This is a genomic window from Streptomyces sp. NPDC056480 (genome assembly GCF_042795405.1).
Taxonomy (GTDB): domain Bacteria; phylum Actinomycetota; class Actinomycetes; order Streptomycetales; family Streptomycetaceae; genus Streptomyces.
In genome coordinates this window covers 1-55,983 of sequence record NZ_JBHTSA010000037.1, presented here as the reverse complement: position 1 = coordinate 55,983, position 55,983 = coordinate 1, and the positions used below count along the sequence as shown (strand labels likewise).

At 73.1% G+C, this 55,983-nt stretch carries 48 protein-coding genes and 2 pseudogenes; 27 read left to right on the top strand and 23 right to left on the bottom strand.

Annotated elements, in window-relative coordinates; genetic code table 11:
• Positions 1 to 188 precede the first annotated feature (188 nt).
• Together pdxH and ACFQ79_RS18595 are read left to right on the top strand one after the other, a co-directional pair.
• Positions 189 to 815, top strand: coding sequence for a pyridoxamine 5'-phosphate oxidase (gene pdxH, locus ACFQ79_RS18600; protein WP_383584696.1), 627 nt, complete (start codon positions 189 to 191; stop codon positions 813 to 815).
• 169 nt (positions 816 to 984) lie between these two features.
• Positions 985 to 2,319, top strand: a complete 1,335-nt coding sequence (locus tag ACFQ79_RS18595; protein ID WP_383584661.1) for a PAS domain-containing protein — start codon at positions 985 to 987, stop codon at positions 2,317 to 2,319.
• Between the two features lie 86 nt (positions 2,320 to 2,405).
• Here the strand turns inward: ACFQ79_RS18595 and ACFQ79_RS18590 are convergent, their stop codons facing one another.
• Complete coding sequence (locus ACFQ79_RS18590; RefSeq protein ID WP_055602727.1) at positions 2,406 to 3,173, bottom strand: SIS domain-containing protein; 768 nt, start codon at positions 3,171 to 3,173, stop codon at positions 2,406 to 2,408.
• 196 nt (positions 3,174 to 3,369) lie between these two features.
• On the opposite strand from ACFQ79_RS18590, the gene ACFQ79_RS18585 reads away from it, so the two are divergent.
• The 3 genes from ACFQ79_RS18585 to ACFQ79_RS18575 all read left to right on the top strand — a co-directional run bounded on the left by ACFQ79_RS18585 (position 3,370) and on the right by ACFQ79_RS18575 (position 6,951).
• Complete coding sequence (locus ACFQ79_RS18585; protein ID WP_030322213.1) at positions 3,370 to 4,059, top strand: metal-dependent transcriptional regulator; 690 nt, start codon at positions 3,370 to 3,372, stop codon at positions 4,057 to 4,059.
• Between the two features lie 660 nt (positions 4,060 to 4,719).
• Entirely contained in the window at positions 4,720 to 5,610 is an 891-nt protein-coding gene (locus ACFQ79_RS18580; protein WP_383584657.1) for an alpha/beta fold hydrolase, read from the top strand.
• A 126-nt stretch (positions 5,611 to 5,736) separates the two neighbouring features.
• Positions 5,737 to 6,951, top strand: coding sequence for an FG-GAP-like repeat-containing protein (locus ACFQ79_RS18575; protein WP_383584655.1), 1,215 nt, complete (start codon positions 5,737 to 5,739; stop codon positions 6,949 to 6,951).
• An 88-nt stretch (positions 6,952 to 7,039) separates the two neighbouring features.
• Here ACFQ79_RS18575 and ACFQ79_RS18570 read toward each other — a convergent pair whose 3' ends face one another.
• A complete protein-coding gene (locus tag ACFQ79_RS18570; protein WP_383584653.1) occupies positions 7,040 to 7,570 on the bottom strand; it encodes a carboxymuconolactone decarboxylase family protein in 531 nt (176 codons plus the stop codon).
• A gap of 114 nt (positions 7,571 to 7,684) precedes the next feature.
• Positions 7,685 to 8,107, bottom strand: a complete 423-nt coding sequence (locus tag ACFQ79_RS18565) for a MarR family winged helix-turn-helix transcriptional regulator (protein WP_383584650.1) — start codon at positions 8,105 to 8,107, stop codon at positions 7,685 to 7,687.
• A 168-nt stretch (positions 8,108 to 8,275) separates the two neighbouring features.
• Between ACFQ79_RS18565 and eno the strand changes: the two are divergent.
• Positions 8,276 to 9,570: pseudogene (gene eno / locus ACFQ79_RS18560) on the top strand (phosphopyruvate hydratase).
• A 66-nt stretch (positions 9,571 to 9,636) separates the two neighbouring features.
• Here eno and ACFQ79_RS18555 read toward each other — a convergent pair.
• Positions 9,637 to 10,104 carry a GNAT family N-acetyltransferase gene (locus ACFQ79_RS18555; protein ID WP_383584648.1) on the bottom strand — a complete coding sequence of 156 codons (468 nt, stop codon included), beginning with the start codon at positions 10,102 to 10,104 and terminating at the stop codon, positions 9,637 to 9,639.
• A gap of 73 nt (positions 10,105 to 10,177) precedes the next feature.
• Entirely contained in the window at positions 10,178 to 10,624 is a 447-nt protein-coding gene (locus ACFQ79_RS18550) for an Lrp/AsnC family transcriptional regulator (protein ID WP_383584646.1), read from the bottom strand.
• A gap of 93 nt (positions 10,625 to 10,717) precedes the next feature.
• Here ACFQ79_RS18550 and ACFQ79_RS18545 point away from each other — a divergent pair, with 93 nt between their 5' ends.
• Both ACFQ79_RS18545 and ACFQ79_RS18540 read left to right on the top strand, forming a co-directional pair.
• Entirely contained in the window at positions 10,718 to 11,551 is an 834-nt protein-coding gene (locus ACFQ79_RS18545) for a TIGR03619 family F420-dependent LLM class oxidoreductase (protein WP_383584644.1), read from the top strand.
• On the top strand, positions 11,548 to 11,982 hold the full coding sequence (locus ACFQ79_RS18540; RefSeq protein ID WP_383584642.1) for a nucleoside deaminase: 435 nt from the start codon (positions 11,548 to 11,550) through the stop codon (positions 11,980 to 11,982). The genes ACFQ79_RS18545 and ACFQ79_RS18540 overlap by 4 nt, the downstream gene beginning before the upstream one ends.
• 113 nt (positions 11,983 to 12,095) lie before the next feature.
• Here ACFQ79_RS18540 and ACFQ79_RS18535 read toward each other — a convergent pair whose 3' ends face one another.
• Positions 12,096 to 12,986 carry an NAD(P)-dependent oxidoreductase gene (locus ACFQ79_RS18535; protein WP_383584640.1) on the bottom strand — a complete coding sequence of 297 codons (891 nt, stop codon included), beginning with the start codon at positions 12,984 to 12,986 and terminating at the stop codon, positions 12,096 to 12,098.
• Positions 12,987 to 13,080: 94 nt separating this feature from the next.
• Here ACFQ79_RS18535 and ACFQ79_RS18530 point away from each other — a divergent pair, with 94 nt between their 5' ends.
• Entirely contained in the window at positions 13,081 to 13,677 is a 597-nt protein-coding gene (locus tag ACFQ79_RS18530; protein WP_383584638.1) for a TetR/AcrR family transcriptional regulator, read from the top strand.
• A 25-nt stretch (positions 13,678 to 13,702) separates the two neighbouring features.
• Here ACFQ79_RS18530 and ACFQ79_RS18525 read toward each other — a convergent pair whose 3' ends face one another.
• On the bottom strand, positions 13,703 to 14,620 hold the full coding sequence (locus ACFQ79_RS18525; RefSeq protein WP_383584694.1) for an NAD(P)-dependent oxidoreductase: 918 nt from the start codon (positions 14,618 to 14,620) through the stop codon (positions 13,703 to 13,705).
• A 170-nt stretch (positions 14,621 to 14,790) separates the two neighbouring features.
• Between ACFQ79_RS18525 and ACFQ79_RS18520 the strand changes: the two genes are divergently transcribed.
• Positions 14,791 to 15,132, top strand: a complete 342-nt coding sequence (locus tag ACFQ79_RS18520) for a winged helix-turn-helix transcriptional regulator (protein ID WP_383584636.1) — start codon at positions 14,791 to 14,793, stop codon at positions 15,130 to 15,132.
• Between the two features lie 171 nt (positions 15,133 to 15,303).
• Here ACFQ79_RS18520 and ACFQ79_RS18515 read toward each other — a convergent pair whose 3' ends face one another.
• The 3 genes from ACFQ79_RS18515 to ACFQ79_RS18505 form a co-directional block, all read right to left on the bottom strand.
• On the bottom strand, positions 15,304 to 16,956 hold the full coding sequence (locus tag ACFQ79_RS18515; protein WP_383584634.1) for a transporter: 1,653 nt from the start codon (positions 16,954 to 16,956) through the stop codon (positions 15,304 to 15,306).
• Complete coding sequence (locus ACFQ79_RS18510) at positions 16,953 to 17,924, bottom strand: ABC transporter ATP-binding protein (RefSeq protein ID WP_383584631.1); 972 nt, start codon at positions 17,922 to 17,924, stop codon at positions 16,953 to 16,955. The genes ACFQ79_RS18515 and ACFQ79_RS18510 overlap by 4 nt, the downstream gene beginning before the upstream one ends.
• Positions 17,925 to 17,999: 75 nt before the next feature.
• Positions 18,000 to 18,686 carry a bifunctional DNA primase/polymerase gene (locus ACFQ79_RS18505; protein ID WP_383584628.1) on the bottom strand — a complete coding sequence of 229 codons (687 nt, stop codon included), beginning with the start codon at positions 18,684 to 18,686 and terminating at the stop codon, positions 18,000 to 18,002.
• A 258-nt stretch (positions 18,687 to 18,944) separates the two neighbouring features.
• Between ACFQ79_RS18505 and ACFQ79_RS18500 the strand changes: the two genes are divergently transcribed.
• Positions 18,945 to 20,327, top strand: coding sequence for a transcriptional regulator (locus ACFQ79_RS18500; RefSeq protein WP_383584625.1), 1,383 nt, complete (start codon positions 18,945 to 18,947; stop codon positions 20,325 to 20,327).
• A gap of 123 nt (positions 20,328 to 20,450) precedes the next feature.
• Complete coding sequence (locus tag ACFQ79_RS18495; protein WP_383584623.1) at positions 20,451 to 21,950, top strand: hypothetical protein; 1,500 nt, start codon at positions 20,451 to 20,453, stop codon at positions 21,948 to 21,950.
• A gap of 60 nt (positions 21,951 to 22,010) precedes the next feature.
• Here the strand turns inward: ACFQ79_RS18495 and ACFQ79_RS18490 are convergent, their stop codons facing one another.
• Positions 22,011 to 23,336, bottom strand: a complete 1,326-nt coding sequence (locus ACFQ79_RS18490) for an ABC transporter substrate-binding protein (protein WP_383584621.1) — start codon at positions 23,334 to 23,336, stop codon at positions 22,011 to 22,013.
• A 192-nt stretch (positions 23,337 to 23,528) separates the two neighbouring features.
• Between ACFQ79_RS18490 and ACFQ79_RS18485 the strand changes: the two genes are divergently transcribed.
• Positions 23,529 to 23,975 (top strand): hypothetical protein, encoded by a 447-nt coding sequence (locus tag ACFQ79_RS18485; protein WP_329281667.1) that lies wholly within the window; start codon positions 23,529 to 23,531, stop codon positions 23,973 to 23,975.
• A gap of 46 nt (positions 23,976 to 24,021) precedes the next feature.
• Positions 24,022 to 24,873 carry a formyltetrahydrofolate deformylase gene (gene purU / locus ACFQ79_RS18480; protein WP_383584618.1) on the top strand — a complete coding sequence of 284 codons (852 nt, stop codon included), beginning with the start codon at positions 24,022 to 24,024 and terminating at the stop codon, positions 24,871 to 24,873.
• 29 nt (positions 24,874 to 24,902) lie between these two features.
• Here purU and ACFQ79_RS18475 read toward each other — a convergent pair whose 3' ends face one another.
• The gene (locus ACFQ79_RS18475; protein WP_383584616.1) at positions 24,903 to 26,162 is read right to left on the bottom strand and encodes a maleylpyruvate isomerase N-terminal domain-containing protein; all 1,260 of its coding nucleotides are present in this window, start codon (positions 26,160 to 26,162) and stop codon (positions 24,903 to 24,905) included.
• A complete protein-coding gene (locus ACFQ79_RS18470; protein WP_266968060.1) occupies positions 26,159 to 26,740 on the bottom strand; it encodes a sigma-70 family RNA polymerase sigma factor in 582 nt (193 codons plus the stop codon). Before ACFQ79_RS18470 ends, ACFQ79_RS18475 begins: the two co-directional genes overlap by 4 nt.
• Before the next feature lie 179 nt (positions 26,741 to 26,919).
• Here ACFQ79_RS18470 and ACFQ79_RS18465 point away from each other — a divergent pair, with 179 nt between their 5' ends.
• Positions 26,920 to 27,354, top strand: coding sequence for an STAS domain-containing protein (locus ACFQ79_RS18465; protein ID WP_383584614.1), 435 nt, complete (start codon positions 26,920 to 26,922; stop codon positions 27,352 to 27,354).
• On the opposite strand, the gene ACFQ79_RS18460 is transcribed toward ACFQ79_RS18465, so the two are convergent.
• A complete protein-coding gene (locus tag ACFQ79_RS18460) occupies positions 27,332 to 28,840 on the bottom strand; it encodes a class I adenylate-forming enzyme family protein (protein ID WP_383584612.1) in 1,509 nt (502 codons plus the stop codon). The two genes, ACFQ79_RS18465 and ACFQ79_RS18460, sit on opposite strands and share 23 nt — an antisense overlap.
• Positions 28,841 to 28,973: 133 nt before the next feature.
• Between ACFQ79_RS18460 and ACFQ79_RS18455 the strand changes: the two genes are divergently transcribed.
• The 4 genes from ACFQ79_RS18455 to ACFQ79_RS18440 all read left to right on the top strand — a co-directional run bounded on the left by ACFQ79_RS18455 (position 28,974) and on the right by ACFQ79_RS18440 (position 33,097).
• A complete protein-coding gene (locus ACFQ79_RS18455; protein ID WP_383584610.1) occupies positions 28,974 to 30,185 on the top strand; it encodes an amidohydrolase family protein in 1,212 nt (403 codons plus the stop codon).
• On the top strand, positions 30,185 to 31,318 hold the full coding sequence (locus ACFQ79_RS18450; protein WP_383584608.1) for an acyl-CoA dehydrogenase family protein: 1,134 nt from the start codon (positions 30,185 to 30,187) through the stop codon (positions 31,316 to 31,318). The genes ACFQ79_RS18455 and ACFQ79_RS18450 overlap by 1 nt, the downstream gene beginning before the upstream one ends.
• An 8-nt stretch (positions 31,319 to 31,326) precedes the next feature.
• Positions 31,327 to 32,238 (top strand): acyl-CoA dehydrogenase family protein, encoded by a 912-nt coding sequence (locus tag ACFQ79_RS18445; RefSeq protein WP_383584606.1) that lies wholly within the window; start codon positions 31,327 to 31,329, stop codon positions 32,236 to 32,238.
• A gap of 412 nt (positions 32,239 to 32,650) precedes the next feature.
• Positions 32,651 to 33,097, top strand: a complete 447-nt coding sequence (locus tag ACFQ79_RS18440) for an ATP-binding protein (protein WP_383584604.1) — start codon at positions 32,651 to 32,653, stop codon at positions 33,095 to 33,097.
• 70 nt (positions 33,098 to 33,167) lie between these two features.
• Here ACFQ79_RS18440 and ACFQ79_RS18435 read toward each other — a convergent pair whose 3' ends face one another.
• Positions 33,168 to 34,094, bottom strand: coding sequence for a cyclase family protein (locus ACFQ79_RS18435; protein ID WP_383584602.1), 927 nt, complete (start codon positions 34,092 to 34,094; stop codon positions 33,168 to 33,170).
• 101 nt (positions 34,095 to 34,195) lie between these two features.
• Between ACFQ79_RS18435 and ACFQ79_RS18430 the strand changes: the two genes are divergently transcribed.
• The gene (locus tag ACFQ79_RS18430; RefSeq protein ID WP_383584599.1) at positions 34,196 to 35,209 is read left to right on the top strand and encodes an SDR family oxidoreductase; all 1,014 of its coding nucleotides are present in this window, start codon (positions 34,196 to 34,198) and stop codon (positions 35,207 to 35,209) included.
• Entirely contained in the window at positions 35,206 to 36,255 is a 1,050-nt protein-coding gene (locus ACFQ79_RS18425) for a Zn-dependent alcohol dehydrogenase (RefSeq protein WP_383584597.1), read from the top strand. The genes ACFQ79_RS18430 and ACFQ79_RS18425 overlap by 4 nt, the downstream gene beginning before the upstream one ends.
• Here ACFQ79_RS18425 and ACFQ79_RS18420 read toward each other — a convergent pair.
• Entirely contained in the window at positions 36,245 to 37,207 is a 963-nt protein-coding gene (locus tag ACFQ79_RS18420) for an NAD-dependent epimerase/dehydratase family protein (protein ID WP_383584594.1), read from the bottom strand. The genes ACFQ79_RS18425 and ACFQ79_RS18420 overlap by 11 nt on opposite strands.
• 237 nt (positions 37,208 to 37,444) lie before the next feature.
• On the opposite strand from ACFQ79_RS18420, the pseudogene ACFQ79_RS18415 reads away from it, so the two are divergent.
• Positions 37,445 to 38,617 (top strand): annotated as a pseudogene (locus ACFQ79_RS18415) (MFS transporter); the annotation flags it as partial.
• 32 nt (positions 38,618 to 38,649) lie between these two features.
• On the opposite strand, the gene ACFQ79_RS18410 reads toward ACFQ79_RS18415, so the two are convergent.
• Positions 38,650 to 39,738 (bottom strand): GlxA family transcriptional regulator, encoded by a 1,089-nt coding sequence (locus tag ACFQ79_RS18410; protein ID WP_383584591.1) that lies wholly within the window; start codon positions 39,736 to 39,738, stop codon positions 38,650 to 38,652.
• 74 nt (positions 39,739 to 39,812) lie between these two features.
• Between ACFQ79_RS18410 and ACFQ79_RS18405 the strand changes: the two genes are divergently transcribed.
• From ACFQ79_RS18405 to ACFQ79_RS18395, 3 genes are all read left to right on the top strand, one after another.
• Positions 39,813 to 41,060 carry an MFS transporter gene (locus ACFQ79_RS18405; protein WP_383584588.1) on the top strand — a complete coding sequence of 416 codons (1,248 nt, stop codon included), beginning with the start codon at positions 39,813 to 39,815 and terminating at the stop codon, positions 41,058 to 41,060.
• A gap of 194 nt (positions 41,061 to 41,254) precedes the next feature.
• Positions 41,255 to 42,604, top strand: a complete 1,350-nt coding sequence (locus tag ACFQ79_RS18400) for an MFS transporter (protein WP_383584585.1) — start codon at positions 41,255 to 41,257, stop codon at positions 42,602 to 42,604.
• Between the two features lie 23 nt (positions 42,605 to 42,627).
• Positions 42,628 to 43,179, top strand: a complete 552-nt coding sequence (locus tag ACFQ79_RS18395) for a hypothetical protein (protein ID WP_383584583.1) — start codon at positions 42,628 to 42,630, stop codon at positions 43,177 to 43,179.
• Between the two features lie 120 nt (positions 43,180 to 43,299).
• Here ACFQ79_RS18395 and ACFQ79_RS18390 read toward each other — a convergent pair whose 3' ends face one another.
• From ACFQ79_RS18390 to ACFQ79_RS18370, 5 genes are all read right to left on the bottom strand, one after another.
• Positions 43,300 to 43,908: a flavin reductase family protein gene (locus ACFQ79_RS18390; RefSeq protein ID WP_383584581.1), complete on the bottom strand. Its 609-nt coding sequence runs from the start codon at positions 43,906 to 43,908 to the stop codon at positions 43,300 to 43,302.
• Positions 43,909 to 44,039: 131 nt separating this feature from the next.
• Entirely contained in the window at positions 44,040 to 47,561 is a 3,522-nt protein-coding gene (locus tag ACFQ79_RS18385; RefSeq protein ID WP_383584579.1) for a hypothetical protein, read from the bottom strand.
• Positions 47,562 to 47,843: 282 nt separating this feature from the next.
• Positions 47,844 to 48,668 carry an enoyl-CoA hydratase/isomerase family protein gene (locus tag ACFQ79_RS18380; protein WP_383584576.1) on the bottom strand — a complete coding sequence of 275 codons (825 nt, stop codon included), beginning with the start codon at positions 48,666 to 48,668 and terminating at the stop codon, positions 47,844 to 47,846.
• Between the two features lie 22 nt (positions 48,669 to 48,690).
• Positions 48,691 to 50,913, bottom strand: coding sequence for an acetate--CoA ligase family protein (locus tag ACFQ79_RS18375; protein ID WP_383584574.1), 2,223 nt, complete (start codon positions 50,911 to 50,913; stop codon positions 48,691 to 48,693).
• A 255-nt stretch (positions 50,914 to 51,168) separates the two neighbouring features.
• On the bottom strand, positions 51,169 to 52,338 hold the full coding sequence (locus tag ACFQ79_RS18370; protein ID WP_383584572.1) for a flavin-containing monooxygenase: 1,170 nt from the start codon (positions 52,336 to 52,338) through the stop codon (positions 51,169 to 51,171).
• A gap of 216 nt (positions 52,339 to 52,554) precedes the next feature.
• On the opposite strand from ACFQ79_RS18370, the gene ACFQ79_RS18365 reads away from it, so the two are divergent.
• Both ACFQ79_RS18365 and ACFQ79_RS18360 read left to right on the top strand, forming a co-directional pair.
• Complete coding sequence (locus ACFQ79_RS18365; protein WP_383584570.1) at positions 52,555 to 53,004, top strand: DoxX family membrane protein; 450 nt, start codon at positions 52,555 to 52,557, stop codon at positions 53,002 to 53,004.
• On the top strand, positions 53,004 to 53,411 hold the full coding sequence (locus tag ACFQ79_RS18360) for a Zn-ribbon domain-containing OB-fold protein (RefSeq protein WP_383584567.1): 408 nt from the start codon (positions 53,004 to 53,006) through the stop codon (positions 53,409 to 53,411). Before ACFQ79_RS18365 ends, ACFQ79_RS18360 begins: the two co-directional genes overlap by 1 nt.
• A gap of 87 nt (positions 53,412 to 53,498) precedes the next feature.
• Here the strand turns inward: ACFQ79_RS18360 and ACFQ79_RS18355 are convergent, their stop codons facing one another.
• Complete coding sequence (locus tag ACFQ79_RS18355) at positions 53,499 to 55,484, bottom strand: protein kinase (RefSeq protein ID WP_383584564.1); 1,986 nt, start codon at positions 55,482 to 55,484, stop codon at positions 53,499 to 53,501.
• Between the last annotated feature and the right edge of the window lie 499 nt (positions 55,485 to 55,983).

Below are 55,983 nucleotides of genomic sequence, written 5' to 3'. Positions count from 1 at the left end.
TGGGGATTCAACAGTCGTCCAGCCCAAGAGTCTGTACGGTTCCGATGATGCGGGGAAGCGTGACATCCGGCACACTCCGCCGATCCGGCGAGTAAGGATTGGCGGCACGCGGTGCCGGGCAAACTGAGGCGCTGCGGCAGGATGGCCCCGTGACCGATCCTGTGAACGACGCCCTGGATCCCGCGGACATGCGCGAGCAGTACCGCACCACAGAGCTGTCGGCCGCCGACCTCGCCCCCGAACCGATCGCGCAGTTCACCCGCTGGTTCAAGGAGACCGCCGAGAATCCGGCGATCCACGAGCCGAACGCGATGATCGTCTCCACGGCGACCCCCGACGGCCGCCCGTCCTCGCGCACGGTGCTCCTGAAGCACTACGACCAGGCCGGCTTCGTCTTCTTCACCAACTACGACTCCCGCAAGGGCGCGGAGCTGGCGGCCAATCCGTACGCCTCGCTGCTCTTCCCCTGGCACCCGCTGGCCCGCCAGGTCATCGTCACGGGCCGCGCCGAGCGCATCGGCCGCGACGAGACGGTCGCCTACTTCCGCACCCGTCCGCACGGCTCCCAGCTGGGCGCCTGGGCGAGCCGGCAGTCCTCGGTGATCGCCTCCCGCGCGGAACTCCTCGCCCGGTACGGGGAGCTCGCCGCCCGCTACCCCGGCGACACGCAGGTGCCGGTCCCGCCGGAGTGGGGCGGCATCCGGGTCGTGCCGGACGCGGTCGAGTTCTGGCAGGGGCACGAGAACCGGCTCCACGACCGGCTGCGGTACGTCCGCGAGGGCGAGCCGTGGCGGGTGGAGCGGCTGGCGCCCTGACCGGCGCACATGCCGCCGGCCTACCCGCTCCGGCAGTTCTCCGGCAGCCGCCCACGGACCCGCGGCGCCCCCGTATCGGAATGCGTTTCCGCGATGCAACGATTTCGGTGAAGGTGATGTGCTCTGCGTCACGTTCCAGTTGAATGGCGGCAGCATGGGGGGTGCCGGGATGAGTGCTTTCACGGGGTCCGCGAGCGCGACCGCTTCCGTTCCCGGGGCGGGGGCCGATCTGCTGGCCGCGCTGCTCGACGGGATGGACGCGGCGCTCTGCGCGTTCGACGCCGACGGGACGGTCACACACTGGAACCGCGAGGCCGAGCGGATCCTCGGCTGGTCCGCGGCCGAGGCGGTCGGGCGGCGCGGGTTCGAGGGCTGGGCGGCGCGCAGCGCCGACGCCGAGGAGACCCTGCAGCGGCTGATGGGGGCCATGAAGGGCCCCGGCCGGCAGGTCCACGAGCTGGCGCTGCTCCGCAAGGACGGCGGCCGGGTGCTCGTCCGCAGCCAGGCCGCCGGCGTACGAGGGGCGGACGGCGGTCCTGCGGGGGTGTACTGCGCGTTCAGCGAGGTCCACGTCCAGCTCGACCTGGAGCGGTCGGTGGCGCTCAGCGAGGCGCTGTTCGAGGACGCGTCCTGGGGCGTCGTCCTCGTCGACGCCGACCTGCGCCCCGCCATGGTCAACGGCCACGCCGCCCGCGCCTTCGGAACCGGGCGTACGGCCCTGCTCGGGCGCCCGCTGGGCGATGTCGTCGTGCACGGCGCGGAGGAGCTGGAGGCCGCCCTCCAGCACGTCCTGGCGGAGGGCACGCCGCCGGCGCCCGCCGAGGTGTGGGTGACGCTGCGGACGTCCACCGGGGAGCGGCGCCGGTGCTGGCGCAGCGGCTTCCTGCTGCTGTCCTCGCCGATGGCCGAGGAGCCGGTGCCGCTGGGCGTGGCGTGGCTGTTCCAGGACGTGACGGAGGAGCGGCTCGCGGCCCGGGAGGCGGACCGGCTGCGGTTCCGGTGGAGCCAGCTGCACCGGGCCGGCGCGGCGGCGGCGGAGTGCGAGGACCCGGCGGAGGCGGCGGCGGTGCTGCTCGACTTCGCGCTCGCCGGGTTCGCGGACCACGCCCTGGTCGACCGGGTCGCGGGTGAGCGGCGGCTGACCCGGGCCCTGGCGACCCCGGCGGGCGCGCCCGGCCCGGCGTCGCCGGTGGTGGGCGGCGGCATCCCGCTGCGGTACGGCCCGAGGCACCCGGCGCTGCAGGCCTGGGACCGGGTGGGCACGGTCCGCGCGAGCGCGGGCCGCACGGCCGAGGTGTGGGCGGAGGCCCACCAGTGGCCCGCCGACGCGGCCCACGCGGTCTGTGTGACGCTGCGCTCCCGGGGCCGGACGCTGGGCGTGGTGACGTTCCTGCGGGCCGCGTGCCGGCAGCCGTTCGAGCGGGAGGACGTGGTCTTCGCGGAGGCGGTGGCGTCGAGGGTGGCGGCGGCGCTGGACCTGGGCGAGCGGGCGGACACCCTCTAGAAGCGCCTCGTCGCCCGCCGTTCCTGCTGCCGGCCGGGAAGGCCTCGTGCCGGCAGCGGCGAGGCCTGGTGCCGGCGCGGCGAGGCCTAGTGCCGGTAGAAGATCCGGTCGCCGTACTCCGTCATCACACGGCCGTTCCACTCGTGGCCGCCGTCGACGTTCCCGGAGCGCAGCAGCGGCGGTTCGATGCCGCGGCGGACGAGGTCCTCGGCGGCGGCGGCCAGCGTGGCCTGCATGAGGGCGCTGGTGACGACGGTGGAGGCGGGCGCGAAGGGGGCCTCGATGCCCTCGTGGGTGAGCTCGGCGTCGCCGACGGCGATCCGGGAGTCGAGGACGATGTCGCAGTGGTCCTTGAGGTACGTCCCCGAGACGTGCCGGGACCTGGTCTCCGTCGCGTACGCCACCGAGGTCACGCCGATGACGGTGAGGCCGAGCGCGCGGGCGTTCATGGCCATCTCGACGGGCAGGGCGTTGCGCCCGGAGAGGGAGATGATGATCAGGACGTCCCCCGCGGTGGCGGGGGAGGAGTCCAGGACCGCCCCGGCGAGGCCGTCGACGCGTTCGAGGGCGGAGCCGAGCGTGGCCGGCATGACGTCGACGCCGACGACGCCGGGGACGACGAGCAGGTTCATGAGGGCGAGTCCGCCGGCACGGTAGACGACGTCCTGGGCGGCGAGCGAGGAGTGGCCGGCGCCGAAGGCGAAGAGCCGGTTGCCGTTGGCGACGGCCTCGGCGATCGCGGCGCCGGCCGCGGCGATCTCGGCCGAGTCGCCGTCGCGCACCTGCTGGAGCAGGCCGATCGCGGCGTCGAAGAACTGTCCGGCCAGCTTGCTCTCGCCCGCGCTGTCGCCCATTCCAGAAGCTCCTTCTCGTCGCCGTCGCGTCGTCGCGTCATGTCGTGGTCGTGCCCTGGTCCTGCCCCGGTCGCCGATCACGGTGCGGTCTGGACCATTGCTCTGTCAATACCGCCTTGGGACGGTGAGGCCCGGTTGTCGGCGCGATGCGTCAGAATTGGTGCAGGGCCAGCGCACGACTCATCGAGGGGCACGTATGTCCGGACTGATCGACACAACGGAGATGTATCTCCGCACCATCCTCGAGCTTGAGGAGGAAGGTGTGGTCCCCATGCGTGCCCGGATCGCCGAGCGGCTCGACCAGAGCGGCCCAACGGTGAGCCAGACGGTGGCCCGGATGGAGCGCGACGGACTGGTGGCCGTCGCCAGCGACCGGCACCTGGAGCTGACCGACGAGGGCCGCCGCCTCGCCACCCGCGTCATGCGCAAGCACCGCCTCGCGGAGTGCCTGCTCGTCGACGTGATCGGCCTGGAGTGGGAGCAGGTGCACGCCGAGGCCTGCCGCTGGGAGCACGTGATGAGCGAGGCCGTGGAGCGGCGCGTCCTGGAGCTGCTGCGTCACCCGACGGAGTCGCCGTACGGGAACCCGATCCCCGGTCTCGAGGAGCTCGGCGAGAAGGCGGAGGCCGAGGCCTTCCTCGACGACTCGATGGTGTCGCTCGCCGAGCTGGACGCGAGCGAGGGCAAGACGGTGGTCGTCCGCCGGATCGGTGAGCCGATCCAGACGGACGCCCAGCTGATGTACACGCTGCGGCGCGCGGGCGTGCAGCCCGGCTCCGTGGTGTCGGTGACGGAGTCCGCGGGCGGCATCCTCGTCGGCAGCAGCGGCGAGGCGGCCGAACTGGACGCGGACGTCGCGGCGCACGTGTTCGTGGCGAAGCGCTGACGCGCTGACACCGCACCCCGGCCGACACCGCATCGCGCGGGAAGGGTGCCCCACCGGTCGTCGTACGCGACGCCCGGTGGGGCACCCTTCGGCGTCTCCGCCCGGGAGTTCGCTTCCGGTTGCGCCGGAATAGGACACGTTCGAGTGTCGCTTCCGGGCCAACGGCCCTTGTGCGCCCCGGTTTACGCCGGAATGGCTACGCCCGCGCCGTCGTCGTGCCACGCTGGGGCGAAGTGGTGCGATACGAGGGGTGGAGCGGTGCGAGACCGGGGAGGGGTGGGGGCCGTGCGGCACGCGCAGGCGGTACGTCGGATGCCGCCCGCCCGGGCGGCCCGCGCGCCCCGGACGGTGGCGGGATCGCGTCCGTCCCGCACGGTGTCGGGCTCGTGTCCGGTCCGGACGGCAGAGGGCCCCGGCGCCTCGTGGCGCCGGGGCCTGTCCTCCCCTGTGCTGACCTGGAGCCCCGAGCTCTCAAGGTCAATCCCCTCGGACCGTTTTCCCCGAGCGGTCCGCCTCCCGTTCAAGATCTCCCCTCGGCAGCGGCCGTCAATCCTTGAGGCCTGTCACTCGAACGAGGGGTGTTGCGCGGCAGGAGCGCATTTTCGAATGCGAGTTCGATAGTCTGGCGTGGTTCGACGGCAAGAAGAGGGGGTGCCAGGGATGGCGCGACGACTCGACGTCACCGGGGCCGACGGCGTACGGCTGGCGGCCTGGGACTTCACGCCCGGGACCGCCCCGCAGGCCGGTCCCGGCGTCTTACTCCTCCACGGCCTGATGGGCCACGCGGCTCACTGGTCCCCGGCGATCAGCCGCCTCGCGGAGGCGGCGGCCCGCCCCGGCGCGACCCCCCACCCCCCGCACCGCCCCCGCACCGTCGCCCTCGACCAGCGGGGCCACGGGCACAGCGACAAGCCCCCCGCCGCCTCCTTCACCCGCGAGGCGTACGTGGCGGACGCGGCCGCCGCCGTCGAGCAGCTCGGCCTCGGCCCGGTCACCCTCATCGGCCACTCCATGGGTGCCCTCACCGCCTGGCAGCTGGCCGCCGAGCGCCCCGACCTCGTCCACGCCCTCGTCATCTGCGACATGCGGGCCTCGGCGCTCGGCGCGGCCTCGCAGCGCGAGTGGCGGGACTGGTTCCGCCGCTGGCCGGCCCCGTTCCCTTCGCTCGACGCCGCCCGCCGCTGGTTCGGCGAGGAGGACCCGTGGGTCGAGCGGCCCAACCCCGCCCGGGGTGCCTTCTTCGCCGAGGTGATGGCCGAGCACCCGGACGGCTGGCGTCCGGTCTTCGACCCGGAGCAGATGCTGACCTCCCGGGAGACCTGGGTGCACGACGCCCACTGGGAGTCCCTGGCCCAGGTCCGCTGCCCCACGCTGGTCGTCCGCGGCCTGGACGGCGAGCTGGGCAGGGCCGAGGCCCAGGAGATGGTCCGCGTGCTGCCGCACGGCGCGTACGCGGAGATCCCCGACGCCGGGCACCTCCTCCACTACGAGCACCCGGACGCCTGGCGAGAGGCGGTCGGCCCCTTCCTGAACGGCGTCCTGACCTCGTAGGAAAGGCTGCGACCGGCCGCCCGCGGCGGGAGGCCACCCTCCTGACGGGCGCGCCGGCACGGCGAGGTACCTTCCCTGTCGCGGCGCGTTCGAGGCCTGTTCCGCGCCGCTTCAGGGAGGAAACGTATGCGCACTTCAATGCTGCGGCGCCTGGCCACGGTGGCCACGGCGCTGGGGCTCAGCTCGGCCGGGCTCCTCGGCGCGGGCGCGGCGCCCGCTCAGGCCGCGCTCAGCGACTGCCCGTCGGGCTACTTCTGCGCCTGGAAGACCGAGAACGGCTCCGGGACGCTGTACAAGACGAACGCGAGCGTGGCGACGCTCGGGGCCTGGGACAACACGTTCCGGTCGGTGATGAACCGCACGAACAAGTTCGCCTGCCTGTACGACGACGCCGGCCACGGTCTCGACGGCAACGTCGGCGTCATGGACCCGAACCCCGCGGGCACCGAATGGGGCGGCCCCGGCAGCACCTCCGTCAGCTCGGTGAAGCTCGTCCCCACCGAGCGCGAGTGCGCCATGGACCCGTACCCGGAGTGGTACGCGGCCCAGGCCCCCGCGGCCGGCTTCGGCGACCTGAACGGCGACCGGACCCCGGACGTCCTCGCCCGCGACAAGGCCGGCCGTCTCTGGTTCATGGCCGGTGACGGTTCCGGGAAGCTGGTCGGCTCGGGCGGCTGGAACGCCATGAGCACCCTCACCCGGCACGGCGACCTCACCGGCGACGGCCGCGAGGACGTCATCGCCCGCGAGGCGTCCAGCGGCAAGCTGTGGCTGTACCCCGGCACCGGCACCGGCGCGCTCGGCGCGCGCAAGCTGATCGGCTCGGGCGGCTGGAACGCCATGAACGGCATCACCGCCTTCGGCGACCTGTCCGGCGACGGCCGCTCGGACGTCCTCGCGGTCGAGAAGTCCACGGGCAAGCTGTGGCTGTACCCGGGCACGTCCACGGGCACGATCGGTGCGCGCAAGCTGATCGGCTCGGGCGGCTGGAACACCATGAACACCCTGGCGGCGCCGGGCGACCTCAACGGCGACGGCAGGGCCGACCTGCTCGCCCGCGAGGCGTCCACGGGCAAGCTGTGGCTCTACCCGGGCAAGGCGGGCGCCGTCGGCACCCGCACGCTCGTGGGCGGCGGCTGGAACGTCATGGCCTCGCTCCTGACCGTCGGCGACCACAACGGTGACGGCCGCAACGACCTGTCCGCGATCACGAACAGCAGCTTCGTCTCCGCCGAGCACCGAGGAGACGGCGCGCTGGTCATGTACTCGGGCACGGGGACGGGCAAGTTCGCAGCCGGCTCCCTGGAGACCGACACCTGGTGGAACCTGGCCGCGTTCTGATCCGCCGCTCCTGACGGCCGAAGGCCCCCGCTCCCGGAACGTCCGGGCGGGGGCCTTCGCTGTACGCGCTTCCGGGTTCGGGGGCCGGTCAGTCCCACTGCTCGTCCGCGAGGGAGGCGACCGGCTGCGGCTTGCCGATGACGGCCAGGGCGATGAAGAAGTTGATCTGGCCGATGGCGATGGTCAGGGTGGCCAGCGCCTTCTCGTCGTAGTGCTTCGCGACCTCGGCGTACAGCTCGTCGGAGACGCGCTCCCGGCCGTGCGGGGCGGGCTGGAGGGTGGCCTCCACGAGGGCGAGGGCGGCGCGCTCGGCGTCGGTGAAGTAGGGGGCGTCCTGCCAGGAGGAGACGGCGGTGATGCGCTCCTCGGACTGGCCGGCCTTGCGGAGGAAACCGGTGTTGAGGATCGTCAGGTAGGTGTTGCCGACGATCTGACCGGCCCGCAGGTGGACGAGGCTCATCGTGGCGCGCGGCACCGAGCGGTTGCCGGTGGCCCGGAAGAGGGCGGCGCTGATGTCGTTCAACTCGGGCACGAACTCGCCGGGGTTGGGCATCCGGGAGAGGGAGCCCTTGGGGGCGTCGACGGTCGTGGTGGCCGTGGTGGAGTCCGTGTTCGTCATCGCTGTTCTCCTTCGTCGTGCCCTTGTCGGCGTCTTCACAGCAATGACGGAGCGCCCCACGACGTTGTGACAGGACTCGGGAATCCTTTCCGGCACGGAGTCCCGCAGGTCTTCCTAGCGCGCGGCGAGCCGTTCCATCAGGGCGGCGCTGCGCGCCAGCACCTCGCGCTCCTCGCCGGTGAGCTCCAGCTCGATCGCCTGGGCGAGCCAGCCCACCCTGCGCCCGCGCTCCGCGTCGAGGGCGGCCCGGCCCGCGGGGGAGAGCTCCACCAGGGACTTGCGGCCGTCCGTGGGGTGCGCGCGGCGGACGACGAGCCCCTGTTCCATGAGCAGCCCGACCGAGCGGGCCATGGACTGGGGCCGTACGCGCTGGTCCGCCGCCAGGTCGCTGGTCGTCATGGCGCCGTCGCGGTCGAGGGTGCCGAGTACGGAGACGTGGCCGAGCGGGATCCGGTCCTCGTGCTTCACGCGCCGCGTGAGCTTGCCCATCGCGGTACGCAGTTCGGTGGCGACGGTGGCGGGTTCCGGGGTGGGCATAGGCCACTTTAACCGGTGGTGCGGCTCCACAGCGGAACTGCGCAGCAGAACTGTGCAGCACAACTGAACAGCCAAACTGCACAGCATTGCTGTAAAGTCGAGGTTGTCGCGGCACGCGCCAGCGTTGTCGCAGCAGAGCCGCGGCGCGCCTCCACACGAAGGACCACCATGGCTTCCACGGCAGTCGAGACCACCGTCATCACGTCCGTCACCGCCCGCAGGATCATCGACAGCCGGGGCAACCCCACCGTCGAGGCCGACGTCCTCCTCGCCGACGGCTCCCTCGGCCGCGCCGCCGTCCCCTCCGGCGCCTCCACCGGCGCACGCGAGGCCGTCGAACTGCGCGACGGGGACGCCGGCCGCTGGCACGGCAAGGGCGTCGACCGCGCCGTCGCCCACGTCAACGGCGACATCGCGGCGGCGGTCGTCGGACGCGACGCCGACGACCAGGCCGGCCTGGACGCCGCGCTCGTCGCGCTCGACGGCACCGCCGACAAGTCCCGGCTCGGCGCCAACGCCCTCCTCGGCGTCTCCCTCGCCGTCGCGAAGGCCGCCGCTGCGGCCCACCGCCAGCCGCTCTACCGCTACCTCGGAGGCGCCGACGCCCGCCTCCTGCCGCTCCCGATGATGAACATCGTCAACGGCGGCGCGCACGCCGACAATCCGCTGGACTTCCAGGAGTTCATGATCGCCCCGATCGGCGCGGAGAGCTTCGCGGAAGCCGTACGCATGGGATCCGAGGTCTTCCACACCCTCCGCCGCGACCTGCTGTCCGCCGGGCACACCACCGGCGTCGGCGACGAGGGCGGCTTCGCGCCCGCGCTCCGTACCGCCGAGGAGGCGCTCGACTTCGTCATGGCGGCCGTCGAGCGCACCGGATACCGGCCCGGCACGGACATCGGCCTGGTCATGGACCCGGCCTCGTCGGAGTTCTTCCGGGACGGCGTGTACGTGTACGAGGGCGAGGGCGTCCGCCGTACGCCCACCGAGCACGCCGACTACCTGGCCAAGCTGATCGACGCGTACCCGATCGTCTCCATCGAGGACCCGATGGCCGAGAACGACCTGGACGGCTGGCGGGAGCTCACCGCCCGCGTCGGCGACCGCTGCCAGCTCACCGGCGACGACGTGTTCTGCACCGACGAGAACCTGCTGCGCGAGGGCATCCGCACCGGTGTCGGCAACTCGGTCCTGGTCAAGGTCAACCAGATCGGCACCCTGACCGAAGCCCTCGCCACGGTCGCCACCGCGCCGGCTGGACCGCCGTCATGTCGCACCGCTCGGGCGAGACGGAGGACACCACCATCGCGGACCTGGCGGTCGCGACCGGCTGCGGACAGATCAAGACCGGCTCGCTGTCCCGGTCCGACCGCACCGCGAAGTACAACCAGCTCATCAGGATCGAGGAGGAGCTGGGCGCCTCGGCGCGCTACGCGGGCGGGTCGGTCCTGGACCGCTCCTGACGCGGGAGGCCCGGAGGCCCGGAGCCGGGAGGCCCGGAGGCGCGGCGTCGGGCGGCCGGTCCTGAGTCAGTCCTTCACCGGCCGCCACACATAGCGCATGTCCGGCTCGCGTTCCTCGTTGCGCTGCCCGTCCGTCCGTTCCGCCTCGACGAAGCCGTGCCGCTCGTAGAACCTCCGCGCCGGTGCGTTGACCTGGAACGTCCACAGGTCCAGGCCCTCCGGCCGCTGTCGCTTCGCCAGTTCCACGAAGCGGTCGCCCAGGCCTCGGCCGCGCCACGACGGGTCGAGGTAGAGCTGCTCCAGGGCCCCCTCGTCGAGGACGAGGAGTCCCACCACGCCGTCCCCGCCGGCGACCGCGACCCAGGTCTCGTACTCCGGCACGACGACATGGGTGAACCAGCCCCGTACCGCGTCGTCGTCGTGCGCGCGCCGTACGGTCGGCAGTGCGGCACCGAAGGAGCGCAGCCACACATCGGCCGCCGCGGTCGCGTCGGCGTCGCCGGCACGCCTGATCTCAAGGTCATCAAGGGTCACAAGGCGTGAGGGTCGCAGACGACGGGGCTCCGCGCATCCGAATTGCGGCGCCGCCGTGCCCGGGGCGGCGCGTTCAGGGACGGCCGGGGCCGCGCTGGGGAAGCGTCCGGCTGTACACGACGCTGGTGGTCGTGCTCCCGAAGCCCGCCAGCTCGTCCACCAGGGACTCCAGGTGCTCCATGGATGTCGCGGCCACCTTCAGCGTGTAGCAGTCGTCGCCGGTGGTCCGCAGGCACTCCAGGATCTCCCGCCGCTCGGCGAGCAGCCGGCGCAACGGCTGGTGCTGGTTGCCCGGGTACTTCAGCCGTACGACGGCGAGGACGGGGTAACCGGCCTTGGCCAGGTCCACCACGGCGTGATAGCCGGTGACGACGCCCCGCGACTCCAGGTTCCGCACCCGCTCCGTGGTGGCCGACGGGCTGAGGTTCACGCGCCGGCCCAGCTCGCTGAGGGAGATGCGGGCCTCCTGCTGCAGCTGCTCGATGATCGCCCAGTCGAGTTCGTCGAGATTCACGGCCATACGACGATTCTACCGGCAGAAGCACGGGAGAAAGCCGGTTCAACCAGGAGAGTTCGCTTCCTTGGCCCCTGGCCGCGGGGATAGCCTCGAAGCATGCGATTAGGCGTCAACGTCCCGAACTTCGGACCCGGAACCGACCCCGGGGTGCTGCGCGAATGGGCGCGGACGGTGGAGGGCCTCGGCTACGACCTGCTCATGGTGTCGGACCACGTGGCCGTCACCCCGGACGTCGCCGAGCGCTACCCGGAGCCGTTCTACGAGCCGTTCACCACACTGTCCTGGCTGGCCGGAATCACCACACGGCTCCGGCTCGGCACCACCGTCCTCGTCCTGCCGTACCGGCATCCGCTCCTCGTGGCACGCATGGCGAGCAACCTCCACCAGCTCAGCGGCGGCCGGTTCGTCCTCGGGGTCGGCGTCGGCTGGTCGCGCCAGGAGTTCGACGCGCTCGACGTGCCGTTCGCCGCGCGCGGCAGACTGACCGACGCGTACCTGGAGACGCTGCGGGAGGCATGGCGCGCGACGCGGGAGGGGAGCGCCGAGGCTGCGGGCGCGGCCCCCGTCCCCGTATGGGTCGGCGGCAACAGCGAGGCGGGGATCCGCCGGGCCGTCAGGTTCGGCGACGCCTGGCACCCGCTGCGGCTGCCCATGGACCGGATGCGCGCCGTGCTGGCGGACCACACGCTGCCGGGCTTCGCGCCCCGCATCGCCCTGCGGCTGACCACCGCTCCCGTCGACGACCCCGAACGGCCCGCCGGAGTCGGCACCGTCGAGCAGGTCCTCGACGACCTCGACCGGCTCCGGCTGCTCGGCGCCGACACCGTCGTACTCGACCCGTACCACGGGGATCCGGAGGAGACCCGCAGGCCCCACGAGGCCTGGCGGGCGCTCACCACCGTGGCCACCCACCGGAGGACCACCTCATGATCACCACCGCCGACGAGGCGCTCCTGCGGCGCGCCATCGGCCTCGCCGCCCACGCCGTCACCCTCGGGGACGCGCCGTACGGCTCCCTGCTCGCGGGCCCGGACGGCGAGATCCTCGCCGAGGCCCACAACACGGTACGGCGCGACGACGACATCACCGCCCACCCGGAACTGAAGCTCGCCCGCTGGGCCGCCCGCGAACTCGACCCGGACACCGCGGCGCGCACCACGATGTACACCAGCTGCCAGCCGTGCGGGATGTGCGCGGGCGGCATCGTGCGCTCGGGTCTCGGCCGGGTCGTCTTCGCGCTCGCCACCGATCAACTGGTCGCGCTCAACCCGCAGTCGGGCGACTGGCCGGCGGTGGCGCAGGACGGGCCGGCCCTGTTCGACGAGGCGCGCGCTCCGATCGACGCGTACTACCGGTCGTAGCCGGTCGACGCGTCCTCCCGGGCGCAGCCGGTCGACGCGTCCTCCCGGGCGCAGCCGGTCGACGCGTCCTGATCGACGCGTGCTCCCGGTCGCGGCGGAGCCGGCCCCGGGCGTCAGGGCCGTCGGCCGAACACCTCGAACAGCCGGGTCAGGCTGTCGTCCTGGTAGCCCGCGGACGCCGCCCGCTGGAACGTCTCGAGGACGGCGGCGGGCAGCGCCGGATCCACGCCCGAGTCCCGCGTCGTGTGGACGACGTGGTCGAGGCTCGCCACGGCCATCGAGATCCGGTCGACGTCGCCGCCGTGGTCCCCCGCCTCGATCCGCGGTGTGTAGAAGTCGAGGAACTGGCCCATCCCGGTCAGCGTCCCGGTCGCGTACGGCTTGATCTCGGAGAGGCCGATGCCGTTCGCGTCCGCCACCGCCGCCATGTGCAGCCAGGCGGTCAGGGTGGTCCAGAAGAGGTCCATCTGGAGCTGGTAGTAGAGCGCGGCGAGCCCCGGGTCCTCGCCCCGGTAGTCCGTGTCCGTGAGGACCTTCAGGAGCCCCTCGTACTCCTCGAAGAGGTCGCGGGGGCCGCTGTAGTAGGTGCTGGACTCCGAGGAGCCGATGCCGGACGGGGGCGTCTGGACCCCGCCGGTGAGGTGCCGCGCCCCGTGCTTCGCCGCCCAGGCGGCCCCCTCACGGGTCTTCTCCGGGGTGTCGGAGCTGAGGTTGACCAGGACGCGGCCCTCCAGCGCGGAGGCGGCGGGCCCGAGGATCGCGTACATGGCGGCGTAGTCGGTGAGGCTCAGCACCACCGACTCGTTGGCCCGCAGTGCCTCCTCGACGGTGGCGGCGCGGACGGCGCCCCTGGCGACCAGGTCGTCGGCGCGGCTCGCCGTGCGGTTCCAGACGGTGACGCGGTAGCCGGCGTCGAGGTAGGCGCCGGCCATGGCGCGGCCCATGGGGCCGAGGCCGATGACGGTCACGGACGTGGACGGGCTGTTCGCGGCGGACGTGTGCACAGAGTTCTCCCCGAATGACTAGAACGAACGCTCTATCTAGAGAGGAACGTAGCACAGGGCTAGAACGATCGCTCTAGTTCGGTACCCTGGTGGCGTGAAGACCAAGGCCCCGCACGATCCCGAGACCGCCGGAACCCGAGAGCGGATCGTCCGCACGACCTCACGCCTGATGCAGCGCCAGGGCTACGAGGGCACCGGCATCAAGCAGATCTCCGTCGAGGCCGGGGCCACCCTCGGCTCCGTGTACCACTTCTTCCCCGGCGGCAAGCAGGAGCTCGGCACGGCCGCGGTCCGGCTCGGGGACGAGGAGTTCGCCGAACTCCTCACCGAGGCGCTGGACGCGGAACCTGAGCCCGAGAAGGCACTCGTCGCGCTCACCGCCTCCCTCGTCGAAGGCCTGCGCGCATCGGACTGGCTCGACGGCTGCCCCGTCACGTCCACGGTCGTCGGCACGGCGAACAGCGCGCCCGGCGTCCAGGCCGCGGCGGCCGAGGCGTTCGCCCGCTGGCGGGCGGTGGTCGCCCGGAAGCTGGCCGCGTCGGGCTTCACGGAGACGGACGCGGAGGAGCTGGCGCACACGGTGATCGCCACACTGGAGGGCGCGGAACTGGCCGCCCAGGTCGCCCGCAGCGCGACCCCTCTGGAGGTCGCGGGCCGGCACCTGGCCCGACTGGTCGCCTCGTACCGCTGACGCGGACGGCGCGGACGGCGAGCTCTCACGCCGAGCGCCGTGCGCCCGGGGGGTCCTCCCCCGTGAGCACCTCGGTCAGGGCGGCGATGCTGTGGCTGCCGTGGCCGGCCGCGACCGCGCGCCGCAGCAGCTCGTTCAGCGGCTCGATCCAGGTCGTGTCGACGTTCGCCTCCTCTCCCAGGGCCTTGTCGTGGGCCGCGCCCGCGAGGAACATGTCCACGGAGGAGGCCGCGTCCGTGTAGTCGCGGCTGTCGATCTCCTTGGCGTAGCCCGGCAGCAGGGACTTGATCATGTCGAGCCACTTGCCGGCGAACCGCACCATGCTGTCCGCCTCCAGCCCCCGGGTCCGGATCGCGGCGGCGCCCTGGAAGAACCCGACGAGCGCGGGCAGCAGCATCGCGCCCACCGCCATCTCGTACAACGCGGCGAGGTCGGTCTCGGATCCCAGATGGACGGTGTCACCGCCCAGCACCCTCAGGGTCGTTCCGTACTCGTCGAAGACCGTCTTGTCGCCGCCGTAGTACAGCAGCGTGTCCGGCGCTCCCACGGCCGCCGGCACGTTCTTGACCGCCCCCGCCAGAAACCTGGCGCCGTGGCCTGTGGCCCAGGCCGCTGCCGCGCGGGCGTCCGCGGGCGAGCCGCTGTTCAGCGTGACGAGGGCCCGCCCGGACAGCGCCGCCCCGGCCGGTTCCAGCGCGGAACGGGTGTCGTCGAACGTGGTCAGGCAGGTCACGACCAACGGACTCGCCTCCACCGCTGCCCGCACGGAACGGGCGTGGGCGGCGCCCTTGGCGACGAGGGGAGCGGCCTTGGCGGGCGTACGGTTCCAGACGGTCGTCGGGTGCCCCGCGCCGAGGAAGGCCTCGGCCAGCGCCCGGCCCATCGAGCCGAGCCCGATCACGGTCACGGGGGTGGGTGCGGGTGTTGCCTGGTCGGCGGACATGAGTCGCTCCAGCGGGTCGTGGGAGATGCGCACGCGCGCGTCGAGTGGAGCCGCCGGACGCCAACGGGCTTGTCCGGCACGGCACTTCACTCATCCTGGAGCGGCACGCACATTCCGACAAGTACCTACAATTCTGTTCGGTACCCACACTTCTGTAAGGGTGAATGCTGATGGCCAAGCGGACCTACACCTGCGGACTCGACGCTGCCATCGCCGTGATGGGCGGCAAGTGGAAGGGTCTTATCCTCTTCGCGCTGGGTGAGGGGCCGCTGCGCTTCGGGGAGCTGAGACGGGCGGTGGCCGGCATCAGTGAGCGGATGCTGATCCTCCAGCTCCGCGAGATGGAGGCCAGTGGCCTGGTGCACCGCGAGGTCCACCAGCAGGTCCCGCCCAAGGTGGAGTACTCCCTCACCGGGTTCGGCGACTCCCTCAACACGGCGATGGGGCCGCTCGGCGCGTGGGGCGAGGAACACCTGGAGCGCATCGAGGCGATCTCCCGGGACCCGGCCTAGAGCCGAACGTTGCTCGCCGCCCGGCCGACGGCGTGTGCCGGGGCGATGCGGTCGGGGACGACGACGGTGCGGTCCCGCAGCGCCCGGGCGGGGTGCACCGGTCATCGAAAGGCCCGCCCGGCGAACCGGGCGGGCCGTAGTCGTGTCCGCCGGGGGCGGGGCCGGAGGGGACTACCCCTTGCTGACCGCCGTCAGGATCTCCGGCAGCCGCCCCGCCGTCCGCGGCGCCGCCACCTTCAGACCCGCCCAGATCAGCAGCGCGCCGTAGAGCGTGCCGGCCGGGAGCAGCAGCCACAGCAGGGACTGCTGGTCGGAGACGTGGAGGTAGATCGTCGCGCCGATCAGCGGTGCGCACAGCAGCGGGGCCGTGAGCATGCCGCCGAGGATCGAGATCCACGCCAGGGCGCCCTGCCCCGGCGCCACGTTCTTGTAGCCGCTGTCCTGCGGGATCGAGTACGGGAAGACGGCCGAGACCACCGAGCCCGTCGCCAGCATCGCGCCGAGCAGCCCGAGCGCCAGGCCGACGGCGTCCGGGAGGCGCTCCCAGTCGCCGAGGACGGCGACCGTGAGGACCGTGACGAAGACCGCGTACGGAAGGGTGATCATGAGCAGGGCCAGGGCCCGCGCCTTGAGTTCGGCGTACGCGTCGGCCGTCGTCGAGATGGTCTGGGCGACCATCCAGAACGCCGAGCTGTCCTGGCCGAACTGGTTGTACATCAGCATGCCGAGCATGCCGGAGGCGAAGCACGCCCAGTAGATCGAGCCGGTGCCCTGGAGCGCGTTGACGAGCGGGACGATCAGGCCGAGGGCGAGCGAGGTCACGGCCCCGGCCTTCGTCTTCGGGTCGCGCCACAGGTAGCGCAGGCTGCGCTCCATGACCGCGCCCGTGTGCCCGCCCGGCAGGATCCGGGCGAGCAGCCCCGTACCGTCGGCCTTGTCACGGCCGCCCGTGTCGGAGGCCGCGCCGATGGTGGAGCCGTCGGGCTCGACCATCAGCCGTACGAGGCTCCGCTGCCACCAGTACAGGAGCCCCGCGAGCGCCCCCGCCGTGAGCAGCAGCCGGACCGCCGCCACCGCGTAGTCGCCCTGCCCGGCGGAGTCGACCGCGGCGATCGCGGCGGCCGGCGGCAGCCAGCTGACGACGGCCGCCGCCGGTTCGAGCGACTCCAGGCCGCCGGCCTCGCCCAGGCGCTGGGCGCCGAAGTTCACGACCTGCATGCCGACGGCGATGATCAGGCCGCTGAGCAGCGCCAGGTCCCTGCCCTTGCGGGAGGTGAGGAGCCGGACGTTGGCGGCGGCCACGGCCCGGGACAGTGCCACGCACGTCACGGCCGTCAGCGGTACGGCCAGGACGGCGACGACGGTGCCGACCGCGCCGTGCGCGACGGACAGCGCGGCGCCCAGGGTCAGGACGAAGGTGAGGACGGGGCCGACGCCCACGAGGGATGCCACGAGCAGCGCGCGGACCAGCGGCCGCGGCCGCAGCGGCAGCATGACGAGCCGCGACGGGTCGAGGGTCTCGTCACCGCTGGGGATGAACAGCGGCATCACCGTCCAGGAGAGCGCGAGCGCTCCCGTGAGGAGGATCGCGACGCTGCCGGCGTCGGCGTTGCCCCGCATGAGGACGAAGGCCAGCAGGAGCGCCGCGGCGAAGAACGCTCCGAAGACGATGGAGAGGATGTACGCGGCCGTCCGTCCGCCCGACTGCTTCAGCCCGTTGCGCAGCAGGCTCAGCTTGAGCCGTACGAAGACGGAGGTGAGGGAGGGGACGGGTCCGGCCGGGGTCGCGGTGCCGGTGGTGGTCGTGGTCGGGAAGGCACTCATCGCTGGGCCCCGCCCGAAGCACCGGCCCCGCCCGAAGCCGAGGTGTCACCCGAAGCACCGGTGTCACGAGTCCCACCGGTCCCACCGGTAGCCCCCGCCCCACCGGCAGCTCCGGTCCCACCGGCAGCCCCCGCCCCGCCGCCCAGCCAGTCGAGCGAGTCGCCCGCCGCCTCGCGCCCGTTCGCGCCGACGAGCTCCAGGAACGCCGCCTGCAGCGACGGCGCGTCGCCCCGTACCTCCGCGAGCGTGCCCTGGGCACGGATCCGGCCCGCCGCCATGACGGCGACCCAGTCGCAGAGCGACTCGACGAGCTCCATGACGTGGCTGGAGAAGACGACGGTGGCGCCGGAGGAGGTGTACCGCTCCAGGACCCCGCGGATGGTCTGCGCGGAGACCGGGTCGACGCCCTCGAAGGGCTCGTCGAGGAAGAGCACCTCGGGGTTGTGGAGCAGCGCCGCCGCGAGCCCGATCTTCTTCCGCATGCCGGTCGAGTAGTCGACGACCAGCTTGTTCTGCGAGCCGGTGAGGTCGAGGACGTCGAGGAGCTGCGCGGCCCGCTTGTCGACCTCGGCGCCGGGCAGCCCGCGCAGCCGGCCGCTGTACGCGAGGAGTTCGCGGCCCGAGAGCCGCTCGAAGAGCCGCAGGCCCTCGGGCAGGATGCCGATCCGGGCCTTGACCTGGGCGACCGACTCGGGGTCGGCCCATACGTCGTGCCCGGCGACCCGGATGCGTCCCTGGTCGGGCCGGAGCAGGCCGGTGATCATCGAGAGGGTGGTGGTCTTGCCGGCGCCGTTGGGTCCCACGAGCCCGATGAACTTGCCCGCGGGCAGCACCAGGTCGATGCCGTTCACCGCGATCTGCTGGCCGAATCGCTTCCACAGGCCCTCGATGCGGACGGCGGGCACCGCATCGTCCCCCGGTGCGGCGCCCGCCGTGTCGAACGCTCCGTCAAATGCCTGGTCAGGCATGGTCTGTCTGCCCCTCGTCGTCCCCGTGTGTCTTACGGGCCCCACCCTAAGGGTGAGGCCCGCGGGGACCCAGGGTCAGGACGTGCGGCTTCTGGCCTCCGCCGCCTCCCGGCCACAGGCGTACGCGAGGGCGCTGATCAGTTCCTCGGCGTCGGGGAGCCAGCGGTTCGCCGGGGTGGGGCGCCTGGCCCACTGGACCGCGCCGCTGCCGCCGATGCGGGTGGGCGGGGCCGCCACGTAGTGGCCCTCGCCGCGGGTGGTGAGGTCGATGGAGGCCGGGACCCAGCCGAGCTTGCGGACGAGGTCGGGCACCTTGGTCGCGGCGCCCGGGAGGACGAAGAAGAACATCCGGCGGTCCGGGGTGCAGGTGACCGGGCCGAGCGTCAGCTCCATCCGCTCCATCCGGGCGAGCGCCAGGAACCCGGCCGACTCGGGCACCTCGATCGCGTCGAAGGTACGGCCCGTCGGCAGCAGGATCGACGATTTCGGCTGCTTCGACCACATCCGCCGGGCCCCGACCCCACTGCCGGTCGCCTGGGTCGACCAGTCGGGCCTGACCGCGTGGGCGCCGGGCACGGCGCACGCGTCCGCCCCGCAGGAGCAGCGCTCCCGGCCTTCGACGGCCTCCAGCCAGGTCCCGGGAAACACGTCCCAGTGCCGCTCTTCCGCGTACCGCACGGCACTGTCCAGCAGCTGATCGCCGCGCTGCTTGGGGATCTGTGCGGCTTCCGTGACTCCGATGGTCTCTTCCACGTGGAACACAACTTCCCCCGTCACCTGGGGTTACGGCCAGGACGCCGAGCGGTGTGAGGCATCGATCCTGCACGCGGGGCGCATCGGTGCACGAGCGGGGGCGCGCGGGGGGCCGGGGAGCCGGGGTGGGTACGGACAGAGGGGGGCGCCGGTGGCGAAGCCGCAACCGACGTGTCCGGTTTCGCGTGTTCACATCGGCATTGACCGGATATCCACCGGGCAGTGATCCCTTCTTCGGTGATCACCGCACGGCCTCAGGGGGTACTCATGGCAGCCAGGCCACTCGTTCCGCGTCAGCTCAACGAACGGCTCCAGGCGCTCATCCAGGAGGCGGGCTGCTCCAACGCCGGCCTCGCCCGCAGGGTCAACATGGTCGGCGCGGAGCGCGGCCTCGACCTGCGGTACGACAAGACGTCGGTGGCGCGCTGGCTGCGCGGGCAGCAGCCGCGGGGGCGCGCGCCGGGGATCATCGCCGAGGCGCTCGGCCGCAAGCTGGGCCGTACGGTCACGATCGACGAGGTCGGCATGGCCAACGGCCGCAACCTCGCGGCCGGGGTGGGGCTCCAGTTCGCGCCGACCGTGCCCGGCGCGATCGAGCAGGTCTGCGAGCTGTGGCGCAGTGACGTGGGCCGCCGCGACTTCCTGTCCGGCTCCACGGTCGCGGCCTCCGCGCTCGTCGAGCCCAGCAGGGACTGGCTGATCACGGGCCCGGACACGCATGTGGCCCGGATGGCGGGGGCGCGCGTCGGGGTCGCGGACGTGGCGGCCGTACGGGAGATGACGGCGGCGCTCGTCGACCTCGACCGGCGGTTCGGCAGCGGGCACGTGCGCCCGGTGGTCGTCCACTACCTCAACAGCGTGGTGTCGGGGATGCTGTCCGGCTCGTACCGGGAGGCGGTCGGCCGGCAGCTGTTCGCGGCGGTCGCCCGACTGACCGAACTCGCCGGGTACATGGCGGTGGACACGGGCGAACCGGGCCTCGCCCAGCGGTACTACATCCAGGCGCTGCGGCTCGCGCAGGCCGCGGGCGACCGCGGCTACGGCGGCTACGTCCTCGCCGCGTCCATGAGCCACCTCGCCGCGCAGCTCGGGAACCCCCGGGAGATCGCCCAGTTGGCGAGGGCCGCGCAGGAGGGGGCGCGCGGGAAGGTGCCGCCGCGCGCGGAGGCGATGTTCCACGCGGCCGAGGCGCGCGGGCACGCCCTGCTCGGGGACCTCAGCGCCTTCGAGACGGCGGCGGGCCGTGCCGTACGGGCCCTGGAGCAGGCCGATCCGGAGTCGGGCGACGACCCGGCGTGGATCGCGCACTTCGACCGGGCCTACCTGGCGGACGAACTGGCGCACTGCTACCGGGACCTGGGGCAGGCGGAGGCCGCGGTGCGGGCGGCGGAGGAGTCGATCGCCGGACACCCGGAGACGCGCGCGCGGCGCCGCGCGATCGGCCTCGCCCTGCTCGCCTCGGCGCAGGTCCAGCAGCGCGAGGTCGAGCAGGCCTGCCGCACGGGCACGCGCGCGCTCGAACTGCTCGGCACGCTGCGGTCGTCGAGGGGCGCGGAGTACCTGGAGGACCTGCGGGAGCGTCTGGAGCCGTACGCGGGGGAGGCGGTGGTAAGGGAGTTCGGGGCGCGCATGGAGCTCTATGCCGCTTAGTCCCGGCCGGGAGCGGTGCCGTTCGAGAAGGTTGTGTAACCGGGCTCACACGTGTGTGCGGAGCCCGGGGCGCACCCGGTAGCGTGAGCCGACGATTCCGTAGGTCCATCAGTAGGAGTCCCGGTGACGCAGAACGGACAGGGTCCGGAGCCGCAGTACCCGGCGGTGCCCCCCGCGCAGAACGCCCAAGGGGGAGCACAGCCGTACGGTGGCGCCTGGGGTCCCGCCGGCGCGGCGCCGGGCGGGCAGCCGCTGCCGCCCGCGCAGCCCCTGCCCCCGGAGGCGGCGCCGGGCGCCGCCGACATGCAGTCCACCCAGTACCTGCCGCCGGTCCCGCCGCAGGGCGCGCCGCAGCCCGGCTACGGCTACCCGGGTCCGGGTGCCCCGGGCGGCGGTGACATGCAGGCGACCCAGCACATAGCCCCGGTCCCGGGCGGGATGCCGCCGGTCTCCCCGGTCCAGGGCGGCATGCCGCAGGCGCCGGGCCCGCAGCCGGGCTACGGGTACCCGCAGCAGCCGGCGCCCGGCGGGATGCCGCAGGCCGGCCAGGGTCCCGGATACGGCTATCCGCCGTCGGCCGGGGACATGCAGGCCACCCAGCACATCGCTCCCGTGCCGCCGCAGCCGGGCGGGGGCGCGCAGACACAGTTCCTGGGCACCGGGCCGCTCCAGGCGCAGGGCCCCGGGCCCGCGGGCGCCTCCGACGCGACCCAGTACATCGCCCCCGTACCGCCGCAGGAGCCCGGTGAGCGGCAGCCGCCCGCCGAGTTCGACAACCTCTTCCGCACGGAGGCCCCGCGGGCGCCGCAGGCCCCGCAGCAGCCGCACGCGCAGGCGTACCAGCAGCCCGCCCCGGCCCCGTACCAGCAGCATCAGCCGCCGCAGCACCAGCAGCACCACCAGCCGCCGGCGCCTCCGCAGCAGTACGCGTACGAGGGTGCCTACTACGACGACGGCGCCGACCCCGAGCCCCCGCGCCGCAAGTCCCCGGTCGCGCTGATCGCCGCCGTCGTCGTCGGCTGCGCGGTCGTCGGCCTCGGCGCCGGCGCACTGCTCAGCGGCGGTGACGAGGACAAGGACCCCAAGAAGGGCCCCCAGAACGTGGCGGAGAGCTCCGCCGCCCCGTCCGGCGAGCCGACGGCCGCGCCCAGTGAGAAGCCGGCCGACCCGGCGGAGCCGCAGGCGCAGGAGCTGAGCAAGCTCCTCGCGACCAGCAGCAACAGCCGTGACACGGTGATCAGCTCGGTCGAGTCCATCAAGCAGTGCAAGAACCTGGACAAGGCCGCGAGCGACCTGCGGGGCGCCGCCGAGCAGCGCCGGAGCCTGGTCACCAAGCTCCAGTCGCTGTCGGTGGACAAGATCCCGGACAACCCGGCCCTGACGGCCTCGCTCATCAAGGCCTGGCAGGCCTCGGCGTCCGCGGACGACCACTACGCGGCCTGGGGCGACCAGATGAAGGCCAAGAAGGCCTGCAAGGGCGGCAAGGCGCGCTCGACCAGCCACTTCCTCGCGGCGAACAACAAGAGCGGCGAGGCCACCGCCGCCAAGAAGCAGGCGGCCTCGCTGTGGAACCCGACGGCCTCGAAGTACGGCCTGGAGAAGCGGACGTACACGCAGCTGTAGGCCCGGGCGCGGCCCGGCCGTGACCCCCGCTGCGGCCAGGGCCACAGCGGGGGGAGGCGCTCAGGGGGCGCTCAGGACGGTCTCGCCGACGTCGACGAAGCCGGGCTGCTGCGCCACCAGCTGCCCCTTGCGGACCACCTGGAACGTCACCTCGTGGTTGACGATCCGGGGGAAGCCCGGGGCGCCGAGCAGGTCCTCGTACTTCCAGCGCAGGGTCGGGGTCAGGCCGCCGGTGTCGATCCGCGCGCCCCGGTCGAGGGCGTAGGCGATCTGGGTGGCGGTGATCTTGTCGGTGTCGAGGGACTCGACGACCTCCTTGAGGACCGTGTAGGCGATCCAGGTGGTCTGGACGCCCGCGTCGGCGGGGTCGACCCGGTTGTCGGCGAAGGCGTGCTCCTGGATGACCTTCCGCATCGGCGCCCAGCTCTTGTCGGACGCCTCCGGGTACCAGCCGGTGACGAACGCGCCCTCGAAGGGGCTGTGGGCGCCGCCGGTGCGGTCGATCACGGGCTGGCCGACGCTGCCGAGGACGGACGAGATCCGCACGCCGTCCTTCTTCTTGCCGGAGCCGTCACCGGAGCCGTCGCCCGAGCCGTCGCCCGAGCTGTCGCCGTTCCCGCCGTCGCCGTCCTGCTGCGGGAGGCGGCGGAAGGAGTCGAAGAAGGTCTGGGTGCGCTCGCCGAGCACGGCGGTGACGCAGCCGTCCTCGTCGCCGGCCTTCTCGCGGGCCCGGATGGCGGGCTCGGTGTACTCGGCGGCGTCCTCGACGGCGGGGATGTCGACGGCGCTGCGGTGGCTCGCCTTGCGCAGGCCCGAGTTGAGGAGCTCGGGGAACTTGTCGCCGGCGAGGGTGTCGGGCCGGACGAGGGAGACCTTGCGGCAGGACGCGGCGAGCTGCATGCCGTGACCGGCGATGAGCGAGGCCTGGCCGCCGTTGACGGGGTAGGAGAGCGGGCTGGTGAACTCGTCCTCGGAGATGCCGTAGCCGCCGATGTACGGGATGCCCGCGGCCTCCAGGGGGGCCATGAAGGCGCGCCCGTTCTGGCTGTACGAGCCGACGACGGCGACCGCCTTCTCCCGGACGGCGCGCCGTGCGCAGGCGGCGGCGCCGGTGGTGGTGTTGTGCTCGTTGCAGGTGAGGATGCGCAGCTCGTGGCCGTCGATGCCGCCCTGGGAGTTGACCCACCGGGCGTAGGTCTGCGCCATGGCGGGCATTCCGGGCATATTTGTGGCGCGGGTCTGGTCGGGAGCCCACGTCATGACGGTGACGGGCTCCCTGGAACCCCCCGTGGTTCCAGGGAGCACGCCACAACCGGTGAGCAACGAGGCTCCGGCCGTCGCGGTCGTGACGTACGCGAGGAGTGAGGTCAGTCGCCGTCCGGTCATGGACACGCACATTTCCGCCTCATGGGTAACGCGGGAGTGAGCATGGTTCAACGGGGGGTGACGTGAAGGTGAATTACGGGGGCTGCGAGGGGGCGGCTCCGGTTACCGGACAAGGGAACGTACGATCGAAACGTGTCCAGTCCAGTCTCCGGTTCGGTTAACTCTTCCCGTCGCGGCCGTCGCTCCTCCACCATGGGCGGCATGCCGCTCAACGACATGCCGTGGTGGCGCTGGCGCAGCAACGTGCGCTCGGCGCTGCACATGCTCTCCGACCCCGGGTTCCACGAGACCACCTGGCTGGCCGGCCTCGACGGGTACGGCGACGTCACCGACGCCGTCTACCGCCTCGTCGAGGACACCTGGCTCGACAACTGGTCCGCCGAGAAGTACGTCGGCTCGATCTTCCGCGACACCGGCGAGGCCGCCCTCGTCGACGTCGCCGTCCTCCGGGTGCTGCGCATCATGCACCAGGTGGGCCCCGACGCCCCCGTCTCCGCCTACCTCCAGCACCCCGGATGGCCCGAGGCCGTACGGGCCGCCCGCGAGGCCCACGTACACCTCGCGCAGGCGGACGGGGAGGACCCGGACACGCCGCCGCGCTCCCTCGACGTGCTGCACATCATGACGGGGTCCGCCTGACGGACGGGGGGTCACCGCGCACCTCCGGATGTGGCAGGCTGACGGGATGACCGACCAGTACGTCCTCACCCTCTCGTGCCCCGACAAGCAGGGCATCGTGCACGCCGTGTCGAGCTACCTCTTCATCACCGGGTGCAACATCGAGGACAGTCAGCAGTTCGGAGACCGCGACACCGGACTCTTCTTCATGCGGGTCCACTTCTCGGGCGAGGCCCCGGTGAACGTCGACAAGCTGCGCGCCAGCTTCGTCGCCGTCGGCGACTCCTTCGAGATGGACTGGCAGATCCACCGCGCCGACCAGCGCATGCGGGTCGTCCTCATGGTGTCGAAGTTCGGCCACTGCCTGAACGATCTGCTGTTCCGCTCGCGGATCGGCGCGCTGCCCGTCGAGATCGTGGCCGTCGTCTCCAACCACACCGACTTCGAGGAGCTCGTCGGCTCGTACGGGGTGCCCTTCCGGCACATCCCCGTCACCAAGGACACCAAGGCGGAGGCCGAGGCCGAGCTCCTGGACCTGGTCCGCGAGGAGAACGTCGAGCTGGTCGTCCTCGCCCGCTACATGCAGGTCCTCTCCGACGACCTCTGCAAGCAGCTCTCCGGGCAGATCATCAACATCCACCACTCCTTCCTCCCTAGCTTCAAGGGCGCCAAGCCCTACCACCAGGCGCACACGCGCGGCGTGAAGCTGATCGGCGCGACCGCCCACTACGTGACGGCCGACCTCGACGAGGGCCCGATCATCGAGCAGGAGGTCGAGCGCGTCGCCCACGACGTGACCCCGGACCAACTGGTCGCGATCGGCCGCGACGTGGAGTGCCAGGCGCTGGCCCGCGCGGTGAAGTGGCACGCGGAACACCGCATCCTGCTGAACGGCCGCCGCACGGTGGTCTTCGCGTAGCACGCGGCCCGGAGCCCCGGCGGAGCGCCCTACAGCCGGCTCAGCGACGCCACCGCCGACAGGACGTCCCTGATCGCCTCGCGGTCGCCGTCCTGGCCCGCCGCCGCTTCCTCCGGGGAGATGTGTCCCGCCACCAGCTGGCAGAACTCCACCCCGTCCATCGCCACCTGCGCCACCACCTGCTCCGGCGAGCCGAGCGCCGCCGGGGAGTCCAGCGCGATGTACCAGTGGCCGCCGCCCGCGCCCTCCACCTCCAGATGCAGCGAGCGGCCCGGCGTGCCCGCCGCGACCAGATGGCGGGCCGGGGACGCGAGGCCCGTGCGGCGCCGGTTCGCCAGGGCGCCCGGGAGCAGTCGCGCCGCCAGGTCGATCATGCTGTGCAGATGCGCCCCGCTCGGTGCCGCGTACGGGTACGCCACCGCGTTCGCGATGTCGTCCGCGTGCACCCAGCACTCGAAGGCCCGCTCGAGCAGCGAGTCCCGCAGCGGCAGCGCGAAGTCCTTGTACGTGACCGTCAGGTCCGCCACGCCACGCCCCGCGAACGACACCGTCCGGATCAGCGTGTGGCTCTGGTCCCGCCACGGGCCGCGGATCGAGCGGTTCGGCGGCCGGTCGAGGCCCGACCAGAACGCCTCCGTCCGCTCCGACGGCGACAGCTCCGGGGTCCCCGTGCCCAGCGGGTCCTCCAGGCCGAGCGCCGCCGACACGAGGCCGTCCACCGCGAGGAGATGGCCCATGACGCCGGCGACCGTCGCCTTCCGGCGGACGATCCGGCCCTCCTCGTACCACTTCAGCCGGACCGGCGCGTGCCACTCCGACTCGCCGATGTCCCGGAGCAGGGCGTCGAGCCGCGCGGTCTCCGCGTCGTACGGCGTGACCCACTCCGGCACCGGGATGCGCGCAGGCCGCCGGCCCAGGCAGTTCTCGAGCACCCGTGACCGCAGCAGCGGGTCGAGGTCCAGATCGCGGTCCTCGTGCAGCAGCGCCACCGCGTCCCGCAGCCGCAAGGCCTCGTCCGCGCACGGCGCGCAGGCCGTCAGATGGTCCTCGACGGCCTGCGTCTCCCCGGGCGAACACGCCGAAAGCGCCCAGGCCCCGAGAAGGGACTTGAGCACCCCGTGCGTCAGGACGGGTACGTCGGGCTCGGGTTCCACCCCGGGCTTCTCCTCTTCCGGCGCTTCGCCCGGGTCGGCCGTCAGGTCCGCGTGGTCGTCCGCCGCCCGGCGCGGCCCCGGTATCCACGGGGCGCGTGCGACGTCGTCCCCGTCGTCGTCGTTCGCCCGGGTCACCGTGCCCGTCCGTAGCCGGGCGGACCGCCGCCCTCGGCGAAGGGCCGGTTGGCCGAGGAGAGCAGCTGGAGCCCGAGGCGCAGGCGCCGCCGCGCCTCGTCCTCGGTGACGCCGAGGTCGGCGGCGGTCTGCCGGTAGTCCCGCCGCTGGAAGTACGCCAGTTCGAGCGCGGCCCGGAGCGGCGTCGGCATGGACGTCACGATGTAGTCCGCGCGGGCCGCGACCGACGCCCGCCGGACCTTCTGCTCCAGTTCCTCCGCGGAGCCCCGGCCGGTCTCCGCGTACGCCGTCGTCTCGGCCTGACGCAGCCGGTGGACGGCCTGTCGCTGCGTCAGTTTGGCCACCCAGGAGCGCAGGTTCCCCTGCTTGGGGTCGTACGCGTCCGGGTTCTCCCAGATGTAGCCGAAGACCTCGCGGGTGATCTGGTCGGCCGCGTCGTCGTCGTCGAGGACCCGGTGGGCGAGGCTGTGCACCAGGGCGGCGAACCGGTCGTACAGCTCGCCGAGCGCGGCCGCCTCGCCACGCGCCAGCCGCTGCTGCATCCTGCGGTCCCAGCGCGGTGGTGTGTCCATCGCCATCCGACCCTCGCCCCTCCCGGCTCCGGCGGCTCTCCGTCTCTACTCCAAAGTAGTGCGCCGCCCCGGGAACGCACGCATGTTTGCCGCAAGTGCGCCCTTGACGCGGACCCGGATGGTAAGGAAAGCGTCATCCTCGCGCCCGGGGGTTTCGGACCGTGCCGGTGGGGCAGGCGGCGACCGTGACGACGATCGAGGTCGACGAGAACGAGTACGGCTCCTGGACGGTGCTCCGTGTACGGGGCGAAATGGACCTGGTCACCTCGCCCCGGATACGCCGCCGCGTCCACGACGCCGTGGCGGGCGGCCGCCACGACCTGGTGATCGACCTGTCCGCGGTGCGGTTCTGCGACTCCAGCGGGGTGGGCGTGCTGATCGCGTCCCGTCGGCTGCTCCGCTCCTGCGGCGGCCGGCTGCGCCTGATCCTCCCCGAGGACCGGGACGGCCACGTCGGCCACGTCGGCGGGGTCCTCGCCGCGCTCGGCGTCCGGCGCCTCTTCGAGGTGTACGAGGACGTGCCGGGGGCGCTGACGGGGCCGGCGGGTCCGGTGGGCCCGGCGGACCTCGCCGGCGTGGACGTCCCCGGACAGCGGGTCAGCGACCGAATCGCTCCCTGAGCCGGTACTTCAGCACCTTCCGCAGCGTCTCGTTGCGGGGGAGCGCGTCCACCACCTCCAGCTGTTCCGGCAGCTTGTGGACCGACAGGCCGGCCTCCCGCAGGAAGGCCGTCACCACCGGGAGGGTCAGCGGGGAGGCTCCCGGGGGCTGTTCGACGACGGCGCAGACGCGCTCGCCGCGCTCGGCGTCCGGGAGCCCTATGACGGCGGCGTCGCCGACGTCCGGGTGCCGGTGGAGGAGGTCCTCGATCTCCTTGGCCGAGATGTTCTCTCCCTTTCGGATGATGATGTCCTTGATGCGGCCGGTCAGGACCAGGTGCCCGCTCGGGGTGAGGTGTCCGACGTCGCCGGTGATGAGGAAGCCGTCCTCGTCGAAGGCGGCGGCCGTCTGCGCCGGGTCCAGATAGCCCCGGCAGACGGCCTCCCCGCGGAGCCGCACCTCGCCGGAGCCGGTGATCCGGATCTCCATGCCGGCCGGCGGGCGGCCCTCCGTGGTGGCGAGGTTCTCGGCGGTGTCGTCGGGCGCGCCCATGGTGATCATGGGGACCTCGGTCATGCCGTACCCGTGGGTGAGCTGGCAGCCCAGCTCCTTCCGTACGGCGTGGTAGATCTCCGGCGGCTTCGGCGCCCCGCCGCCCGCGAGCAGCCGCAGCGTGGGGATGACCGGCTCGCCGGGCTGTCTGCGCTGCTCGGCGAGGAACATCGAGTAGAAGGCGGTGGAGCCGCCGGCGACCGTCACCCCGTGCCGCCGGTACTCGTCGAGGGCCTCGGGCAGCGCGAACTGTTCGAACATGACGGCGGGGAACCCGTACAGCAGCAGCATCACCGTGTAGTCGGGCCCGGCGATGTGCGCGTACGGGAAGGCCATCGAGCCGACGTCGGACGCGGTGAGCCGGAGCGCGTGGGCGAGGCAGGAGCCGCCCGCGAGGAGCGAGCGGTCGGTGTGCAGGACGCCCTTGGGGTCGGAGGTGGTGCCCGAGGTCCAGTAGATCCAGCGGACGTCGGTCCCCGAGGAGGGCGGCGGGGGCAGCACCGCCGGGTCGCCGTCGGGCAGGGAGTCGGGGTCGTACGCCTCGAAGATCCCGTGCGCGCCGAGCCGCCGGGCCATCTCCGTATGGTCGAATCCGCGCCAAGTTCCGGGGACGGCGAAGAACTCGGCCTTGGACTCGCGCAGCGCGAAGCCGACCTCCTTGTCCCGGTAGAAGGGGATCACGGGGGTCTGCACGGCTCCGATGCGGGCGAGCGCGAAGGAGAGCACCGCGGTCTCGATGCGGGTGGGCAGCTGCCAGGCGACGACCGTGCCCGGACGCACCCCCATGGCGTGGAGCCCGGCGGCGCAGCGCTCGGCGCGGTCGCGCAGCCCGCCGAAGGTGAGGACCCGGTCGCCCTGGAGGAGGACGGGCCGGTCGGGGGTGAGGGCGGCGCGGCGCTCGACGAGCTCCCAGAGCGTGCGGGCCGCGCCCAGGGCGTGTGCGGTCTGATCCATGACCGGACTCCTCTTGGCTGACGTTCCGTCAGATGGTGCGGCGAGCGTAGAGGCCGGGCGCTTGTCGGTCCAGGGGTGCGGGGCTAGCCTGATGACGTCAGATCTGACGGTCCATCAGAAACATGGAGGGGTCATGACGGAACTGCCCCGCATCATCAGCGTCGACGACCACGTGATCGAGCCCGCCCACCTCTTCGAGACCTGGCTCCCGAAGAAGTACCGCGACCGCGGGCCCCAGCCCCTCACGGCCGGCATCGGGGAGCTCGCCTACGTCGCCGGCAAGTACCAGATCACGATGGACCCGGACGGCCCGCCGACCGACTGGTGGATCTACGAGGACCTCAAGTTCCCGTACAAGCGCAACATCGCCGCCGTCGGCTTCGACCGCGACGACATGACCCTGGAGGGCATCACCCGCGCCGAGATGCGGCGCGGCTGCTGGGACCCCAAGGCACGCCTCGCCGACATGGACCTCAACCACGTCGAGGCCTCCCTCTGCTTCCCCACCTTCCCCCGCTTCTGCGGCCAGACCTTCGCCGAGGCCCACGACAAGGAGGTCGCCCTCGCCTGCGTGCGCGCCTACAACGACTGGATGGTCGAGGAGTGGTGCGGCGACAGCGGCGGCCGGCTCATCCCGCTCTGCATCATCCCGCTCTGGGACATCGACCTCGCCGTCGCCGAGATCCGGCGCAACGCCTCCCGCGGCGTCAGGGCCGTCACCTTCTCCGAGATCCCCACCCACCTCGGACTCCCCTCGATCCACTCCGGCTACTGGGACCCCTTCTTCGCCGTCTGCCAGGAGACCGGCACGGTCGTCAACATGCACATCGGCTCCAGCAGCCAGATGCCCGCCGCCTCGCCCGACGCCCCGCCCGCCGTCCAGGCCTCGCTCAGCTTCAACAACGCGATGGCCTCGATGATGGACTTCCTCTTCAGCGGGGTCCTCGTGAAGTTCCCCCGGCTCAAGCTCGCCTACAGCGAGGGCCAGATGGGGTGGATCCCGTACGCCCTGGAGCGCGCCGACGACGTCTGGGAGGAGCACCGCGCCTGGGGCGGCGTCCGCGACCTCGTCCCCGAGCCGCCGTCCACGTACTACTACCGGCAGATCTTCTGCTGCTTCTTCCGCGACAAGCACGGGATCGCCTCCCTGGACGTGGTGGGGCGCGACAACGCCACCTTCGAGACCGACTACCCGCACGTCGACTCGACCTTCCCGCACACCAAGGAGGTCGCCCTCGACCACGTCCAGGGCCTCGACGACGAGACGGTCTACAAGCTCATGCGGGGCAACGCCATCCGCATGCTCGGCCTGGACCTCGACCGGGGCATCCGGGGCGTCGGCTGATGGACCTCGCGTACAGCGCGGAGGAGGAGGAGTTCCGGGCGCGGCTGCGGGCCTGGCTCGCGGTCGTCCTGCCCACCTTGCCGCCGAGGCCCGACCCGCTCGACTGGCCGTCCCGGCGCGCGTACGACTGCGGCTGGCAGCGCAGGCTGCACGACGCCGGATACGCCGACGTCCACTGGGACGCGTCCCCCACCCAGCGGCTGATCTTCCTGGAGGAGACCGAGCTCGCCGGAGCGCCCTACGTCGGCGCCAACTTCGTCGGACTGCTCCACGCGGGCCCGACGATCGCCGCCGAGGGCACGGCCGCCCAGCGGGAACGCTGGCTGCCGCCGGTCCTGCGCGGCGACGAGGTCTGGTGCCAGGGCTTCAGCGAGCCCGAGGCGGGCTCCGATCTTGCCTCCCTGCGGACGAAGGCCGTCCGGGACGGCGACTCGTACGTCGTCAGCGGGCAGAAGATCTGGACCTCGCACGCCGAGGTCGCCGACTGGTGCGAAGTCCTCGTCCGTACGGACGCCACCGCCCCCAAACACCGGGGCATCACCTGGCTCGCGATGCCCATGGACGCCCCCGGCATCACCGTACGGCCCCTGCGGACGCTCGCCGGCTCCACGGAGTTCGCCGAGGTCTTCCTCGACGGGGTACGGGTGCCCGTCGAGAACCGGGTCGGCGAGGAGAACGACGGCTGGCGGGTCACCATGGTCACCCTCTCCTTCGAACGCGGCACCGCGTTCGTCGGCGAGGTCGTCGCCTGCCGCCGCCTCCTCGGCGAACTCGCCCGCACCGCCCGGAAGAACGGAACCTGGGACGACACCGTCCTGCGCCGCCGCCTCGGCAGGCTCTCCGCCGAGTTCCGGGCCCTGTGGCGGATCGTCCAGGCCAACGTCAGCGAGGCCCAGGCGACCGGCGGGGTGCCCGGCGCGGGCGGCTCCGTCTTCAAACTGCACTACTCGCACGCCCGCCAGGAGCTGTACGAGGCCGCCGCGGCCGTCCTCGGCCCCGACGCGCTCGACCTCGGCCGCGACTGGACCCTCGACCGGCTGTCCTCGCTCTCGTACACGATCGCGGCCGGCACCTCCCAGATCCAGCGCAACATCGTCGCCGAGCGCATCCTCGGCCTGCCGAAGGGCCGGTGACCCCCGCCATGGACTTCCGACTCACCGAGGACCAGACGGCCCTGCGGCGCGGTGTACGGGACCTCCTCGAAGGCCGCTTCGGCAGGGAGGCGCTCCGGGCGGCGGTCGACGCCGGCGGGACGCTGGACCGCGGCCTGTGGCGGGAGCTCGGCACGGCCGGGTTCTTCGCGCTGCGGCTGCCGGAGGAGGAGGGCGGCGTGGGCCTCGGCCTCCCGGAGGCGGTGCTCCTGTTCGAGGAGGCGGGGCGGGTGCTGCTGCCGGGGCCGCTGGTCGCCACGCACATGGCGGCGGGGTCCGTGCCGGGGGCGGCGGAGGGGGCCGTTGTCGTCACCGCCGTGGCCGAGGGGCTGGTCCCCTGGCTGGACGAGGCCGACGTGGTGCTGGGGGATGTGGAAGGAGCCGTCCCGATGCGGTCGGTGGATCCGCTGACGCCACTGCACCGGGTGCCCATGCCCGCGTCCGCGTCCGCTTCCGCCTCCGTGCCCGCGGCCGCCCCCGGCGTCGGGGGAGCGGAGGGACTGGAGGCCGTGCTGCTCACCGCCGCCGAGCAGGTGGGCAGCGCGGAGGCCACCACCGGGACGGCCGTCGCCTACGCGCGTGAGCGGGAGCAGTTCGGGCAGGTCATCGGGGGGTTTCAGGCCGTCAAGCACCTCTGTGCCGGGATGCTCGTCCGTACCGAGCTCGCCCGCGCCGCCGTCCGCGCCGCCTCCCTCACCGCCGACCCCGTCGAGATCGCCGGCGCCAAGCTCCTCGCCGACGAGGCCGCGACCGCCAACGCCCGCGACTGCCTCCAGGTGCACGGCGGCATCGGCTTCACCTGGGAGGCCGACGTGCATCTGCATCTCAAGCGCGCCTGGGTGCGGGCCGAGCTGCGCCTGCCCGCCGCGCGCGCGGCGGAGGCGGTGGCCGCCGGACTGTGACTCCCGGCATCGCACTCCGCACCCGCCGGGTCACGGAATGTTGATATCTGGTTGTGTCCTTCGGCGGGGCCGTCACGGCCCGGAGTCGGCCTCCGGCTCCGGTACGCTCCGTGGGATGCGAGTGCTCGTTGGCCCGGATCGTCCCGGTGTCGCCCCTGAGGTGACTCCGGGTCCGGGAATGCGCGCCGCTCGCGCCCCGAGGAGGCGCTCCGCGCGCTCCTGTTCGACTCCCCGCAGCGTGCGTCGCACAGTATGGACTACGCGTACTCCTTCGCGCTGGAATATGCCCGAAGCGCTTGTTGCGGTGACTGTACGTCAACCATGCTGTCTCGCAAGGGAATCACGTTCCGTAAGGGCGTCGATGGCTGTGAGGCGCGAGGCGATGTGTCCGCCGGTTCGGATGGTGTGAGCGGTGCAGGTGCTTCAGGTTCAGTTGGAGGTCGGGCCGGACCCGGCGGAGGTGGGGCGAGCCCGGAGGTGGGCCCGGTCGCGGCTCGCCGGCTCGGGCATAGGCGATGACGAGCCGCTGGCCGAGACGCTGGTGCTCCTCATCTCCGAGCTCGTGACCAACGCCGTGGTGCACACGGGCTGTCCGGCCGTGCTGCGGATGCTGTTCGCGGCGGAGGGCGGGGTGCGCGTCGAGGTGGCGGACGCGAGCGACCGCCCGCCGCGCCCCCGGCACGCGGAGGGCGACGACACCAACGGGCGCGGCCTGGAGCTGGTCGACGGCCTCGCGGACCGGTGGGGCTGGCAGCCCGAGGGCGCCGGCAAGAGCATCTGGTGCGAGGTGGACCCGGCTCCGGCCGCGCCTTCGCCGGGCCGGGGGGCGCCGTTCGCGCCCGGCCGGGTGCACTGCTGACGGTTCGCGGCCGGGTGGCGGGTGACGGCTGCCGAGCCGTGCGCGCCGCCACCCGTCGACGTGCCGGTGCTCAGAGGACGGCGACCGGTGCCACCGGTGTGCCCGTACCGCCCACGAAGGGCTCGGGCATCGCGGAGAGCAGGAAGGCGTAGCGCCGCTCTTGTGCACAGGCTGTGGACAGAGCTTCCAGATTCCAGTTCTGCCCCTGGAGCATTCCCATCTCGACCAGGTCGAGGGCGTGCACGGGCAGCCACAGGTCCTCGATCTCCGGCGGGAAGATCTCGAAGGTGAGGGTGTCGTTGGCGACGGCCGCGACGTCCCTGGCGTGGAACCACTCCGGCGTACGGATCGAGAGCCCGGGTGACGGGAAGGCGTATCCGTGCCGGTCGCCGGCCAGGTACGACTGCATCTGACCCGTCCGTACGAGAACGATGTCGCCGGACCGTACGGTCACCCCGCCGAAGTCGGCGGCCTCGTCCAGGTCCTCGGGCGTGACGGCGTGGTCGCCCGGCAGCCGGTCCAGGCCCTTGGCGGCGGCCACGTCGAGCAGGACCCCGCGGCTCACGAGGTGGCGGGCCGTGTGGATGCCGCTGAACTCGGAGCGGCCGTGCGGGGTGATGGTGGCGGCGGGGCGGCCGTTGTAGATGTGGCCCGAGTGGGAGACATGGGTCAGGGCGTCCCAGTGGGTGCCGGCCTGGAGGCCGAGGGTCACGGCGTCGTCGCTGGTGGCGACCGTGCCGGGGCCGAAGAGTTCCTGGTTGATCTGGACCATGACGTGGAGCGGATTGACCCGGCCGGGGATCATGCCGGTCTGGACGCCGTCCTGCTTGAGGTCGACGGCGAGGGGGACGCGGTGGCCGCTGCGGACGGTGGCGACGGCCTCCCGTACGACCTCGTCGATGACGAGGTTGAGGGTGCCGATCTCGTCGTCCTGGCCCCAACGTCCCCAGTTGTTGACGCGCTTGGCGATCTCGTGGAATGCGGCGGGCAGAGACATCGGGGGCCTCCGGGGTCTTGTTTTCCGGTATCTGACGGACCGTAGAATCCTGACGACGAATGAATCTAACGGACCGTCAGAAACTGCGGGAGGGGCCGGGCATGGGGAACTTCTTGGCTGGCAAGGTCGTCGCCGTGACGGGCGCGGGACGGGGCATCGGCCGCGCCGTGGCCCTCGCGTGCGCGGCGGAGGGCGCGAAGGTCGTCGTCAACGACTACGGCGTGTCGATCGAGGGCGGTGAACCGACCTCGGAGATCGCGCTTTCGGTGGTGAAGGAGATCGAGGCGGGAGGTGGCACGGCGGTCGCCGTCGCCGACGACATCTCGACGATGGCGGGCGGACAGCGGGTCGTCGACGTCGCCCTCGCCGAGTACGGGCGCCTGGACGGGGTCGTGTGCGTGGCGGGCATCCTGCGCGAACGGATGCTCTTCAACATGTCCGAGGAGGAGTGGGACCCGGTCGTCGCGACCCATCTGAAGGGCACGTTCACGGTCTTCCGGGCGGCCTCGGCGATCATGCGGCGCCAGGGGACCGGGACGCTGATCGGCTTCACGAGCGGCAACCACCAGGGCTCGGTGGCGCAGGCCAACTACTCGGCCGCGAAGGGCGGGATCATCTCCCTCGTACGGTCGGCGGCGCTCGGCCTCCACAAGTACGGAGTGACGGCGAACGCCGTGGCGCCGGTGGCGCGGACCCGGATGTCGGCGAACGTCCCGATGGAGCTGAAGGAGATCGGGGAGCCGGAGGACGTGGCCGCCCTCGTCGTCTACCTGCTCTCCGAGCGGGCCCGCGAGGAGAGGATCACCGGGCAGGTCTACACGATCGCCGGCCCGAAGATCGCGGTCTGGGCGCAGCCCAGGGAGCTGCGGGCGGGATACGCGGAGGGCGGCGCCTGGACCCCGGAGCGGATCGCGGACTTCCTGCCGGGGACGGTGGGGGTGGACCCGATGCCGATGCTGGCGCGCCTCGAGGAGATGGCCCGCGCCGCCGCGGCGGGCGACCGCCCCAACGCGGGCACGGGTCCCGGCGCGGGCACGGGTCCCGGCGGGGGCCCCGAGGCGGGCGCGGGCAACGGCGGCGGCGAGGCCGGCGCCGGGACGGAGAACGGCTCATGAGGGGCGTGGTCTTCGACGGGAAGCAGGTCCAGGTCGTCGACGACCTGGAGGTCCGGGACCCCGGGCCGGGCGAGGTGCTGGTGGGGATCGCGGCGGCCGGACTGTGCCACAGCGATCTGTCGGTCGTCGACGGGACCATCCCCTTCCCCCCTCCCGTCGTTCTCGGGCACGAGGGCGCCGGGGTCGTCGAGGCGGTCGGAGCGGGAGTCACGCACGTCGTCCCGGGCGACCACGTGGCCCTGTCGACCCTCGCCAACTGCGGGGCCTGCGCGGACTGCGACCGCGGGCGGCCCACCATGTGCCGGAAGGCCATCGGAATGCCGGGGCAGCCGTTCTCGCGGGGCGGGCTGCCGCTCTACCAGTTCGCCTCGAACTCGTCGTTCGCCGAGCGGACCGTCGTGAAGGCGGTCCAGGCGGTGAAGATCCCGCAGGACATCCCGCTGACCTCGGCGGCCCTGATGGGCTGCGGCGTCCTCACCGGCGTCGGCGCCGTACTGAACCGGGCCAGGGTCGGGCGGGGCGAGACGGTCGTCGTCATCGGCACGGGCGGGATCGGACTCAACGTCCTCCAGGGCGCGCGGATCGCGGGCGCGCTGACCGTCGTGGCCGTGGACACGAACCCGGCGAAGGAGGAGGTGGCCCGCCGGTTCGGGGCGAGCCACTTCCTGACCTCCACCGACGGGGTACGGGAGATCCTTCCCACCGGAGCCGACCACGTCTTCGAGTGCGTCGGGCACACCGGGCTCGTCCGGACCGCGATCGACCTCCTCGACCGGCACGGGCAGGCGATCCTCCTCGGCATGACCGCGCCGAAGGCGGAGGCGAGCTTCCTGCCCGCCGCGATGTTCCTGGACAAGTCGATCCTGGGCTGCCGGTACGGTTCCTCCCGCCCGCAGCGCGACATCCCGCTCTACGCCGAGCTGTACCGCTCGGGCCGACTCCTCCTCGACGAACTCGTCACCGCCACCTACCCGGTGGAGGAGTTCGCCAGGGCCGTGGAGGACGCGGAGGCCGGCAAGGTGGCCCGGGGCGTCCTCACCTTCTGAGGGCGCGGTACGCCGCCACGGTCCGGTCCAGGGCCTCCTCGACCGGGGTGGCGACGGCGCCGAGCCGCTCCTTGACGAGCGCGGAGTCGACGACGAACGGCTCCGCGAACTCGTAGCGCATCTCGATCAGTTCGCGCACCGTCGGATTGAACGCGCCCATCACGTACAGCGCCGCCGTCGGCATCCGGCGCACACGGGCGGACCCGGGACGGCCGGTGGCGCGGTGGGCCAGGCCGACGAGCTCCCGGGTCGTGCGGGTGTGCGGGTCGTTGGGGAGGTGCCAGACGCGGCCCGCGGCGTCGGGGTGCCGGCCGAGGAGCGCGAGCGCCTCCCCGATGTCCGGGACGTAGGTGTAGGTGTGCGGCTGGTCCGGATCGCCCAGGACGGTGGCGGTGCGCCCGGCGAGCAGGGCCGGGACGACCAGGTCGCCGAGGTTGGACTGGGCGCCGCCGCGCGGCCCGAAGTAGTCCGAGGCGCGCCCGATCGCCACCTCCACCCGCCCGGCCCGGTGCGCGGCGAGCAGGTCCTGGGCCATCCGGCCCCGGAGCCTGCCCTTGCGGGTGGTCGCGGCGTCGGGGGTCTCCTCGGTGAACGGGTGGCCCCCGGGCGGCGGGCCGTAGCTGTAGACGTTGTCCATCGAGACCATCCGGGCGCCGCTCGCCTCGGCCGCGGCGAGCACCCCGGCCTGGAGGGCGGGGAACTCCTGCTGCCAGCGGTGGTACGGCGGGTTGAGGGCCTGGTAGACGACGGCCGCGCCGGCCGCGACGGCGGTGGTGAACGCGGGATCGGCCGCGTCGCCGGCCGTCACCTCGACACCGTCGGGGACGTCCGCCCGGCCGGACCGGTTGACGACCCGTACGGACTCCCCCTGGCGGACCAGCGCCTCGGCGACGGCCGTGCCGACGGCACCGGAGCCGAAGACCACGTGGCGGGGGTGGGCGGTGTGCTTCATGTGTCGACCTCGCGTCGGGAGTCCGGTCCGGTGGTCGGGCCGGGGTTGGTGGCGGGCGGGAGTCCGTGGAACAGGACGCCGGAGAGGACGGAGAGGATGCGCGCCCCGCGGACCCGGGCGGGAAAGGCGGGGGGCGAGACGGGGAGCGAGACGGGGGGGGCGAGACGAGGGCGAGACGGGGGGTGAGAGGGGAAAACGAGGTGGGCCTCACGGATGGACGTCGCTACGGTCCTGAGCATGTCCTATCGCGAGCTCGCCACCCGCCCCGTTCTCGCCTGGTCCGCCGTCACCGTCGCCGGTCGGCTGCCCATCGCCATGGCCCCCCTCGCCCTCGTGTTCCTCGTCCGGGAGCGGCCCGGCGGGTACTCGCTCGGAGCCGTGCTCGCCGCCGCGTACGTCATCGGGGAGATCGTCGCCGCGCCCGTCCTCGGCCTGCGGCTGAACGCCGAGCACGCCCGGCCGCAGCTCGTCGCCGGACTCGCCGTCGGGGCCGCCGGGTTCACGGGCCTCGGGCTCGTGCCCGGCGCGCACCCCGTGGTGCTCGCCGCCCTCGCGCTGCTCGGCGGCGCAGGGCCCGCCGCCGTGCCCGGCGGGCTGCGCGCGCTCCTCACCAGCCTCGTCCCCGAGCGGGCCGTGACCCAGGCGATGAGCATGGAGTCGGTGCTGATCTTCGGCATCTGGGCCGCCGCTCCCGCCCTCGTCACCGGCCTGGCGCTCGGCGTCGACCCCGCCGTACCCCTGCTGCTCATGGGGGTCCTGCTGGTTCTGTCGGTCGCCGGGCTGTGGATGCTCCCGCCCGGCTGGCAGCAGGCGGCCAAGGGGGACGGCGCGTCGACGCGACGGGCGCTGCTCCGGGCCTGGCCGGTGTACGTCCTGGGGGCGGCCGGTCTGACGCTGCTCGCGCTCGCCGAGCTGATCCTGCCCGCGCTCCTCGAACAGCGCGGGATCGGCATCGGCTGGGCGGGCCTGCTGCTCGCCGGGTTCTCGATCGGCTCGGCGGTCGGCGCGTTCGCCTACGGTCTCCGGGCCGGCTGGCCGGGCACGCTGCCGGTCCAGTCCCTCGTCCTTGTCCTCGCGGTCGCCTCGGGCGTCGCCCTGGTCGCCGTCCTGCCTTCGGCGACGGGGATCGCGGTGGCCCTGGTGGCGGCCGGGCTCCTCCAGGCGCCGGCGAGCCTGGCCCGGAACCTGGCCCTCAGGGAGCTGCTGCCGCCGTCGGCGCTCGCCGCCGGCTACTCGGTCATGTACGCGGCGGTGGGCGCCGGTTACGCGGCCAGCGGCACCCTCGCGGGCGGACTGCTCAAGGTCGTGGCGCCGTCGACCGCGATCCTCTGCGGGGTCGGTCTGACCGGCCTGCTCATCCTGATCGGCGCGGTGGGGGAGCGGCGGCTCGTCCGGGAGCGGGAGGCCGCCGACCGGGCACGGCCCCAGGCCCGGGCAGCGGCTTACGAGGACGCCGCCTCCGAGGACGCCGCCTTCGACGACGTGGCCTCGAAGGACGTGGCCTCGAAGGACGCGGCCTCGAAGGACGCGGCCTCCGAGGACGTGGACGAGGCCGTCCGGAACGTCCGCCGGTAGGACGTCGGCGTCACCCCGATCGCGCTCATCAGATGCACCCGCAGCGACTGCGCCGTGCCGAAGCCCGCGTCCTGGGCGACCCGGTCGACGGGCAGGCCGGTGGACTCGAGGAGGTGCCGGGCGCGTTCGACCCGCTGCTGGGTGAGCCACTGGCCGGGGCTGATGCCCACCTCGTCACGGAAGCGACGGGTGAACGTCCGTACGCTCATCGCCTCCTTCTCGGCCAGGTCCCGCAGCTGGATCGGCTCGTGCAGATGGGCGAGGGCCCACGCCCGCGCGGTGGTCGTGGTGTGTGTCCCGGCCTCCGGCAGGGGCCGCTCGATGTACTGGGCCTGACCGCCGTCCCGGTGCGGCGGCACGACGGTCCTGCGGGCGACGTCGTTGGCGACGGCCGTGCCGTGGTCGCGGCGCACGATGTGCAGGCACAGGTCGATCCCGGCGGCCACGCCCGCCGACGTGAGGACGTCTCCGTCGTCGACGAAGAGCACGTCCGCGTCGACCCGGACGCGCGGGAAGATCCGCTGGAAGTGCTCGGCCGAGGACCAGTGGGTGGTGGCCGGGCGCCCGTCCAGGTACCCGGCGGCCGCGAGCACGTACCCGCCGGTGCAGATGGAGACGAGCCGGGTGCCGGGCCGGATGCGGGCGAGCGCGGCGGCCAGTTCGTCGGTGAGCCGGCCCTCGTCGTAGACCGGACCGAGCTCGTACGAGGCGGGTACGACGACGGTGTCGGCGGTGGCGAGCGCCTCCGGGCCGTGCTCGACGTGGATCGAGAAGTCCGCGTCCGTCGGCACCGGTCCCGCGGCCGTCGCACAGGTGACGATCTCGTACAGCGGACGGCCCCCGCTGTCCTTCGCGCGGCCGAATATGCGGTGCGGGATGCCCAGCTCGAAGGGGAGGAGGCCGGGCAGCGCGAGCACGGCGACGCGGTGCGGGGGCGGTTCGGACGACGGCGGCACGGGCGGTGCTCCCTCCGGAGATCGGTCGAAATTCAGTGGTGGTGTAGACCACGTGGTGATAGGTCTACCTCTCCGTGACGGACAACACGTACAAGTCTGAGGCCGCCGAGCGGATTCCCGCCCCGGCCGAGCCGCCCGCACTGTGGAACCGTAACTTCCGGCTCTTCTTCGTCGCCCGGGGCGTCGCCGTCTTCGGCGAGGGCATGGTCCCGGTCGCCTTCGCCGCCGGACTCCTCGGCGCCGGCCACTCCGGCGCCACCGTCGGCTACGCGCTCGGCGGCTGGACCGCCGCCTTCGCGGTCTTCGTCCTCTTCGGCGGCGTCCTCGCCGACCGCTTCACCGCCCGCCGCATGATGATCCTCGCGGACCTCCTGCGACTGCCCGGAGCGGCCGTCCTCGCCGTCGCCTTCACCCTCGGCGGCCCGCCCCTCTGGGCGGTCTACACCCTCTCCGTCCTCAGCGGCGTCGGCGCCGCCCTCTTCCAGCCGGGCGTCGCCTCGACCATCCCGCGCATCGCCCCCGACGTCCAGCGCGCCAACGCCGTCCTCCGGGTCGTCGAGGCCCTCATGATCATGGCGGGGCCGGCGGCGGCGGGCGTGCTCGTCGCCGTGTGGAACGCGGGCGCCGCCTTCGCCGTCAACGGCGCGACCTTCGCGGTCAGCGCCCTCTGCCTCACCCTGATGCGGATCGCCCCGATCCCCTCGGACTCCCTGCGGCGCGACTCCCTCGGCGCCGAACTCATCGGCGGCTGGCGGGAGTTCCGCTCGCGGAACTGGCTCTGGGGCGTCATCGCCATCTGGACCGTGTACGGGCTCACCGTGGCCGGCCCCATGGTGCCGCTCACCGCGAGCCTGGTCACCGAGGACCACGGTTCGGCCACGTACGGCGTGCTCATGGCCGTCAACGGCGCGGGCAGTGCCGTCGGCGGCCTGCTCGCCCTCCGGCTGCGCCCGCGCGCCCCGCTCGCGGCCGGTGCGGTCGCCCTCCTCGGCCTCCCCGTGAACCTCGCGCTGCTCGGTCTGGGCGCGCCCGTGGCGCTGCTCGGCGCGGGCCAGTTCATCGGCGGCGCGGCGTTCGCCTTCTGGCTGGTGATGTGGTCGACGGCCGTGCAGACGCACGTACCGCAGGAGGCGCTGAACCGGATGCACGCGTACGACGTGGCCGGCTCGCTCCTGATGATGGGCGTCGGCCGCACCCTCTCGGGACCGGTGGCGGCGGCGGTCGGCACCGAGGAGGTGTTGCTGGTGGGGGCGGGGATCGCGGTGCTCGTGGTGGGCGCGCTGCTTGCGGTACGCCCGATCAGGACGCTGCCGAGGGTGTGAGCGAGGGCCGGGGCCTCCAGGCCCGTGGCCGAACCGGTGCCGGGGCACGCGTCGGGCGCGTGTCCCGAAGCCTGCCTTCGAACCCTGTCCCGATCCGTGCCCCGATGAGTGTCCCGATCCGTGTCCCGATCCGTTCGAAAGCTGTCGTCCGGGCCAATGGTCCGGGCACGGGGCGGGCCGGGATGCTCGGTGGCATGGCCCAGACAACCGAGACACCGCCCGCCGATACGCCCGCCGATACGCCCGACGGGCGGGCGCCCCACAGCCCAGGCACCCCCCGCGCCTCCCGCACGCCCCGCATCCATCGCGCCTGGTTCGTCGCGGCGGTCACCTTCGTCACGATCATCGGCGCGGCGGCGTTCGCGTCGCTCCCCGGCCTGCTGATCGAGCCGCTGCACGAGGAGTTCGACTGGTCGCGGGGGACGATCGGCTTCGCCGTCTCGGTGAACCTCGCCCTCTACGGCCTCACGGCACCCTTCGCCGCCGCCCTCATGGACCGCTTCGGCATCCGCCGGATCGTGGCGGTGGCGCTGTCGGTCATCGCGCTGGGCTCGGTCCTCACGGTGTGGATGACGGCCGCCTGGCAGCTCGTCCTCCTCTGGGGCGTGCTCGTCGGGCTCGGCAGCGGCTCGATGGCCCTCGCGTTCGCGGCGACGGTCACCAACCGCTGGTTCGTGGCCCGCCGCGGCCTGGTGACGGGCATCCTCACGGCGGCCGGCGCCTCCGGGCAGCTGGTGTTCCTGCCGCTGCTGTCCTGGCTGGTCGAGCACCACGGCTGGCGCCCGGCGGCCGTGACCGTGGCGCTCTCCGCGCTCGCCGTGGTCCCGTTCGTGTGGTTGCTGCTCCGGGACCACCCGGCGGACGTCGGGCTCGCCCCGTACGGCGGGGAGTACGCCGACAAGCCGGCGCCCGTCACGGGTGCGGCCCGGCGTGCGGTGACGGTCCTGTTCAAGGCGGCCCGGACCGGCCCGTTCTGGCTCCTGGCGGGCACGTTCGCGATCTGCGGGGCGTCGACGAACGGCCTGGTGAAGACCCACTTCGTCCCGGCGGCCCACGACCACGGGATGCCGGTGACGGCGGCGGCCGGTCTGCTCGCGGTCATCGGCGTCTTCGACGTCGTCGGCACGATCGCCTCGGGCTGGTTCACCGACCGCTTCGAGGCCCGCCGGCTCCTCGCGGTCTACTACGCGCTCCGCGGCGTCTCCCTCCTCTTCCTGCCGATGCTGCTCGCGCCGTCCGTGCACCCGCCGATGCTGTTCTTCATCGTGTTCTACGGCCTGGACTGGGTGGCCACGGTCCCGCCGACGATCGCCCTGTGCCGCGAGCACTACGGCGAGGACTCGGCGATCGTCTTCGGCTGGGTCCTCGCCTCCCACCAGGTGGGCGCGGCGGCCGTCGCGTTCGCCGGCGGAGTGGCCCGTGACGTCTTCGGCTCGTACGACCTCGTCTGGTACGCCTCGGGCGCGCTGTGCGCGGCGGCGGCGCTGATGGCCCTGGTGATCCGCCGACCCCGGACGGAGACGGTGTCCCCGGCGGGAGCATGATGGCCGCCAGGGGGTGACCACGCATGAGCGAGCGGGGCGCGCGCGAGCGTGAGGTGAACGGGCCCGGCACGAGCGGGCGGGACGAGGGGCGCACGTACAGCAGGATGCTGTGGGCCTCGGTGCTCGCACTGGCCCTGGAGGGGGCCGTCGCCCTGATCCTGCTGGTGGTGTTCGGGGACGCCGGGCAGCCGGAGCCGGGCGAGGAGCGCCTCAGCGCGCTGACCCTCCTCGCGCTCCCGCTCCTCACGGTGGTCGGGCTGCTTCCGGCGTTCGCGGTCTCCGCCGCGCTCGTGCTGCCGGTCGTGCTCCTGGGCGAGGCCCTGACGCGGCGGCTGGGCGGCCGCCCGACCGGCTGGCACCTGCTCCTGTCGACCGCCGCGGGGGGCCTGCTGTGGCCGCTCGCGGGCGGGCCGGGCTGGCTGGTGGCCACGGCGTGCCTGGCCGCGGCGGTACTCGTCACGCGTCACGCGCGACGGGGTTACTTCGTGGCGCTGCTGGTGTGGGGGACGGTGACGGTGCTGACCGTGTTCCTGCTCGGCACGGTGGGTCTGCACACGGGCGTGATCGAGGCCTGAGGCGCCGGGGCACCTCCGCGCGCAGGGCCCTTTCGCGCTCAGGCGCCTCCGCGCGCAGGGTCCATTCGCGCTCAGGCGCCTCCGGGCTCAGGGCCCTTTCGCGCTCAGGCGCCCCCGCGTCTAGGCGCTGAAGCGCCCGAACCTCCCCCGGTGGAAGAGCAGCGGATCCCCGTCCTCCTCCGCCCCCAGCGACTCCACCCGTCCCACCACGATCAGATGGTCGCCCCCCGTGTGCACGGCGGTGATCGCGCAGTCGATCCAGGCGGGAGTGCCGGTGAGCCTGGGGGAGCCCGTGACGGGGGCCGGGGTCCAGGCGACGCCCGCGAACTTGTCCGCCCCGCTGACCGCGAACGACCGGCACAGCGGGCCCTGGTCGGCGCCGAGGATGTTGACGCAGAAGGTGCCCGCGTCCGCGATCCGGGGCCAGGTCGTCGACGTACGGGCGACCATGAAGGCGACCAGGGGCGGGTCGAGGGAGAGGGAGGCGAAGGACTGGCAGGCGAATCCGGCCGGTCCTTCCGCGTCGAGCGCGGTCACGACGGTGACCCCGCTCGCGAAGTGGCCGAGGACGCGGCGGAATTCGGCCGGGTCGACGGGCGGTCGCTCGTCCTCCCGTACCGCGCGCAGTACCGGCCGGGGCAGTGGTTCCACGGCCGTCGGCGAACCGGCCGCTCTCAGGTGTCGGACGACGGTGGCCGCCATCCCCGCGTGTCCCATCACACCGCCCATTGAACCTGACGGTTCGTCAGATGAGAAGGGTGGAGACGGTGAAGACTCGGCAGGAGGCCGGGCACGCGAAAGCCCCCGGGGTGACGGCAGGACCGCCGCCCCGGGGGCTCCTCACGCGTACGGCCGCGGGATCAGCCGGCGACGGCGCCCGTCGCCCGGGTCCAGGCGACACCCGAGGTGTGCCCGGTGCGGTGGGCGGTCACCCTGACGGTGATCCGGGTCCCGCGCTGGGTCTTGGTGAGCGTGAACGTGGCGCGGGTGGCCCCGCTGATCGCCCGCCCGTTCGCGTACCACTGGTACGCGTACGAGGTCGGAGCCGGCGTCCACGTACCCCGGTTCAGGCTGAGCGTCCGCCCGACCTTGACCGTGCCCGTGAGGGACGGGGCCTTGGTCGTCTTCGGCGCGTACCCGTACGCGACGGTGTACCCGACGGTCGTGTACGCCCCGCTCAGGTGCCCGGAGCGGTGGGCCGTCACGGTCACCGTGAGCTTCTTCCCCGCGACGGCCCCGCCGACGACGTACGTCGACCCGGTCGCGCCGGAGATCGCGACGCCGTCGGCCCGCCACTGGTAGGCGTACGAGGTCGGAGCGGGCGACCAGGTGCCCACCACGGCGGTCATCCTGTTGCCCACCCGCGTGGAGCCGGAGAGCCCCGGCAGCTTGGTGGGCTTGGGCGCGGTGCCCTTCACGACCAGGGCGCCCGTCGTCGCGGTGACCAGGGGATGCCCGGCCTTCCGCGCGGTCACGGCCAGGGACAGCTGCCTGCCCTGGAGGGCGGCGGGGATCGTGTACGTGGAGGCCGTGGCCCCCGCGATCGCGACCCCGTCGGCCCGCCACTGGTACGCGTACGACTCGGCCGCCGGCGTCCAGGTCCCGGCCTTCGCCGTCACCTTGCCGCCGACGACGGCGGTGCCGGTGACGCCGGGGGCCGCGGTGGCGCGGATCGGGGCGACGACGGTGACCTTGCCGCGCGCGTACGTGGCACCGTCGTGCGTGACCACGCTCAGGTTCAGCGCGGTGCGCGGTGCGCTCGTCAGATCCAGCGCGACGCTCATGCTCCGCCGGTCGGGAGCGACGGACACCGTCGTCGACCGGGCGCGGAAGCCGCCACCGGACACCTCGACGACGTCCTTCTCGTGCAGCGCCGCGCCGGTGACCGTCACCGTGATCCTCCCGGCACCGACGGTGCCGGGGACGACGGTGCCGACGGTCCGCTCCACGTGACCGCACGGCGACGACGGGCAGGAGAACGTCGCTCGCAGCGGCACGGCGGACTGCGTGGGCGCCGACGGCATGCCGATCACGAGGAGGGTCGGCCGGGGCTCCGTGTACCAGTCGTCCTCACGGCGCGGCACTTCGCACTCGTAGGACGTGGAGGCCCGCCGGGCGCAGCCGTTCTGCAGGGTCGACAGGTCGTACAGCCGGGGGGTCGGCGTCTGCGGAAGGCTCACGGCGGGCGTCTGGACCATCCAGAACCTGTCGTAGCTCGCGGTGGGCAGCACGGCGCAGATCGCCGGCTTCTGCTCGGACAGGGTGGCGGCGAGGGGCCCGAAGCCGTAGCTGACGTCGGGGACCCTGACGCACTCGGGCGCGGGCCCGGCGGCCGTGGCGATGCGCAGGGCGTCGACACGGTAGGCGGGCGCGCCGGCCGTGTCCGCCCGGACCTCGACCACCGCCTGGTAGCGGATGGATCCGGTGACGGCGCAGCCGGAGGGCAGATCGGCACAGGCCTTCGTGCCGTTCGCCTCGTACAGGCCGACCGGCCAGACCGAGAGGTACGACGTGTCGCGGAAGTCCAGGTGCAGGGTGTCCCGGCTGTCGAGGGCGGTCACCCGGTGGCACACGTAGGTGCCGGGCGCGGCCGGGACACCGGCGGCGGACGGGTGACCGACCGCCGTGACAGGAGTGTCGACGCAGCCACGCGCGGTCTCGGTGACGTCCCGGCGGGTGAGGACGAACTCGGCGGGTGCGTCGGCACCATGGACCACGGCCGTGTACACGAGACCGGGAGTCAGGGCGCAGTCGTCCTGGGTGACGGAGTCGTAGGAGTCCGGGTCGAGGCAGGCCCGTGCGCCGGTCTGGTCGAAGACGGTGAGCTCGCCCGCCCGTTCGCCCGAGCCGTCCCGCAGGCTGATCACCTCGCGGGCGGAGTGCGCGTCCGCCGGAATGGTCAGACAGTCCGAGAAGGCGTCCGCACCGGTCGTGACGGTCATCCGGGCCGATCCCGCGGTGAAGTCACCGGCCAGGAAGGTCCGGCAGCCGCTCGCCGCGTCCGTGCGGTGGAAGGCGAGGGCGTAGGGGCCTGTGGCCGGGTCCGACGTGTCGTTCTCGACGATCGCCCGGTACGGGGCTGTGCCGTCGAGGGCGCAGTTGCCGACGGCGGAGCTCGGCGGCAGATGGCACATCGTGGCACCGGTCGCGTCGACGAGGGTGACCCTGGGGCGGGTGCCCGCCTCGCCCGGCGCGTCGCCGGTCAGTACGGCCAGGTGAGCGCCCCGGGGGACCGGCAGGCTCAGGCAGTCGACCTCGCCGCGGACGGAGAACGCGCCCCGGTGGGCGCTCCCGAGCCGCACGTCGTCCGTGCAGCCCTCCGTAGAGCGCGGGTCGAGGATGCGCACGGCGTCGTCCGTGAGCAGGGTGTACGTGACGCCCGCGGTGAGCCGGCAGGCGATCGTGTACGCGCAGATCCGTCCGCCGGGCGCGTACGTCTTCACCGTGCTCGAACTGCCGGAGGCCGTGATGCCGCTGATGAGATGGTCGCCGGCCGTGGTCGGCGTGAAGGTCGCGCACTCGACCGGGGGCGACACCGCGGAGGGCGCGGAACCGTAGGCCGTCACGGACGCGACCGCGCAGCCCACCGGGTGGGAGATCTGCCGCACCTGCAGGGTGTACGGGACGGGATACGAGCCGGCCGAGGGGCTGAGGTGCGCGAGGACGCGGTAGCCACCGACCGCGGCGGGCAGCACGCAGTCGTAGCCGACACTGCAGAGCCGCTTGCCCGTGCCGTCCGTGATCCACGCGGTGACGTTGGCCGACGCGCCTTCCCGGGGCTGGATGCTCGAGGTGATCAGCTCACCGGGCGCGGCGTCGAAGGGGTGGCAGACGAGGCCGACTTCGTCGGCCGTGCCCGTCGTCGGAGCCGTACCGAAGCCGATGTCGACGGGGTCCGGACAGCCGGGGCCCGCCATCGACGGGACGACGGCGAGCCGCGTGTCGGAGAGTCGGTAGTCGGAGGTGGCGAGATCGAGCGTGTACGTGCCGGCTGCCAGCTCACAGGGGCTCGTGTCCAGCTGGGGACACGCGACGGGCGTTCCGCCGGAGGAGAACGTGAGGGACGGGACGCCACCGGCCACGAGCACCCGGTGCAGACCCGGCCTCTCCACGGTGACGGTGAAGCAGGCGGCGCTGTTCGGCTCCATCGTGACGCGTCGCGTCGCGTCGCCCGGGTCGCCCAGCGGCGCGAGCGGCAGGACGGGGCAGACGGCGGGGGAGTCCGGCGTCGGCGTGCCGGTCGGTCCCGTCGGGTTCGGCGACGGGTCGACGGTCGGCGTCGGCGTCGGCGCGGGCGTCGGATCGGCCGTCGCCGACGGCTCGGGCGCGGGCGCCGCCGGGTCCTGTGCCGGTGCCGGTCCCGCCGGCGGCACCTGAGTCACCGGCGGCACCTGAGTCACCGGCGGTACCTGAGTCGCCGGCGTCGCCGCCAGCGCCGTGCCCGCCGGGAGCAGCGGGCTCAGGAGCGCCGTCAGCAGCGCCGGGACCAGCAGAAGTGAGCTACGGGACTTCCCTGATCTATCGGATCTACCGGATCTACCGGATCTTCCAGATCCTTCGGATCCATCGCGCGAGCGCGCGGAGTTGAGCATTCCGTTCCCCCCGGAGCGGCAGTGTGTGGCATATGCGGCTCACACCATAGGGCCCCGGCAGGACACACTCCGCTACCGCCCCTCGTACCGCGCCTCCCGCCGCTCCACGAAGCTCGCCACACCCTCCTTCGCGTCCCGCGTCGTCATGTTGATCTCCTGCGCCGCCGCCTCCGCCGCGAACGCGGCCGCGCGGTCCACGTCCAGGGACGCGTTCACCAGCTGCTTCGTCAGCGCGAGCGCCCGCGTCGGGCCCTGGGCGAGGCGCTCGGCCCACTCACGGGCCGTCTTCGGCAGCTCCTCCGCCGGGACGACCCGGTTCACCAGCCCCAGGCCGTACGCCTCCGTCGCCGACACCGCGTCCCCGAAGAACATCAGCTCCTTCGCCCGCTGCGGTCCGATCAGCCGCGGCAGCAGATACGCCCCGCCACCGTCCGGGACGAGCCCCCGCCGTACGAACACCTCGATGAAGCGGGCCGATTCGGAGGCCAGGACCAGATCGCACGCGAACGCCAGGTGCGCCCCGATGCCCGCCGCCGTCCCGTTCACCGCCGCGATCACCGGCTTCTCGCAGTCCATGACGGCCCCGATGAACCGCTGCGCCCCGCGCCGGATCGTGCGCGCCACGTCCCCGGGGACGGTCTCCGGGACGGCCGGCGCGCCCCGCAGGTCCGCCCCCGCGCAGAAGCCCCGGCCCGTCGCCGTCACCACCACCGCCCGGACGTCCGGGTCGGCGGAGGCCTCGTCGAGCAGGGCCATGATGCGTTCCCGCTGGTCCCAGGTGACCGCGTTCATCGCCTCGGGGCGGTTGAGGGTGATCCACGAGACGCCGTTCTCGACGGTGTGGAGGACATCGGTGCGGACGGCATCGGTGTGGAGGACATCCGGCGCGTCGGTCACAAGAGCTCCCAGAAGGTGTTGGCTAACGACAGACCGCGAGTGCGTCCAGGGCCACCGCGCCCTGCCCCCGCGGCAGCACCATGAGCGGGTTGATGTCGAGCTCGGCGAGGTCGCCGTCGAGTTCCAGGGCCATCCGCTGCACCCGCAGCACCACCTCGACGAGCGCGTCCACGTCGGCCGGCGGCGCCCCCCGTACCCCGTCGAGAAGGGCCCGGCCGCGCAGTTCGCCGAGCATCGAGCGTGCCTCGGACTCCCCGAACGGCGGGACCCGCACGGCCGTGTCGTTGAGGACCTCCACCAGGACCCCGCCGAGCCCGACCGTCACCGTCGGGCCGAACAGGTCGTCACGGGTCACACCCACCACCATCTCGACGCCGCGCCCGACCATCTGGCAGACGAGGATCCCGTCGAGGTCGATCGACTCGAAGCGTGCGATGTCCGTGAGTTCGCGGTACGCGTCCCTGACCTGGCTCGCGGAGGTCAGCCCGACCTTCACCAGGCCCAGCTCGGTCTTGTGGGCGAGCTGCGCGCCCGAGGCCTTCATCACGACCGGGTAGCCGACGAGCCCGGCGGCCCGGACGGCCGCCGCCGCACTGGTGACGAGCTGCTCGCGCGGCACTCGTATCCCGTACGCCCGCAGGAGCTGCTTCGCCGCGTGCTCGCTGAGCCGCCGGCCGGGCCGCATGAGGGCCTGGGCCTTGCGGAAGGAGGGGGAGGGGGTCCGCGGGGCCTCGTCGAAGGGGGAGCGGTAGGCGGTGGTGAAGCGGTGGTGGTCGAGATAGGCCTTCACGGCCCCGATGCAGTTGGCGAAGGTGCGGAAGGTGGCGACGCGCGAGGAGCCGAGCAGGGTCGTGCGGTACGCCTCCTCCGTACCGACGGGCGACCCCCAGACCACGCACACCAGCTTGTCCGTCGCCTCGGCGGCGTCGACGAGGTCCTGGGCGAGCTTGTCGCTCATGGGAGGGAACGGCCCGGTGATCGGACAGATCAGGACGCCCACCGACGGGTCGGCGAGGATCGCGTCGATGATCTTCCGGCCGCGCCAGTCGCCCACCGGGTGCCCGCCGTTGTCGACGGGGTTGGCGACGGAGAGGTACTCGGGGATCCACTCGTGCAGTTCGTCCTGCTTCGCCTGCGGGAGGGTGGGCAGCCGGAGCCCCGCCTCGGTGGCCAGGTCGGCGAAGTGGGCACCCGTACCGCCGGAGATGGAGTAGACGACGACGCCGTCGGCCTGCGGGCGGCGGGCGCGGGCGAGCAGGGTCGCGGTGTCCTGGAGCTGGTCGAGCCCGTCGACCCGGATCACCCCGAACTGGCGCATGGCCGCGTCGACGACCTGGTCGGCGCCGGTGAGCTTGCCGGTGTGGGAGGCGGCCGTACGGGCCCCGGTCTCGGTGCGGCCGACCTTCACGGCGACGACCGGGACGCCGTGGCGGGCGGCCCGGTCGGCGGCGAGGAGGAAGGAGCGGCCGTCCTTGAGGCCCTCGACGTAACAGGCGATGGCGCCGACCTCGGGCCGTCCGGCGAAGTACGAGATGAAGTCGGAGGTCTCCAGGTCGGCCTCGTTGCCGGTGGGCGCCCAGTGGGAGAGGCGGACGCCGAGCTCCTGGAGGGTGAAGACGGGCCGTCCCTGGTGGCCGGACTGGGTGATGAGGGCGACGGCGGGGCCTTCGAGGTCCTCGCGGAAGCGCTCGAAGGCGTTGAGGTTGGTGTTGGGGCCGAGCAGGCGGAGTCCGGAGCGGCGTACGGCGGCGGCGAGACGTTCCTGCGCGGCGGCCCCGGCCTCGCCGGTCTCGGCGAAGCCGGAGGCGAAGGCGACCGCGAACCTCACCTTGGTCTCGGCGAGCTCCTCGATGACGGGGAGCGGGTCGGCGACGAGGAGGACGGCGAGGTCGACGGGCTCGGTGAGCGCGCCGACGGAGGGTACGCAGTCGATCCCGAACACGCTGGTGCGGGTCGGGTGCACGGGCACGAGCCGGGCCCCGACCCGCTCGGCCCAGGCGAGCAGCTGCCGGGTGATCCCGGTGTTGGGCCGGCCCTCGGTGTCGGACGCGCCGACGACGGCGACGGACTCGGGCCGGAAGAAACGGTCGAGGTCGGGCACGGCCGCGTGCAGCGGGCGCCCGCTGACGTCCTGGTCGCCGGGGGCGGCGGTGACGCCGTGCACGGTGGTGCGGGGTGACTCCCCGCAGGCGACCACGCGGGCGCGGAGATCGGTGGTGAAGGTGCCGTGAGTCGATCCAAGCATGTGTTCCGCCCGCCCTTCACCCATCCGTATACACCTGACGCTCAGTCAGATTACAGAACTGACGGCCAGTCAGGAATGGGTGTGCGGCGGGAAGCCGGATCCCGGCCGGGATTCACACCGGGTTCCGGCCGGGATTCGGACCGGGGTCCGGGACCGCGCATCACCGCCCGGCCCATCAGTCGGCGCACCGGTCAGCAGGTGCACCGATCAGTCGGCGCACCGGTCGGCAGGCGCACCGATCAGTCGGCGCACCGGTCAGCCGGCGGGCCTGCCGGACCGTGCGATCCGCCGTGCGATCTTCTCCGCGTCGATCGCCAGCTCCCGGAACATCCCGCTGATCGGGTTCGTGAACCCCGTGAAGTACAGGCCCGGCGTCTCGCGCGGGCAGCGGGCCCCGTGCACCACCGGGTGCCCGCGCTCGTCGAGCACGTCCAGATGCCCGACCAGCGGTTCCAGGGCGCGCCGGTAGCCGGTCGCCGCGATCACCGCGTCCGGGGCGATCCGGGTGCCGTCCGCCAGGACCACCTCGCCGTCCTCGAAGGCCTCCACGGCCGCGACGACCTCGACCTTCCCCGACCGCACCGCCTCGATCAGGCCCACGTCCTGCACCGGAATCGCGCCCTCGCGCTGGCGCGTCGCGAGACCCTTGTCCGGCCGGGGCAGCCCGTACGCCGAGAGGTCCGGCGTCCCGACCCGGGCCGTGAGGGCGCCCAGCCGGTCGACGAGGGCCGTCGGCAGGCGGCGGACGAGGATGCCGGAGCGCTGCGCCGGCCACCCCGCGGTGGTGCGCTTCACGATGTGCGGGACCGTCCGCACCGCGAGCCGCACCCGGGCGGCGCCGCCGTCGGCGAGGTCGGCGGCGATCTCGGCGCCGGTGTTGCCGATGCCGACGACGAGGACGTCCTTCCCGGCGTACGGCTCCGGATTGCGGTAGGTCCGGGCGTGGTCGAGGCGCCCCTTGTACGCGTCGCGGCCGGGCCACTCGGGCAGGCGCGGGGTGTGGTTGTAGCCGGTGGCCACGACGACCGCCCGCCCGGTGAGCCGCCGCCCGCCGGTCGCGTGCAGGACCCAGTCGGCCCCGGCCCGTTCGACGCGGAAGACCTCGACGCCCGTCACGATCTCCAGCTCGTGCTTCTCCGCGTACTTCTCCAGGTAGCGCACCACGTCCGCACGGGCGACCCAGCGCCCGAACGAACGGGGCATCGCGAGCCCGGGGAGGGCGGAGAGCCGCCGGGTGGTGTGCAGCCGCAGCCGGTCGTAGTGGGCGCGCCAGGAGGCGCCGACGGCATCGGACTTCTCCAGGACGACGGCCCGGACGCCCCGCGCGCGCAGGGCGGCGGCGACCGCGAGGCCGCCGGGTCCCGCGCCGATGACGTACACGGGGTGGTCAGCCTGTGGAGGGAGTGGAAGGGGGGTGGTGGCCATGAATGCTGAGCGTAATGACGTGTACACGCTGTGGGTCTCGGTCAAGAGGGATTTCGGTTGCGAATCGGTCACGCCGACCGCACGGTCCGGCCGTTCGCCCCCCTTGCTTCGGTCGCTCGCCCCGGTCGCCGGGCGCCCGCCTCTTGCGCGGGAGGCGGGGCTGCGCTGAACTGACGTACCGTCAGATCCAGTGGTGTCCCACGAGGGGGAGCGCGCATGCAGACCGTCTGGCTCACCGGCGCCGAATGGCTCGCCGTCCTCCGCATCGGCCTCGGCCTGTGGTGGCTGGAGAGCTGGCGCCACAAGGACAGGAAGGGCTGGTTCGAGAGCGGCACCGGCATCGCCTGGGCCGCCGACGTGGCGGGCAAGCACAGGTGGCCGCCGGTCAAGAAGGGCTTCGAGGCGATCGTCGCCCCGCGCCCCAAGCTCATGGCGTACGTCGTCGTCTACGCCGAACTGGCCCTCGGACTCGGCCTGGTGGCCGGGTTCCTGACCCCGGTCGCCCTGATCGGCGGCCTCCTCCTGAACCTTCTCTACCTCGTCCTCATGATCCACGACTGGGCCGAGCAGGGACAGAACGCGATGATGGCGCTCATCTCGCTCGTCGCGCTCCTCGCCATGTCCTGGCAGACCTGGTCCCTCGACCACGCGATCGGACTCTTCTGATGACGGCTGCCGACCCCGACATCGACACCTTCACCCGCCCGTACTGGGACGCCGCCGCCGAGGGGCACCTCCTCCTGCGCCGTTGCACGGCCTGCGACCGCGTCCACCACTATCCGCGCGAGTTCTGCCCGCACTGCTGGAGCGAGGACGTGGCCTGGGAGCGCGCGAGCGGCCGGGCGACCCTCTACACCTGGTCGGTCGTCCACCGGAACGACCTCCCGCCCTTCGGCGAGCGCGTCCCCTACGTGGCGGCGGTCGTCGACCTCGCCGAGGGCCCGCGCATGATGACGGAGGTCGTGGACGTGACGGAGGGCGACCTCCGGATCGGGATGGAGCTGGAGGTCGCCTTCCGGAGGGAGGGGGACGTGACGGTCCCGGTCTTCACGGGACCCGGTGATAGGCACTGAGCCCTGGGTGCCGTGCGGCAGGCTCTGAGCCCTGGGCACCGGGCGGCAGGCACTGGCTCTGGGCACCGGGCGGCAGGCCGTGGCCCGTCAGACGGGGGAGACGTTCCTCCAGAGCTGGGTGGTGCTGCTCGGGTCGCAGGTGTACGACATCATGAACGGCGGCCCGGCGATCATGCACTGGCCGCTGTTCATGTTCTTGATGGTCATGCCGGCGGACGTCTTGGTGTTGATCTTCCATGACTGGGTGCTGGAGCCGTTGCACGCCTTGGCGGTGAAGCCCGGTGTCCCGCCCGGCTGGAGGCAGCGGCCGGACGCCTTGTTGATCAGCCGGAAGGTGCCGTTCGCCCCCGGCGAGTAGATCCAGGTGTAGGAGATCGTGCCGCTGTTGGGCGGCGTGCCGCACGGCACCGTGTTGACCAGGATGGCGTAGCCGGGATTGGACTCGGCCAGGCACTCGCCGTTGGAGACGCTCTCGATGGAGTACGTCCCCGAGGGCGCCGAGCCGCCGGTGGCCGGCGGCGGGGCGGGCTTGGTGGTCCGGGGCGGCTGCGTGGCCGGAGGGCGGGTCGTGGTGCCGCCACCGCCGGGGGCCGTGGTGTGGGAGCCGCCGCCGGAAGGATCGGAGGGCCCGACCCCGCCGCCGGAGCCGGAGCCACTGCCGGATCCGTTCCCGCCGCCGCCCCCTGGCTGGGTGCCGGTGCCGCCCGCGTCCGCGCCACCGCCTCCGACGGCGCCACCGCCGTCGGCGGGCGGGGGCGCGCCGGGGGAGGAGACCGGCGGTGTGGAGGAGGACGGCTTGGAGCCGGGCGGCGTCTTGGCGGAGGGCGAGCCGGGCGGGGTCGACGGCAGCTGTACGTTGGCCGGCTGCGAGGCCACGGAGGACGGCGACGAGGAGGGTCCGGGGCCCGCGCCGAGCTGACCGATCTGGTACGGGCCGAGGGCCACGGTCAGGGTGGTGCCGGTCGCGACGACGATGGGCACGGCGAACATGAAGAACCGGTTGCGCCGCTGCTCGCGCGGCCCGCGAGCGGCGGAACCGGTGACGGCGAGCGGATCGGGAGCGGCGGTGGCGGGCTCCTTCGAGCCCGCCTGCGGGGTGAGGGAGGCGGTGGCGACGTCCTCGGCGGGCTCGGCCTCGGCGAGCTCCGCCAGATGCTCGGCGGTGGGCGGCTCGACGGCGAAGGCGGCCCGCTCGGCTATGCGCTCGCCGACGGCGGCGGGCCAGAGAACGCCCTCGGCGCGCTCGGTGGTGAGCTCGACGAGCGCGGCGGCCGTGGGGCGGTCGGCGGGGTCCTTGGCGAGGCAGGTGCGGATGAGGTCGGCGAGCTCGGGCTCGGTCTCGGTGAGCCGGCCGAACTCGGGCTCGGCGTGGACGACGCGGTAGAGCAGGTCGGGGCCGGAACCGTCGCCGAAGGGAGGGCGGCCGTTCGCCGCGTAGAGGAGGAGGCTGCCGAGGCCGAAGACATCGGCGGCGCCGGTGAGTCGGCGATCGGCGACGGCCTGCTCGGGGGCCATGTAGGCGGGGGTGCCGATGACCATGCCGGTCTTGGTGAGCCGGCTCTGGTCGGCGGCGCGGGCGACGCCGAAGTCGATGAGGGAGAGGCCGGAGGAGGTGAGCATGACGTTGGAGGGCTTGAGGTCACGGTGGACCATGTCGGCGCCGTGGACGACGCCGAGCCCGGCGGCGGCGTGGTGGAGGAGCCGCCAGAGGGCGGGACCGGGAAGGGGGCCGCCGTGGAGGCGGATGGCCTCGTTGAGGGTGATGCCCGGGATGTACTCGGTGGCGAACCACGGGGGCTTGGCCGTGCGGTCGCTGGCGAGCAGCTTGGTGTTGGCGCCGGCGGGGAGCCGGGCGAGGTTGTCGAGCTCGTGACCGAAGTGACTGAGGAAGTCGGCGTCTTCGGCGAGCACGGGGAGAACCCGCTTCACGGCGGCGAACTTCCCGGGCACGGCGCCGAGATAGACCCGCCCCATCCCGCCGGACCCGAGGACACCGAGGAGCCTGAACGCGCCGATCTGCCGGGGATCACCCGGTTCCAGGGGCATGGCCCCGCTGCCGTCCAGACTGCCCAAATTAGAGTTGTTTTCCAGTTCCCCCTGCATGGGCCACACAGTAGCGGAGGGGGTTTGCGATCTGAATCGAAGTCAAGTGCTTGTTTCTGGACTGTAGTTGAACGGGGGGTGGGGGGGCGTACGGAGGGTGCGGGTGCGGGTGCGGGTGCGGGTGCGGCGGCGGGGGTGAGGTGTCTGGGGTGAGCGTGTCTGGTGTGTCTCGGGTGCGGCCGCCCTCTTTCCGAGTGTGGCGTCCTCCACCACCGCGTCAAGGGCGCTCCTTCGTCGCGTCGCTGCGCGATGGGCTGCGCCCACCCTTGACCCGGCGGCGGAGGCCGCCTTTTCACACTCGGAGGGCGGCCGAGGGCCGGGGCCTACGCGGACTGCCCGGGCAGTGGCCGGCCGTCGTGGGCGGGCGTCGGGCCGTGGGTGGGGGCTTGGTTCGCGGCCGAGGCCGGGGGACGCAGTCCCGTGGGTTCGGGGTGCGCGGTTGTTGAATGGGGCGGCCCGGCCCCGGCTT

Coding starts and splice junctions, on each gene's coding strand:
- ACFQ79_RS18595 (WP_383584661.1), top strand. CDS start 985: ATGAGTGCTTTCACGGGGTCCGCGAGCGCGACCGCTTCCGTTCCCGGG.
- ACFQ79_RS18545 (WP_383584644.1), top strand. CDS start 10,718: ATGCGATTAGGCGTCAACGTCCCGAACTTCGGACCCGGAACCGACCCC.
- ACFQ79_RS18450 (WP_383584608.1), top strand. CDS start 30,185: ATGGACCTCGCGTACAGCGCGGAGGAGGAGGAGTTCCGGGCGCGGCTG.
- ACFQ79_RS18470 (WP_266968060.1), bottom strand. CDS start 26,740: ATGGCGATGGACACACCACCGCGCTGGGACCGCAGGATGCAGCAGCGG.
- ACFQ79_RS18435 (WP_383584602.1), bottom strand. CDS start 34,094: ATGTCTCTGCCCGCCGCATTCCACGAGATCGCCAAGCGCGTCAACAAC.
- ACFQ79_RS18570 (WP_383584653.1), bottom strand. CDS start 7,570: ATGACGAACACGGACTCCACCACGGCCACCACGACCGTCGACGCCCCC.
- ACFQ79_RS18580 (WP_383584657.1), top strand. CDS start 4,720: ATGGCGCGACGACTCGACGTCACCGGGGCCGACGGCGTACGGCTGGCG.
- ACFQ79_RS18395 (WP_383584583.1), top strand. CDS start 42,628: ATGAGCGAGCGGGGCGCGCGCGAGCGTGAGGTGAACGGGCCCGGCACG.
- ACFQ79_RS18460 (WP_383584612.1), bottom strand. CDS start 28,840: ATGGATCAGACCGCACACGCCCTGGGCGCGGCCCGCACGCTCTGGGAG.
- purU (WP_383584618.1), top strand. CDS start 24,022: ATGACCGACCAGTACGTCCTCACCCTCTCGTGCCCCGACAAGCAGGGC.
- ACFQ79_RS18565 (WP_383584650.1), bottom strand. CDS start 8,107: ATGCCCACCCCGGAACCCGCCACCGTCGCCACCGAACTGCGTACCGCG.
- ACFQ79_RS18590 (WP_055602727.1), bottom strand. CDS start 3,173: ATGGGCGACAGCGCGGGCGAGAGCAAGCTGGCCGGACAGTTCTTCGAC.
- ACFQ79_RS18515 (WP_383584634.1), bottom strand. CDS start 16,956: ATGAGTGCCTTCCCGACCACGACCACCACCGGCACCGCGACCCCGGCC.
- ACFQ79_RS18490 (WP_383584621.1), bottom strand. CDS start 23,336: ATGACCGGACGGCGACTGACCTCACTCCTCGCGTACGTCACGACCGCG.
- pdxH (WP_383584696.1), top strand. CDS start 189: ATGCGCGAGCAGTACCGCACCACAGAGCTGTCGGCCGCCGACCTCGCC.
- ACFQ79_RS18390 (WP_383584581.1), bottom strand. CDS start 43,908: ATGGGCGGTGTGATGGGACACGCGGGGATGGCGGCCACCGTCGTCCGA.
- ACFQ79_RS18360 (WP_383584567.1), top strand. CDS start 53,004: ATGACGGCTGCCGACCCCGACATCGACACCTTCACCCGCCCGTACTGG.
- ACFQ79_RS18375 (WP_383584574.1), bottom strand. CDS start 50,913: ATGCTTGGATCGACTCACGGCACCTTCACCACCGATCTCCGCGCCCGC.
- ACFQ79_RS18520 (WP_383584636.1), top strand. CDS start 14,791: ATGGCCAAGCGGACCTACACCTGCGGACTCGACGCTGCCATCGCCGTG.
- ACFQ79_RS18445 (WP_383584606.1), top strand. CDS start 31,327: ATGGACTTCCGACTCACCGAGGACCAGACGGCCCTGCGGCGCGGTGTA.
- ACFQ79_RS18510 (WP_383584631.1), bottom strand. CDS start 17,924: ATGCCTGACCAGGCATTTGACGGAGCGTTCGACACGGCGGGCGCCGCA.
- ACFQ79_RS18540 (WP_383584642.1), top strand. CDS start 11,548: ATGATCACCACCGCCGACGAGGCGCTCCTGCGGCGCGCCATCGGCCTC.
- ACFQ79_RS18425 (WP_383584597.1), top strand. CDS start 35,206: ATGAGGGGCGTGGTCTTCGACGGGAAGCAGGTCCAGGTCGTCGACGAC.
- ACFQ79_RS18430 (WP_383584599.1), top strand. CDS start 34,196: ATGGGGAACTTCTTGGCTGGCAAGGTCGTCGCCGTGACGGGCGCGGGA.
- ACFQ79_RS18500 (WP_383584625.1), top strand. CDS start 18,945: ATGGCAGCCAGGCCACTCGTTCCGCGTCAGCTCAACGAACGGCTCCAG.
- ACFQ79_RS18525 (WP_383584694.1), bottom strand. CDS start 14,620: ATGTCCGCCGACCAGGCAACACCCGCACCCACCCCCGTGACCGTGATC.
- ACFQ79_RS18365 (WP_383584570.1), top strand. CDS start 52,555: ATGCAGACCGTCTGGCTCACCGGCGCCGAATGGCTCGCCGTCCTCCGC.
- ACFQ79_RS18400 (WP_383584585.1), top strand. CDS start 41,255: ATGGCCCAGACAACCGAGACACCGCCCGCCGATACGCCCGCCGATACG.
- ACFQ79_RS18455 (WP_383584610.1), top strand. CDS start 28,974: ATGACGGAACTGCCCCGCATCATCAGCGTCGACGACCACGTGATCGAG.
- ACFQ79_RS18550 (WP_383584646.1), bottom strand. CDS start 10,624: ATGGCCGTGAATCTCGACGAACTCGACTGGGCGATCATCGAGCAGCTG.
- ACFQ79_RS18420 (WP_383584594.1), bottom strand. CDS start 37,207: ATGAAGCACACCGCCCACCCCCGCCACGTGGTCTTCGGCTCCGGTGCC.
- ACFQ79_RS18485 (WP_329281667.1), top strand. CDS start 23,529: ATGGGCGGCATGCCGCTCAACGACATGCCGTGGTGGCGCTGGCGCAGC.
- ACFQ79_RS18370 (WP_383584572.1), bottom strand. CDS start 52,338: ATGGCCACCACCCCCCTTCCACTCCCTCCACAGGCTGACCACCCCGTG.
- ACFQ79_RS18575 (WP_383584655.1), top strand. CDS start 5,737: ATGCGCACTTCAATGCTGCGGCGCCTGGCCACGGTGGCCACGGCGCTG.
- ACFQ79_RS18585 (WP_030322213.1), top strand. CDS start 3,370: ATGTCCGGACTGATCGACACAACGGAGATGTATCTCCGCACCATCCTC.